General features: G+C 64.8%; 39 protein-coding genes (2 of these 39 running past the window's edge). 10 read left to right on the forward strand and 29 right to left on the reverse strand.

Going from position 1 to position 57,671, the window contains the following annotated elements:
* The 6 genes from CGZ88_RS04760 to CGZ88_RS04785 all read left to right on the forward strand — a co-directional run.
* Positions 1-3,948, forward strand: partial view of an Ig-like domain-containing protein gene (locus CGZ88_RS04760; RefSeq protein WP_101671236.1) — the 3' portion only. 2,064 nt of this gene lie to the left of the window's left edge; the window shows 3,948 of its 6,012 coding nt (coding positions 2,065-6,012); the start codon falls outside the window, past its left edge; the stop codon is at positions 3,946-3,948.
* A gap of 277 nt (positions 3,949-4,225) precedes the next feature.
* Positions 4,226-5,569, forward strand: a complete 1,344-nt coding sequence (locus CGZ88_RS04765; protein WP_423734412.1) for an AAA family ATPase — start codon at positions 4,226-4,228, stop codon at positions 5,567-5,569.
* 95 nt (positions 5,570-5,664) lie between these two features.
* Positions 5,665-6,891 carry a DUF58 domain-containing protein gene (locus tag CGZ88_RS04770; RefSeq protein WP_026645636.1) on the forward strand — a complete coding sequence of 409 codons (1,227 nt, stop codon included), beginning with the start codon at positions 5,665-5,667 and terminating at the stop codon, positions 6,889-6,891.
* On the forward strand, positions 6,888-9,416 hold the full coding sequence (locus CGZ88_RS04775; protein ID WP_101671238.1) for a transglutaminase TgpA family protein: 2,529 nt from the start codon (positions 6,888-6,890) through the stop codon (positions 9,414-9,416). The genes CGZ88_RS04770 and CGZ88_RS04775 overlap by 4 nt, the downstream gene beginning before the upstream one ends.
* A 34-nt stretch (positions 9,417-9,450) precedes the next feature.
* Positions 9,451-10,644 carry a PP2C family protein-serine/threonine phosphatase gene (locus CGZ88_RS04780; RefSeq protein ID WP_101671239.1) on the forward strand — a complete coding sequence of 398 codons (1,194 nt, stop codon included), beginning with the start codon at positions 9,451-9,453 and terminating at the stop codon, positions 10,642-10,644.
* A 140-nt stretch (positions 10,645-10,784) separates the two neighbouring features.
* Complete coding sequence (locus CGZ88_RS04785; protein WP_101671240.1) at positions 10,785-11,543, forward strand: variant leucine-rich repeat-containing protein; 759 nt, start codon at positions 10,785-10,787, stop codon at positions 11,541-11,543.
* A 299-nt stretch (positions 11,544-11,842) separates the two neighbouring features.
* On the opposite strand, the gene CGZ88_RS04790 is transcribed toward CGZ88_RS04785, so the two are convergent.
* The 5 genes from CGZ88_RS04790 to CGZ88_RS04810 form a co-directional block, all read right to left on the reverse strand.
* On the reverse strand, positions 11,843-12,574 hold the full coding sequence (locus tag CGZ88_RS04790; RefSeq protein WP_101671241.1) for an FHA domain-containing protein: 732 nt from the start codon (positions 12,572-12,574) through the stop codon (positions 11,843-11,845).
* 182 nt (positions 12,575-12,756) lie between these two features.
* A complete protein-coding gene (locus tag CGZ88_RS04795) occupies positions 12,757-16,785 on the reverse strand; it encodes a DNA-directed RNA polymerase subunit beta' (protein WP_026645640.1) in 4,029 nt (1,342 codons plus the stop codon).
* 53 nt (positions 16,786-16,838) lie between these two features.
* The gene (gene rpoB / locus CGZ88_RS04800) at positions 16,839-20,399 is read right to left on the reverse strand and encodes a DNA-directed RNA polymerase subunit beta (protein ID WP_026645641.1); all 3,561 of its coding nucleotides are present in this window, start codon (positions 20,397-20,399) and stop codon (positions 16,839-16,841) included.
* Positions 20,400-20,720: 321 nt separating this feature from the next.
* Entirely contained in the window at positions 20,721-21,455 is a 735-nt protein-coding gene (locus tag CGZ88_RS04805) for a hypothetical protein (RefSeq protein WP_243390075.1), read from the reverse strand.
* Positions 21,456-21,572: 117 nt separating this feature from the next.
* Positions 21,573-22,535, reverse strand: a complete 963-nt coding sequence (locus CGZ88_RS04810; protein ID WP_101671242.1) for an HhH-GPD family protein — start codon at positions 22,533-22,535, stop codon at positions 21,573-21,575.
* Positions 22,536-22,586: 51 nt separating this feature from the next.
* On the opposite strand from CGZ88_RS04810, the gene CGZ88_RS04815 reads away from it, so the two are divergent.
* The gene (locus CGZ88_RS04815) at positions 22,587-23,246 is read left to right on the forward strand and encodes a tRNA (cytidine(34)-2'-O)-methyltransferase (protein WP_081664156.1); all 660 of its coding nucleotides are present in this window, start codon (positions 22,587-22,589) and stop codon (positions 23,244-23,246) included.
* Positions 23,247-23,320: 74 nt separating this feature from the next.
* Here CGZ88_RS04815 and CGZ88_RS04820 read toward each other — a convergent pair whose 3' ends face one another.
* The 7 genes from CGZ88_RS04820 to CGZ88_RS04850 all read right to left on the reverse strand — a co-directional run bounded on the left by CGZ88_RS04820 (position 23,321) and on the right by CGZ88_RS04850 (position 31,223).
* Entirely contained in the window at positions 23,321-24,685 is a 1,365-nt protein-coding gene (locus CGZ88_RS04820; RefSeq protein WP_101671243.1) for a PFL family protein, read from the reverse strand.
* A gap of 54 nt (positions 24,686-24,739) precedes the next feature.
* Positions 24,740-25,012, reverse strand: a complete 273-nt coding sequence (locus CGZ88_RS04825) for an ACT domain-containing protein (protein ID WP_026645646.1) — start codon at positions 25,010-25,012, stop codon at positions 24,740-24,742.
* Between the two features lie 220 nt (positions 25,013-25,232).
* The gene (locus CGZ88_RS04830) at positions 25,233-26,342 is read right to left on the reverse strand and encodes a class C sortase (protein WP_243390076.1); all 1,110 of its coding nucleotides are present in this window, start codon (positions 26,340-26,342) and stop codon (positions 25,233-25,235) included.
* Positions 26,343-26,589: 247 nt separating this feature from the next.
* A complete protein-coding gene (gene galK / locus CGZ88_RS04835; protein ID WP_101671244.1) occupies positions 26,590-27,840 on the reverse strand; it encodes a galactokinase in 1,251 nt (416 codons plus the stop codon).
* A gap of 58 nt (positions 27,841-27,898) precedes the next feature.
* A complete protein-coding gene (gene galT / locus CGZ88_RS04840) occupies positions 27,899-29,158 on the reverse strand; it encodes a galactose-1-phosphate uridylyltransferase (RefSeq protein WP_026645649.1) in 1,260 nt (419 codons plus the stop codon).
* A gap of 5 nt (positions 29,159-29,163) precedes the next feature.
* Positions 29,164-29,970 carry a DeoR/GlpR family DNA-binding transcription regulator gene (locus CGZ88_RS04845; protein ID WP_026645650.1) on the reverse strand — a complete coding sequence of 269 codons (807 nt, stop codon included), beginning with the start codon at positions 29,968-29,970 and terminating at the stop codon, positions 29,164-29,166.
* A 254-nt stretch (positions 29,971-30,224) separates the two neighbouring features.
* On the reverse strand, positions 30,225-31,223 hold the full coding sequence (locus CGZ88_RS04850; RefSeq protein WP_101671245.1) for a glycosyltransferase: 999 nt from the start codon (positions 31,221-31,223) through the stop codon (positions 30,225-30,227).
* 248 nt (positions 31,224-31,471) lie between these two features.
* Between CGZ88_RS04850 and CGZ88_RS04855 the strand changes: the two genes are divergently transcribed.
* On the forward strand, positions 31,472-32,620 hold the full coding sequence (locus CGZ88_RS04855) for a quinone-dependent dihydroorotate dehydrogenase (RefSeq protein WP_101671246.1): 1,149 nt from the start codon (positions 31,472-31,474) through the stop codon (positions 32,618-32,620).
* 252 nt (positions 32,621-32,872) lie between these two features.
* On the opposite strand, the gene CGZ88_RS04860 is transcribed toward CGZ88_RS04855, so the two are convergent.
* The 12 genes from CGZ88_RS04860 to CGZ88_RS04915 all read right to left on the reverse strand — a co-directional run bounded on the left by CGZ88_RS04860 (position 32,873) and on the right by CGZ88_RS04915 (position 49,347).
* On the reverse strand, positions 32,873-33,997 hold the full coding sequence (locus CGZ88_RS04860) for an NADH:flavin oxidoreductase/NADH oxidase (protein ID WP_101671294.1): 1,125 nt from the start codon (positions 33,995-33,997) through the stop codon (positions 32,873-32,875).
* A gap of 273 nt (positions 33,998-34,270) precedes the next feature.
* Positions 34,271-36,547 (reverse strand): transglycosylase domain-containing protein, encoded by a 2,277-nt coding sequence (locus tag CGZ88_RS04865; protein ID WP_423734410.1) that lies wholly within the window; start codon positions 36,545-36,547, stop codon positions 34,271-34,273.
* Between the two features lie 136 nt (positions 36,548-36,683).
* Positions 36,684-37,394 carry a Crp/Fnr family transcriptional regulator gene (locus CGZ88_RS04870; RefSeq protein ID WP_101671248.1) on the reverse strand — a complete coding sequence of 237 codons (711 nt, stop codon included), beginning with the start codon at positions 37,392-37,394 and terminating at the stop codon, positions 36,684-36,686.
* 134 nt (positions 37,395-37,528) lie between these two features.
* Complete coding sequence (locus CGZ88_RS04875; protein ID WP_101671249.1) at positions 37,529-38,752, reverse strand: lipoate--protein ligase family protein; 1,224 nt, start codon at positions 38,750-38,752, stop codon at positions 37,529-37,531.
* 12 nt (positions 38,753-38,764) lie between these two features.
* The gene (locus tag CGZ88_RS09125; RefSeq protein WP_243390077.1) at positions 38,765-39,643 is read right to left on the reverse strand and encodes a TM2 domain-containing protein; all 879 of its coding nucleotides are present in this window, start codon (positions 39,641-39,643) and stop codon (positions 38,765-38,767) included.
* A gap of 784 nt (positions 39,644-40,427) precedes the next feature.
* A complete protein-coding gene (locus CGZ88_RS04885) occupies positions 40,428-41,465 on the reverse strand; it encodes a 3-isopropylmalate dehydrogenase (protein WP_101671296.1) in 1,038 nt (345 codons plus the stop codon).
* Between the two features lie 141 nt (positions 41,466-41,606).
* On the reverse strand, positions 41,607-44,042 hold the full coding sequence (locus CGZ88_RS04890; RefSeq protein ID WP_101671297.1) for a S9 family peptidase: 2,436 nt from the start codon (positions 44,040-44,042) through the stop codon (positions 41,607-41,609).
* Positions 44,043-44,470: 428 nt separating this feature from the next.
* The gene (locus CGZ88_RS04895) at positions 44,471-45,904 is read right to left on the reverse strand and encodes an App1 family protein (RefSeq protein WP_101671250.1); all 1,434 of its coding nucleotides are present in this window, start codon (positions 45,902-45,904) and stop codon (positions 44,471-44,473) included.
* Between the two features lie 58 nt (positions 45,905-45,962).
* Positions 45,963-46,364, reverse strand: coding sequence for a glycine cleavage system protein GcvH (gcvH, locus tag CGZ88_RS04900; RefSeq protein ID WP_026645659.1), 402 nt, complete (start codon positions 46,362-46,364; stop codon positions 45,963-45,965).
* A gap of 99 nt (positions 46,365-46,463) precedes the next feature.
* Positions 46,464-47,534 (reverse strand): NAD(+) diphosphatase, encoded by a 1,071-nt coding sequence (gene nudC, locus CGZ88_RS04905; protein ID WP_101671298.1) that lies wholly within the window; start codon positions 47,532-47,534, stop codon positions 46,464-46,466.
* A gap of 200 nt (positions 47,535-47,734) precedes the next feature.
* Entirely contained in the window at positions 47,735-48,604 is an 870-nt protein-coding gene (locus CGZ88_RS04910) for an alpha/beta fold hydrolase (protein ID WP_101671251.1), read from the reverse strand.
* Between the two features lie 107 nt (positions 48,605-48,711).
* Positions 48,712-49,347, reverse strand: a complete 636-nt coding sequence (locus CGZ88_RS04915) for an NUDIX hydrolase family protein (RefSeq protein ID WP_026645662.1) — start codon at positions 49,345-49,347, stop codon at positions 48,712-48,714.
* Between the two features lie 169 nt (positions 49,348-49,516).
* Between CGZ88_RS04915 and CGZ88_RS04920 the strand changes: the two genes are divergently transcribed.
* Together CGZ88_RS04920 and CGZ88_RS04925 are read left to right on the forward strand one after the other, a co-directional pair.
* Entirely contained in the window at positions 49,517-49,915 is a 399-nt protein-coding gene (locus CGZ88_RS04920) for a thioredoxin family protein (RefSeq protein WP_026645663.1), read from the forward strand.
* 357 nt (positions 49,916-50,272) lie between these two features.
* On the forward strand, positions 50,273-51,328 hold the full coding sequence (locus tag CGZ88_RS04925) for an aggregation-promoting factor C-terminal-like domain-containing protein (protein WP_026645664.1): 1,056 nt from the start codon (positions 50,273-50,275) through the stop codon (positions 51,326-51,328).
* A 135-nt stretch (positions 51,329-51,463) separates the two neighbouring features.
* Here the strand turns inward: CGZ88_RS04925 and CGZ88_RS04930 are convergent, their stop codons facing one another.
* The 5 genes from CGZ88_RS04930 to rfbB all read right to left on the reverse strand — a co-directional run.
* Positions 51,464-51,937, reverse strand: coding sequence for a hypothetical protein (locus tag CGZ88_RS04930; RefSeq protein WP_101671252.1), 474 nt, complete (start codon positions 51,935-51,937; stop codon positions 51,464-51,466).
* 318 nt (positions 51,938-52,255) lie between these two features.
* Positions 52,256-54,184: a DUF4012 domain-containing protein gene (locus tag CGZ88_RS04935; protein ID WP_101671253.1), complete on the reverse strand. Its 1,929-nt coding sequence runs from the start codon at positions 54,182-54,184 to the stop codon at positions 52,256-52,258.
* A 166-nt stretch (positions 54,185-54,350) separates the two neighbouring features.
* Complete coding sequence (gene rfbA, locus CGZ88_RS04940; protein ID WP_101671254.1) at positions 54,351-55,241, reverse strand: glucose-1-phosphate thymidylyltransferase RfbA; 891 nt, start codon at positions 55,239-55,241, stop codon at positions 54,351-54,353.
* 11 nt (positions 55,242-55,252) lie between these two features.
* Positions 55,253-56,701, reverse strand: coding sequence for a sugar nucleotide-binding protein (locus CGZ88_RS04945; protein ID WP_101671255.1), 1,449 nt, complete (start codon positions 56,699-56,701; stop codon positions 55,253-55,255).
* A 90-nt stretch (positions 56,702-56,791) separates the two neighbouring features.
* Positions 56,792-57,671, reverse strand: partial view of a dTDP-glucose 4,6-dehydratase gene (gene rfbB / locus CGZ88_RS04950; RefSeq protein WP_101671299.1) — the 3' portion only. Its footprint extends 140 nt past the window's final position; only the last 880 of its 1,020 coding nucleotides appear in the window; its start codon lies off the right edge, out of view; the stop codon is at positions 56,792-56,794.

Below are 57,671 nucleotides of genomic sequence, written 5' to 3' on the forward strand. Positions count from 1 at the left end.
GCGACCGGCCTCGTACGCGTCGAAGTCGAGGCGCTGACGAAGGACGAGTCGCGCCCGGTCGCCGCGAACGACGTCGCGCTGCTCGGCGCAGACAACACGGCAATCGTCGAACCGCTGACGAACGACGTCGATCCGCTCGGCGGCGTCCTTTCGGTGACCGACGTCCGCGCGCCGGCCGATTCGAGCATCAAGGCCGGCATCGTCTCGAACAAACGCGTCTACCTGACGGCGATGCAGCTGCCGACGGCTCCCGTCGAGATCGAATACACGGTCGCGAACGCGGCCGGATCGTCAACCGGCACGATCGTGCTGCAGCCGCCGGCGCTGTCCGGCGCGAGCAGCGCGCCGAAAGCGAGCAACGTCGACGTCTCTGTGCGCACCGGCGGCATCGTCTCCGTCGACGTGCCCGACCATGTGACCTATGCGGACGGCACGACGATCACACTGAGCAACAAGCTGCAGTACGACGCGAGCACGTTCAAGGGACTCGTGTTCGTCGCCTCCGACATCGTGCGCTACCAGGCGCCGGGCGAACCCGGCTCCTACCCGGTGACCTACACCGTCACCGACACGCTCGGCAACAGCGCTTCGGCGACGATCACGTTCAACGTCCATCGCGCCGACGCCGAGGCGAAGTCCGCCGCAAGCCCCAAGGACGTCGAGGCGCAGGTCGCCGCCGGTCAAAAGATCCGCATCCCAATCACGCTGCGCGGCATCGACAACGATGGCGACGACGTGCAGCTGCTCGGTCTGGGCAACACGGTGCCGCAGCTCGGCCGCATCAGCGAAGTCAGCGCCGACTACCTCGTCTACGAAGCGTACGAGGATTCGTCGGGCACCGACGAGTTCAGCTACGCCGTCGAGGACTGGACCGGACGGCGCGCGCAGGCGAACGTGCGCGTCGGCATCTTCAAGAGCGGCGCGAACTCGAGCGTCTACGCGCGCGACGACACGGTGACGCTGCGCCCGAACACGGCGACGACGGTGCCGGTGCTCCTCAACGACGTCGCGAGCGACGACAGCAAGCTCACCGTCGTCAAGGAACTCGAGGCGCAGGGCGTCGTCGACGCGAAGGTGACGAACGACATGGTCTCGTTCACGACGCCGTCGACGGCCGGCACCGGCTACATCGTCTACACGATCAAGAACAAGGCGGGCCTGACCGATCGCGCGACGCTCACCGTCAACGTCGACCCGAAGGCGCCGATCGAGCCGCCGACCGCCTATGACTACCACGTGCCGGCGATCGCGACGATCGACAAACGTTCGGTCGACGTCGACGTCTCGAAGTTCATCGCGAACCCCTCCGGCTCGAGCGACGTGCTCGCCGTCGACGTCGACGAGTCGGCGCGCGACCACGCGCACATCGCCTCCGGCAAGAAGACGACGATCTCGATCGAGCTGACCGACGAGGCGCGCGCCGTGCCGTACACGGTCACGAACACCGAGCATGACATCACGTCGACGGCCTTCATCATGGTGCCCGCCTACGGCGTCTTCCCGCCGCAGCTGCGCCCGAAGGCGCCGCCGCTCAATGTCAACGCCGGATCGTCGATCACGATCAACATCGCCGACTATGTGCGCGTCGGTGTCGGCAAGACGGCCGTCGTCGAGAAGGATTCGGTCAGCGCGACGAAGGCCGCGAACAACGATCTTTACGTCAACGATCAGACGCTCAAGTTCACGGCGGCGAAGGACTACGGCGGCCCCGCGTCGATCACGTTCACGGTGACCGACGGCAAACGCGAAGGCAAAGGCAACGTCAAGATCGTCAATTCGTCGGTCATCACGCTGCCGATCACCGTCATCGGCCATGAGATGCCTGCGCCGACCTTCTCGTCGACGACCGTCGACGTCGTCGCCGGCGAAAGCCCGACGACGATCGATCTGCGCGCGCTGACGCACACAACCGAATCCGACGAGGACGCGAAGTTCAGGTATTCGGGCGGCACGACCTCCGGCGGCATCACGGCAAGCGTGGACGCCGACGGCAAGCTCACCGTGAGCGCGGAGACGACGGCGAAGCCGGGCGCGACCGCGTCGATCCCGATCACGATCGCCTACGGCAGCAACGGCGGCGTCGTGCAGGCGGGCCTCACGGCGCGCGTGACGGCGTCGACGCGACCGCTCGCGCGCGTCAATGGCACAACGACGCGCATCAAGGCCGGCGAAACGAAGACCGTCGACGTGCTCGCCGACGCCTACAACCCGTTCCCCGATTCGCCGCTCAAGATCGTGTCCGCGGCCAGCGACGACGGCGGCAAGCTGTCCGTGTCGGTCGACGGTTCGCGCATCTCGGTGACGGCGGCGAAGGATATCGGCGCATCGTCGACGCGCGTCCTCGTGACGATCGGCGACGCAACCGGCAGTGCCGACCGCCAGGTGACGGCCACCTACACGTTCTCGGTCGTGGACAGGCCGGACGCGCCGATCATTCACAACAAGGCCGAATCACAGGACGGCGCCGTCATCGTGAGCTGGACACCGGGCAACGCGAACGGCAGCCCAATCACTGCATATGAAGTCAGCTGGAAGGACGGCAAGAAGCTGTGCGATCCCGGTTCCTCCTGCCTGATTTCCGGCCTGAAGAACGGTACTGAGTACACGTTCACCGTGCGTGCACAGAACGAAGTCGGTTGGTCCGAATCCTCCGACACCGCCAACGGCAAGCCGGACAAGACGCCTGATGCGCCACAGGATGTGCGAGTGATCGGCGGCTACCAGAAGCTGCATGTGTCCTGGAGCGCGCCAAAGGACACGGCGAGCGCGCCAAAGAGCTATACGGTCACCGTCAATGGTACGCCACGCCCGTCTGAGGGCTTGAAAACCGAGTTGGATATCCCGCTTGACAACAGCGCAATCGGCGATGGCACGTTCTCGGTCACCGTGACGGCGACGAACGAGGTCGGCACGGGCACGCCTTCTGAGCCCAAGACCAATGCGGACAAGGTCTACGGCGATCCGGAAGCGCCAAGCGTAGTGGCGAAGCAGACCGCAGAAGACAAAATCGTCCTCACAGCCACCGTCAACAACACGCGCAATGCCGGCTGCTCGACGATTACGTTCGGATCTTATGGATCCGTAGATTGCTCCGGCAAAACCGTTGAGAAGCAAATCCACATTGAAGATGACAACATGTATTTCAAGGATTTCTCCGTGACGGCGACCATCAATCCAGAAAAGCCTGGAGCGAAGCCGAGCACATCCGCGCCGTCTGCACCGATTCCAATCACAGTGAACATCGGTGCCGTCACAATCACCAAGCTTGAAGGCTCCGGCAAAGTCTGCACAGTGGCTTGGAAATCCACAGGCAGAGTCAAGGAAGTGAAGCTTGATTTCGGTTCTGCATCAGGCATGAAGGAACCTCGTGGTTCCGCCACAACGGACATCAATCCTTGGGATACATGTCCGCCAGCTGAGGTGACACCGTATTTCATGAATAAACCTGGCGATAAGAAGGACTCCAAGCACAACACCGAATACAAGTACAAAGTGAATCCACATATCGATCAAGGCAAGTTCTGGCTCGAATGGGACAGGACCGATCCCAACAAGATCCACGTCCATAACGACGGTGCCGTGGACGCCTACACGCAGGACTACACGTACGAACTGACCGTACCGGGCGCGCCGCAAGCCTATACGCAGAAGGACACGGTGGAAGTTCAGGCTAGCGACAGCACCCCCAAGGACGCACGTTGGAATCTTAAAGTGACGATGGCCGAAGACCAAAACTTCACAGCGTCCATCGACGGTCAGGTGCGCGGCATCCGCGCGACGAAGCCAGCTCCGACGCCGGATCCGTCGCCGTCGCCGAGCGAGCCGGAGCCTTCGCCGTCGCCTTCGGAAAGCGGCGAGGCCCAGCCGAGCGCCTTCCGTCAGCGTGCACTGCGGCCTTACGGGCAGCTCGTCGCCGTGCCGGGCAGCCGCTCGATGGTATTCCTGTAAGCCACCGCGCGCAGTAACGAATCATCACCAAACAACTCATCCACACATCGAACTATCAACACAAGCCATCATCAACACAAGGAGTCAGCAGATGACGAAGCCCAACGAGACCCCGCACGGGAAGGACATCGACGAGGAGACGGTGCTCGCCGGCACCGATGAATCGGCGGTCGAGAACGCGGCCGCCGCGAGCGCGGACGAGACGGTGCTCGCCGGAACGTCGATGCCGAAGCCGTCGGTGCCGCATGTCGTCATGCCCGATCTGCCGACGCGCGAGATGTTCGAGCACACGCATACGACGACCGACACCGACCTCGACGACGAAGGCACGGTCCTCGCGACATCGACGACTGCGACATCGACGTCTTCTGCGACGTCCGCCACGCCGATGAGCGCCACCGAGACGATCGTCGCCGCGGCCGAGACGACGACGCCGGTGACCGCGCCGGTCGTCACGCCGCCAGTCGTCATGCCGCCCGCATCGGCGACCACGTCGATGCCGTCCACGCCAGCCGTCTCCGCTACTCCCTCCATCTCCACTACTCCCTCCGTCTCCGCACCCTCCGTCTCCGCGCCGGTCGTGCACTCCCCCGCCGGCATGACGGCGACCGTGCACAACGCGCTGCCGCCAATCGGCGCCGTCGCCGGCACCGGCGCGGCGAGCAACGACGAGATCACCGACTTCCGCCGCCACTTCTCGGCGATCGTCGACAACGTCTCACAGGCCGTCGTCGGCAAGGAGACGCCGATCTGCCAATGCGTCACCGCGCTCGTCGCCGGCGGACACGTGCTGCTCGAGGACAATCCGGGCACCGGCAAGACGCAGCTGGCGCGTGCGCTCGCGAACTCGGTCAGTGTCTCGTTCAAGCGCATCCAGTTCACGCCGGACCTGCTGCCGTCGGATGTCGTCGGCGTCACGTTCTACGACCAGAAGACCGGCGAATTCAGCTTCCGCGAAGGCCCGATCTTCGCGTCGATCGTCCTCGCCGACGAAATCAACCGCGCCTCGCCGAAGACGCAGTCGGCGATGCTCGAGGTCATGGAGGAGCAGAAGGTGACCGTCGACGGCCACACGCATCCGGTGCCGCAGCCCTTCATCGTCATCGCGACGCAGAACCCGATCGAGCAGCTCGGCACGTATAAACTGCCGGAAGCGCAGATGGACCGTTTCCTGATCAAGACGACGATCGGCTATCCGTCGACCGAATACAGCCTCGACATCCTGCGCCAGGTGAACATCACCGACCGCGCCGGCGAACTCAAGGCCGTCGCGAGCGGCGACGACATCCTCGCGATGCGCACGATCGCGAACAAGGTCAGGGTGGCCGACGCGATCCTCGAATACATCATGCGCATCGTCGAAAGCACCCGCCATGACGAAAGCATCGCCGTCGGCTCGTCGATGCGCGGCGCGCTCGCGCTCACACGCTGCGCGCGCGTCTGGGCAGCCGCCGACGGACGCGGCTACGTGATCCCTGACGACGTCAAGGCGCTCGCCGTGCCGGTGCTCGCCCACCGTATCCTGCTCACGTCGGACGCCGTGTTCGCGGCGAACACGCCAGAGGACGTGCTCACGCGTATCCTCGGCGAGATCCCCGCTCCGCAGCTCGACGTGCACTGAGCATTGTGCACCGATGTGGATTGCGCGGTGGATGTTCGCCGCCGACAATCCACATCGCCGTCATCCCGTTCCCGTTACCTCGGAAGGTTCATCCCATGACCGATTCGGCACTGCGCTCCAGGGCCCGCAAACGTGCGTTCATCCGCGGTTGGAGCCGTTTCACGCGCCGCGTGCGCCACTTCGTCACCGCCTACGTCTCCCCGCTCGGATGGACGGCGCTCGCGCTCGCCGTCACCGGCCTCGTGCTCTATCTCACGCTCGGCTACGCGGAGATGCTCGCGATGTGCCTCGTGCTCGTGACGATGCTGCTCGCCGCGCTCGTCCTGTCGATCGGCAACACGTCCTTCGACGCGACGATCGACGTCTCCGACCGCCGCGTCGGCGTCGGCGACGAGGTCGCCGTGCAGGTCGACGTCACGAATCCGGGCACGACGCCGACGGCGAGCGCGCGCGCCGACCTTCCGCTCGGCGCCGAGCACGAACGATTCCCGATCCCAATGCTCGCGGCGCACCAGTCGAAGCACACGACGGTCACGTTCCGTGCACTGTCGCGTTCGGTGCTCGCCGTCGGCCCGCTGACGATCCGCAAAGGCGACCCCTTCGGCCTGATGCGCCACGAGCATCAGCTCGCCGACCATTTCAACGTCTACATCCATCCGGACATCGTCATGCTCGACTCGCTGCACGCCGGCATCCCGCGAGACCTCGAAGGCAACCCGAGCGGCGATATCGTCGACGACGACCTCGACTTCTACGGCCTGCGCGAATACGAACCCGGCGACGACGTGCGCCACGTGCACTGGCTCAGCTCGGCGCGCACGAGCACACTGATGCTGCGCCAGTACGAGGCGACGCGCCGCACCGACACGTCGGTGACGCTCGACGTCAACCCGGACGACTATCTGAGCAAGGACGAGTTCGAACTCGCCGTCAGCGTGCACGCGTCGATCGGCGTGCAGGCGCTGCTCGAGGACCGTCCGCTCTACACGCATGTGGCGCGCACGAACCTCAACCCGCGCAATCCGATGGAGCTGCTCGACGCGTGCAGCGCAATCGAACCCGACTTCCGAGACCGTCGCAACCTCGCGCAGGAGGCGCTCGCCGCGACGCCGGACGCGTCCTTCTACTGCTTCACCGTAGGACACGCGAAACCGCTTGACGACATCCGCCGCATGATGATGGCGCTGCCGCCGAACGCGACGTGCCTCGTGCTGCAAACGTCGCCGAACGAGCCGCGCACACTGCGCCGTTTCCCCGATTTCACGCTCGCGACCGTCAACACACTCGACGACCTTCCGCAGATCATGGGGGCACTGAGATGAGCATGGCACCGACTTCGATCCCCGACGCGTCGCTGACGACCGGCGGCACGCAGACGTCGACCGAGACCGGCTCGTGGGCGATGACGACGCATTCGGTCATCTGGTCGACGAACACCGGCAAGCCGACGCATCGCATCGTCCGTGAGAAGACCGAGGCGAAGCCCGCGCTCGTCTCGTGCACCGTCGTCGCCATCGTGACGCTGCTGTGCGCCGCGAACCTCATCGATGTCTACGGTTCGGCCGGCGCGTGGGCGACCGCCGCCGTGCCGGCCGCCGTCATCGGCGCGCTCATCGCCTTCGCCGGCGTCGCGCCGCCGCTGCGACTGTGGTGGCAGCTGTTCTTCCTCGTGTTCGCGCAGTGGATCGTCGGCCCCGTCATCTGTCTCAATGACACGACGATCGGCCGTGTCATCCCCTCGCTCGAAACGCTGCGGCTCGGCTGGCGCGAAACCTTCGGATCGTTCAAATATCTGATCGCGATCGAGCCGCCGGTCGGCGACGCGCAGGGGGCGCTGCTCGCCGTCTGGACGCTGTGCCTGTGGACGGCGGCGATCGCCGGCTTCTTCGCGCTGCTCGACGATCCGCGCTGGTCGGTCGCGGCGATCGTGCTCGAGATCGCGGCGATGTGCGCGTGCGCGCTGCTCGGCACGGCGGATGGCGTCGCGCGCATCCCCTGCGGCATCGCGTTCGCGCTCGTCCTCATCGTCTGGCTGTCGTGGCGCATGCGAATGTTCGAATCGGGACGATGGATCAGTTCGCTCGTCATCGTCGTGCTCGCCGCGGCCGTCGCCTTCGGCGGCTGCCTGCTGCTGCCGGCGCAGCGCACGATCCTGCGTGACCACTACGAGCCGCCGCTGAGCCCGAACGACTACACGAGCCCGCTGAGCACGATGCGCGCGTACATCAAATCGTACAAGGACACGACGGTGCTCACCGTGCACGGACTGCCGGAAGGCACATGCGTGCGGCTCGCTGTCATGGACCGCTTCGACGGCAACGTGTGGAACCTCTCCGATTCGAGGGAGTCGCGCGATTCGGCGAACTATGCGCGCGTCGGCACGTCGATCCGCAACGATGCCGAAGGCAGGCCGTTCACGGCGAAGTTCACGGTGCGCGACGGCCTCGGCGACGACTGGCTGCCGCTCGCCGGCGCGGCCACGTCAGTGCGATTCAGCAACGAGAAAAACGCGGAATCGTTCTACTACAACGTCGGTACCGACTCCGGCCTGCTGCGTGATGGCGTGAAGAAGGGACTGACGTATACCGAACACGGCATCATCCCCGACGAGCCGAGCGACAAGCAGATCGCCGAAGCTGAGGCGGCGCGCATCGACCAGCCGAAGGCCGACGACGTGCCGAACGAGGTCGGCAAGCTCGCGTCGGCGACGGCCGGCGGGAAATCGCACGGCGGCGAGGCGGCGCAGCAGCTCGTCGCGATGCTGCGCGACCAAGGATGGTTCTCGCACGGCCTTGGCTCCGACTACCAATCAAGCCCCGGACATGGCAACCATCGCATCGCGCAGCTGCTCGGCGGCGAAATGGTCGGCGACAGCGAACAGTACGCGTCGGCGATGGCGTTGATGGCGCGCGAACTCGGTCTGCCGAGCCGCGTCGTACTCGGCTTCCTGCCGAAGGACAAGGACGGCGACATCTCGAACGCGCGCACGCAGACGGAAGGCGACGGCACCATCATCGACTTCACCGGCAACGACGTGACCGCATGGGTCGAAATCAATCTCGAAGGCTACGGGTGGGTGCCGTTCTATCCGACGCCGAAGGAGACGAAGACGCCGGACGACGACCAGAACCTCACGCCGCCGAATCCGCAGAACCTCGTGCGGCAGCCGCCGCTGCCGCTCACCGATCCGCTGCGCGACGAGACGAACACGACGAGCCAGTCGTCGTTCGGCGGCACCGAGGCGGCGGAAGCGCCCGAACCGTCGAAATGGGCGCAGGCGGGACGCGTCATCGGCAAGGTCGCGCTCTACGGTTCGCCGCTGTGGATCGTGCTGCTCATCGTCGGCGCGATCCTGCTCGGCAAGGCGATCCAGCTCGCGATGCTGCGCAAACGCGGACGCCCGCAGATGCGCATGGCCTCGGGATGGCAGTCGGTCGCCGTGCTCGCGCGGCAGAGCGGCATCGACGCGCACGGCACACGCCGCGAGCAAGCGCAGCAGATCACCGAACAGCTCAAACTCGATCCGACGGCGATGCAGTCGGCCTGCAGGCAGGCGGACTACGCGACCTTCTCCGGGCAGGACGTCAGCGATGAGCAGGCGTCGACGTATTGGCACGCCATCGACGAACTGCGCGCGGCGATGCTCGCGACACTGCCACGCATGCGACGCTGGCGCACGAAACTGTCGCTGCGCGGCGTGCGGCAGATGAAACCGGTCGATGTGACGGTCGGGTATCATAAGGCCGAGGCGAACGACGAGAAACAGTCGGCGCCGCGCCGCGCCGGCGAATCAGCGTCGGCGGACAGCAAGCACAGGAAGCGCCGTTTCTCCCATGCGCGTCACTGACGCAGGCAGCGGGGAACGGGTAGGAAGGACGCGCATGCAACAGGCAGTCATCAGTGTCGCTGCGCTCACCGATATCGGACGCAGGCGCCGCACGAACCAGGACAGCTGGCTCGCCGAACGCGGCGTCTACATGGTCTGCGACGGCATGGGCGGCGAATCGGGAGGCGAACGCGCCAGCGCGATCGCCGTCGAGGATCTCGCCCAGCTCGCACGGGAGGCGTCGCGCACGCGCGCCTCGATCGAGGAGACGCTCGAGCGCGCGCAGTCGCGCACGCGTGCGCTCGGGCTCACGCTCGGCGGCATCGCCGGCACGACGGTCACCGGTGTCGTGCTGCCGCAATGGTTCGCGGCGGCCGGCGGTTCGGCGGGGGCTGCGGACCGTGGGGTTGCAGACGGCAGCGAGGACGAGGATGTCGCGACGGCCGACGAACTCGAATGCGGGCGCGCTGACGGGGCGACGCATTTCGCCGACGCGCACCGCAAGCCGACGACGACGCATCACCCGAAACACAGCGCGCAGTACAACGCAATCGCGACGCTCGGCGCAATCGACGAACTGCGGCCACTCTCCGGATTCGGCGACGATTGGGACGCGACGCAGCCGGGCACCGACCTCGGCGGCGGCACGGACACGGCACGCTTCGGCGAACATCGCGCCGACGTCGCGCCCGACGCATGGTCAATCGCGATCAGGCAGCTGCTGCCGGACGCCGAGCCGCACATGTGCTACGTCGTCAACGTCGGCGATTCTCGCACCTACCATATGAGCCCCGACACCGACGGCCATTGGGACGCCGCCTCGCTCACGCAGATCACGCACGACCATTCGCGCAGGCAGGAGGCGATCGAATCCGGCGAAATGACACCCGAGGAGGCGGAACGCTCGATCGCACGCAACGTCATCACGCAGTGCGTCGGCTCGCCGATGGGCATCCGCCCGGATTTCTTCATGGCGGACGCGGCGGGACGGTTCATCATTTGTTCGGACGGCTGCCATGGCGAGATCGATGATGCTACGATTGCACACGTTGCAGCGCAGCACGACACGGCCGACGCGGCGGCGCACGCGTTGATCGACGCGTCGCTCGAAGCGGGCGGCGGCGACAACGTCACCGTCATCGTCGTCGACATGCCGTGGGACGCCGAACGCACCGAAGCATGGCACTGCGAACGACTCGAGGTCGACGAGGATCTCTCGGACATCGACGACACGACGCTGCAGACGTGAATACGATTGCACGGCGGACGTGAGACGATGCAGTGGCGACGGGCACGAAGACGATAAGTTAAGAACAAGGACATGGTTTCGTCCTGCTGCGCGGCATCGTGCATGCGGCGCAGCGAGACGAGGGAAAAGAGGAACATATCATGGTCAGTTACGACGACGCGGTGGCGATCATCCAGGACCCGCAGGCCGACCCGGTCACGCTCGCGAAGGTCGCGTACGAGAATCCGGAATTCGGTGCAAACGTTGCAGCGCATCCGCGCGCCTATCCGGGACTGCTGCGCTGGATCGCGCAGTTCGGCGACGAACGCGCGCGCACCACCGTCGCGCAACTCGGATATCAGGCGCAGCTCGGCGCCGTCGAGGACCGTCAGGTCGACGCAGCCGCGATGGACGAGGCCGCCGCGATCGCTGCGGCGATCGACGCAGCGGAGGCGAATGCAGCGGGTACTGCTGGTCAGTCGGCGGCTGCCGCATCGCCGGTCGCCGACGCGCATCCGATCGCGTCGCAGACCGGCACCGTCGAATATGCGATGGCCGAAGCGCAGCCGGTCTCCTTCGAGCCGGCGCAGCCGACCGGCGTCGACATGCTCAGCGAGCAGTTCGACAGTATGGACGCCTCGCAGACCGGCATGGATGCGGCTGCCGCGCAGCCGGTCGCCGCGCAGCCGGAGCAGCCGGCGTATGCGCAGATTCAGCCGCAGAATCCCTACGGTTTCACCGCCGAGGTCGCGATGACGACGCCGGATACGGCGGTCATGCAGCAGATCGCGCAGTACGCGCCCGAACTGCATCCGGCGCTCGCGCAGAACCCGTACATCTATCCGGAACTGCTCAACTGGCTCGCCATGCTCGGCGAACCCGCGACGAACGCGTCGATCGCCCAGCGACAGCAGCACTGAGTCCGCCGTCGTATGCGGTGCAGTCCGGTTTGCGAACATCCTGTGCGGGCTACGCACCCGGCATGTTCGCAAACCGGCCCCGTAGCGATCATGCCGGACGCATTGCGCCCCGGTCGCAATCGCAAACCACCCCTACCGCGATCGCTTGGGGTGCAGTGACACCCTGTCGCGATTGCAAACGCCCCGATGGCGATCATCCCGGATGTATCACGCACCTGGGATGATCACTATGCGGCAGTTGGAGCGACCGACCAGACGGTTCCGTCCCGCTCCCCCGCCAACGACGGCCGTTTATTCGGCTATTCGGCGGCGTCCTCGAAATCGAAGACCTGGTCGCCGATGCGCACCTTGCACGGTGCCGTGAGCCGCATCGGCGTGCCTTTGACGACCTGACGCTCGCCTTCGTCATCGATGACATAGGTGCCGTTGAGCGAACCGTAGTCCTCGATCCACAGCGAGCCGTCCTGATCGAAGCTGATCGCCGCATGATTGCGAGACACGGTGCGCGTCGGGTCGACAAGCCGCACCGACTTCGCGCCCTGCGGAATGTCCTGCGACGGCTTGCGTCCCATGAGCACGCCCATGTCGACGACGATGCTCTGGCCGGTGATCGCGTTGACGAGACGGTAGACGTAGCGCGGTTCCTTCTTCATGAACGCCGTCGACAGCACGGTGCCGTCCCATTCGTCGCTGCCTTCGGCACCTTCCTCGGCCGTGTATTCGAGGTCGTCGCCCAGATGGGCGTTGTAGGAGTCGTCCGGGATGAGCGCCGGCTGCTCCGATGTGTTCGCGTTGATATGTTCCTCTTCTTGGAAGGGCGATGCGACGACCGGCTGCGCTGCCTGCTCAATCGATTCAATCGGCTGTTCGACCGCCGGCTGCGCGGCAACCGCCTGCTCAACGACCGGTTGCTCAGCAACGTCCTGCTGCGGCGTGGTGCCGCGGTGTTCAGGGACGAGCATGTCCGTTTCGACTTCGTCGTCGGCGTACCAACCCATCTCTGGCGCCGGAGGATACGGTAATTTCTGCATAATCCAGTCTTAGCACATCGCCTTGGAAAACCGCGCATCCCCGCCACGGTGTGGACGCGCGGATACGGCGAAGGGCGCCTCCCATCCACGATGAGAGACGCCCTTCACTGCAGACCGCTGCAAACTGCAGCAACCGTTACAACCACTCGCCGTCGGCGCGCGCTGCGCCGACGAGCGAACGGTCAGAACTTGAAGTCGTCGCCGAGATCGCCGCCGAGGTCCTCCTGGCCGCCGTTGTCGTCCAGGAAGTCGTCCGGGTTGAAGTCATCGCCGAGCTTGAGGTCGCCGAAATCGATGTTCGAGAAGTCGACGTCGGACATGTCGCCATCGCCGAACTCGCCGCCGAGCCCGTCGTCACCGAGACCGAAGTTCGGGTAGATCGTGTCGCGGATCGCCTTGTCCGGCTCGACGACGGCGTTGCGGTAACGCGCAAGGCCGGTGCCCGCCGGGATGAGCTTGCCGATGATGACGTTCTCCTTGAGGCCCTTGAGGTCGTCTTCCTTCTCGTTGAGCGCGGCTTCGGTGAGCACGCGAGTCGTCTCCTGGAAGGATGCCGCGGACAGCCACGAGTCGGTCGCGAGCGACGCCTTCGTGATGCCCATGAGCTCCGGACGGCCCGCCGCCGGCTTGCCGCCGTTGGCGACGGCCGCGCGGTTCGCCTCGGTGAAGCGCGCACGGTCGACGAGTTCGCCCGGCAGCAGCGTCGTGTCACCGGAATCGATGACGGTGATGCGACGCAGCATCTGGTGGACGATGACCTCGATGTGCTTGTCGTGGATGTCGACGCCCTGCGAGCGGTACACGTTGTGCACTTCCTCGACGATGTTCTTCTGCGCGGCGTTCGGGCCGAGGATACGCAGAATCTTCTTCGGGTCGACCGAACCTTCGATCAGCTGCGTGCCGGCTTCGACGTGCTCGCCGTCCTTGACGAGGAGCGGCGCGCGACGGGTCACCGGGTAGGCTTCCTCTTCGCTGCCGTCGTCGGGCTTGATGAAGACCTGACGACCGCGTTCGCTGTCCTCGATCCTCACGGTGCCGGCGACCTGCGCGATCGGCGCCTCGCCCTTCGGCGTACGCGCCTCGAAAAGCTCGGTGACACGCGGCAGACCCTGCGTGATATCCGATGCCGACGCGACGCCGCCGGAGTGGAACGAACGCAGCGTCAGCTGCGTGCCCGGTTCGCCGATTGACTGCGCGGCGACGATACCGACCGCCTCGCCGACGTCGACGAGCTTGTTCGTCGCGAGCGACCAGCCGTAGCACTTCGCGCACACGCCGCGCTTCGACTCGCAGGTGAGCACCGAACGTCCCTTGACCTCTTCGACGCCGTGCGCGACGAGATCGTTGAGCACGTCCATCGACAGCGCGTCACCGGCGTGGTAGAGCACGGTCTCGCCGTCGGCCGGGTCGATGACATCGGCCGCGAGCAGACGCGAGTATGGACCGCCGTCGGCCGCCTTGACGAGCACGAGGTTGCCGTCCTCGTCGCGTTCGGCGACCTTCATCGTCAGGCCGCGCTTCGTACCGCAATCCTCTTCGCGGACGATGACTTCCTGCGAGACGTCGACGAGTCGACGGGTCAGGTAGCCCGATTCCGCCGTACGCAGTGCCGTATCGGCCAGACCCTTGCGCGCGCCGTGCTGCGAGATGAAGTACTCGAGCACGGACAGGCCGTCGCGGTAGTTCGACTTGACCGGTCGGGGGATGATCTCGCCCTTCGGGTTCGCCACGAGGCCTCGCATACCCGCGATCTGGCGGATCTGCATCCAGTTGCCTCGTGCGCCGGACTGCACCATGATGTTCACGTTGTTATCGTCATGGAAGTTCTCGCGCATCGCCTCGGCGACCTTGTCGGTGCACTCGGTCCACAGGTTGATGAGCTCCTGACGGCGCTCCTCCTCGGTGAGCAGACCAAGGTCGTACTGGCTGTTGACCTTCGCGGCCTCGTCCTCGTAGCCCTTGATGATCTCCTCACGGTCCGCCGGGGCGACGATGTCCGAGAAGGCCATCGTGACGCCCGACCACGGCGCACGCGTGAAGCCGAGGTCCTTGAGCGCGTCGAGGACGGCGGCGACCTGCTGCGTCGAGTAGCGCGTCGCGATGTCGTCGACGATCTTCGAGAGCTTGCCCTTCGGGCACTGCTCGTTGATGAACGGGTAGTTCACCGGCAGCGTCTCGTTGAACAGGATGCGGCCGAGCGACGTCGCGAACAGCACGGTGCCGTCAGTGAAGCGCTCCTCCTTGACGATGTCCGGGCTGCCCGGCTCCGGGTCGACGACCTTGACCTCGCCCGGCTCCCAGTCCTTCGGCAGCACGAAGTCCTCAGGAAGGCGGATGAGCACCTTGGCCTGCATGTCGATCTCGTGGCGGTCGAGCGCCATCTGCGCCTCGTCGAGCGACGAGAAGACGCGACCTTGACCCTTCGCGCCGTCGACGACGGTGCTCAGGTAGTACAGGCCGAGGATCATGTCCTGCGACGGCATCGTGACGGTGTGGCCGTCGGCCGGCTTGAGGATGTTGTCCGAAGCGAGCATCAGCGAGCGAGCCTCGGCCTGGGCCTCAGCCGACAGCGGCAGATGGACAGCCATCTGGTCGCCGTCGAAGTCAGCGTTGAACGCGGCGCAGGCCAACGGCGGAAGGTGGATCGCCTTGCCTTCGACGAGGATCGGCTCGAAGGCCTGGATGCCCAGACGGTGCAGCGTAGGCGCACGGTTGAGCAGGACCGGGTGCTCGGAGATGACCTCTTCGAGCACGCCCCAGACCTCGGCGTCGCCACGGTCGACGAGACGCTTCGCGCTCTTCATGTTCTGCGCGTAGTTGAGGTCGACGAGACGCTTGATGACGAAGGGCTTGAACAGCTCAAGCGCCATCGGCTTCGGCAGACCGCACTGGTGCATGCGCAGCGACGGGCCGACGACGATGACCGAACGGCCCGAGTAGTCGACGCGCTTACCAAGCAGGTTCTGGCGGAAACGGCCCTGCTTGCCCTTAAGCATGTCGGACAGCGACTTGAGCGGACGGTTCGAGGCACCGGTGACCGGGCGGCCACGGCGGCCGTTGTCGAACAGCGAGTCGACGGCCTCCTGGAGCATGCGCTTCTCGTTGTTGAGCATGATCTCCGGGGCGCCGAGCTCGATGAGTCGCTTGAGTCGGTTGTTGCGGTTGATGACGCGGCGGTACAGGTCGTTGAGGTCGGAGGTCGCGAAGCGGCCGCCGTCGAGCTGCACCATCGGGCGCAGATCCGGCGGGATGACCGGGATCACGTCAAGGACCATCGCCTCCGGCTTGTTGCCGGTCGTCAGGAACGCGTTGACGACCTTGAGACGCTTGAGGGCGCGGGCCTTGCGCTGGCCGGTGCCGGTCTCAATCTCCTCGCGCAGTTCCTTCGCGGCGGCTTCGAGGTCGAAGTCCTGCAGGCGCTTCTTGATCGCCTCGGCGCCCATGCAGCCTTCGAAGTAGTCGCCGTAGCGGTCCTCCATCTCGCGCCACAGGTCGACGTCGTTCTCCATGTCGCCCGGCTTGAGGTTCTTGAACTTGTCGAAGACCGCGCCGAGGCGTGCGATCTGGTCGTCGTAGCGCTGGCGGATCGCCGCCATGTCGCGTTCGGCGCCGTTGCGCAGCTTCGTACGGGCGCTGCCCTTGACCTCGCCGTCGGCTTCGAGCTCGGCCAGATCGGCCTCGACCTTCTTCGCGCGCTCCTCGATCTCGTTGTCGCGGCGGCGTTCGAGGTTCTTCACCTCGGTGTCGAACTCCTCCTGCAGATCCGGCAGATCCTGGTGGCGCTGTTCGTCGTCGACCTTCGTGACCATGTAGGACGCGAAGTAGATGACCTTCTCGAGTTCCTTCGGCGCGATGCCGAGCAGGTAGCCCAGACGGCTTGGCACACCCTTGAAGAACCAGATGTGCGTGACCGGCGCGGCCAGCTCGATGTGGCCCATGCGCTCGCGGCGCACGCGGCTGCGCGTCACTTCGACGCCGCAGCGCTCGCACACGATGCCCTTGAAGCGCACGCGCTTGTACTTGCCGCACGCGCACTCCCAGTCACGCGTCGGTCCGAAGATCTGTTCGCCGAACAGGCCGTCCTTCTCCGGCTTGAGCGTGCGGTAGTTGATGGTCTCCGGCTTCTTGACTTCGCCGTAGCTCCAGCCACGGATGTCGTCCGCGGTGGCCAGGCCGATTTTCAGTTTGTCAAATGCGTTGACGTCCAGCACTTACGTTTGTCCTGTCTGTGTAGGTTCTTGTTTCTCTTGAATGACTCGTGTGATTACTTGTATTCAGGTTCATCAACGATTTGGTCGGCCTTCGCCGCGGCGTCCGGGCGGGCGCCGATGTTGAAGCCGAGGTCGTTGGAGGAGGAGACCGGATCGTCGTCCTCTTCCTTCATGTCGATCGCGACGCCTTCGGCGTTGAGCACTTCGACGTTGAGGGACAGGGACTGCATTTCCTTGAGGAGCACCTTGAACGACTCGGGGATGCCCGCCGGCGGCAGGTTATCGCCCTTGACGATCGCGCCGTAGACGCGCACGCGGCCGTCGACGTCATCCGACTTCGTGGTCATCATCTCGTGCAGCGTGTAGGCGGCGCCGTAGGCTTCGAGCGCCCACACCTCCATCTCGCCGAAGCGCTGGCCGCCGAACTGCGCCTTGCCGCCGAGCGGCTGCTGCGTGATCATCGAGTACGGACCGGTCGAACGCGCGTGGATCTTGTCGTCGACGAGGTGGTGGAGCTTGAGCATGTACATGTAGCCCACCGAGATCGGCTTCGGGAACGGTTCGCCGGTGCGGCCGTCGAACAGCGTTGCCTTACCGTCGGCGCCGACGAGCTTGTTGCCGTCGCGGTCGGTCAGCGTCGTCGAAAGCAGGCCCTTGAGCGTCTCCTGGCGCACGCCGTCGAAGACCGGCGTCGCGACCGGAGTGCCCGGCTCGCCCTTTTCGGCACCCTTCGGCACGTACTGCTTCCATTCGGCCTCGAGGTCCGGATCGAGCGAGATGTCCCAGCCCGCGTGCGCGACCCAGCCGAGGTGCAGTTCGAGCACCTGGCCGAGGTTCATTCGCGAAGGCACGCCGAGCGGGTTGAGCATGATGTCGACCGGGGTGCCGTCCGCGAGGAACGGCATGTCCTCTTCCGGCAGGATGCGCGAGATGACGCCCTTGTTGCCGTGGCGGCCCGAGAGCTTGTCGCCCTGCGTGATCTTGCGGTGCTGCGCGATGTAGACGCGGATCATCTGGTTGACGCCGTTGGGCAGCTCGTCGCCGTCCTCCTCGGCGTCCTCACGCGTGATCTCCTTGACGGCGATGACGGTGCCCGTCTCGCCGTGGGGCACGCGCAGCGACGTGTCGCGCACTTCGCGGCTCTTCTCGCCGAAGATCGCGCGCAGCAGACGCTCCTCCGGGGTCAGCTCGGTCTCGCCCTTCGGCGTGACCTTGCCGACGAGGATGTCGCCGGCTTCGACTTCGGCGCCGATGCGGATGATGCCGCGCTCGTCGAGGTTCGCTACGGCGTCCTCGCCGACGTTCGGCAGGTCGCGCGTGATCTCCTCGGCGCCGAGCTTCGTCTCGCGGGCGTCGATCTCGTATTCCTCGATGTGGATCGAGGAGAGCGTGTCGTCCTGGACGAGGCGCTGCGAGATGATGACGGCGTCCTCGTAGTTGTAGCCGTTCCACGGCATGAACGCGACGAGCAGGTTCTTGCCGAGGGCCATCTCGCCCTTCTCGGTCGCCGGGCCGTCGGCCAGCACGGTGCCTTCCTCGACGCGTTCGCCGTCGTGGATGAGCGGGACCTGGTTGTAGCACGTCGTCTGGTTCGAACGCTGGAACTTCGCGAGCTTGTAGGAGCTCGTCGTGCCGTCGTCGTTCATGACACGGATGATGTCCGCGGACACGTAGGTGACCACGCCCGGCTTCTCGGCGAGGATGACGTCGCCGGAGTCGACCGCCGCACGCCATTCCGCGCCGGTGCCGACGAGCGGACGCTCGGACTTGATCAGCGGGACCGCCTGACGCTGCATGTTCGTACCCATCAGCGCTCGGTGGCCCTCGTCGTGCTCGAGGAACGGGATCAGCGACGCGCCGACGGAGACCATCTGACGCGGCGAGACATCCATGTAATCGACCATCTCGACCGGGACGTCCTCCGCCTCGCCGGCCGCGTCTCGCACGAGCGCTTCCTTCTCGACGAAGTTGCCGTTCGCGTCGAGCTTCTGGTTCGCCTGCGCGATGACGTGCTCGACGTCACGGTCCGCGGTCATGTACTCGACCTCGTTGGTCACATGGCCGTTGACGACCTTGCGGTACGGCGTCTCGATGAAGCCGAAGGGGTTGATGCGGCCGAAGGTAGCGAGCGAGCCGATAAGGCCGATGTTCGGGCCTTCAGGGGACTCGATCGGGCACATGCGTCCGAAGTGGGACGGATGCACGTCGCGCACCTCCATCGACGCGCGGTCGCGCGACAGGCCGCCGGGGCCGAGGGCCGACAAGCGGCGCTTGTTCGTCACGCCCGCCAGCGGGTTGTTCTGGTCCATGAACTGCGAGAGCTGCGAAGTGCCGAAGAACTCCTTGATCGTCGCGTTGACCGGACGGATGTTGATGAGCGACTGCGGCGTGATCGCCTCGGCGTCCTGCGTCGTCATGCGTTCGCGCACGACGCGCTCCATGCGGCTCAGGCCGGTGCGCAGCTGGTTCTGGATCAGTTCGCCGACCTGGCGGATGCGGCGGTTGCCGAAGTGGTCGATGTCGTCGACGTCCACGCGCAGCTCGATGTCCTCGCCGTCGCGCTTGCCCGGGAACGTCGCGGCGCCGGCGTGCAGCGTCACGAGGTACTTGAGCGTCGCGATGATGTCCTCACGGCTGAGCGAACGGTCGTTGTAGTCCTTCTCGAGGCCGAGCTTGCGGTTGATCTTGTAGCGGCCGACGCGCGCCAGATCGTAGCGCTTCGTGTTGAAGTAGAAGGAGTCGAGCAGGTTCTTGCCGGCTTCCGGCGTCGCCGCGTCAGTCGGGCGGATCTTGCGGTAGAGGTCGACGAGGGCTTCGTCCTGCGAGTCGATCTTCTCGTTGTCGAGCGCATCGAGCACGAGCGGGTAGCCTTCGAAGGCCTCGCGGATCTCGGAGCGAGACATGCCGATCGCCATCAGGAAGACGATCGCCGACTGCTTGCGCTTGCGGTCGACGCGCACGCCGAGGAAGTCGCGCTTGTCGATCTCGAACTCGAGCCATGCGCCACGGCTCGGGATGATCTTCGCGCCGAAGATCTCCTTGTCCGAGGAGCGATCCTGCTGACGGTCGAAATAGACGCCCGGGGAACGCACGAGCTGCGAGACGATGACGCGCTCGGTGCCGCCGATGATGAAGGTGCCGTGCGGCGTCTGCAGCGGGAAGTCGCCCATGAAGACGGTCTGCGACTTGATCTCGCCGGTGTCGCCGTTCTCGAACTCGGCGTTGACGTACAGCGGCGCCGAATACGTGTAGTCCTTCTCCTTGCATTCCTGCACGGTGTGGCGCGGCTCTTCGAAGTACGGGTCGGAGAACGTCAGGCTCATCGTCTGCGAGTAGTTCTCGATCGGGGAGATCTCCTGGAAGACCTCGTCGAGTCCGGAGATGTGAGCGACGGTGTGCGTGCCCTTCTCCTCGTCCTCCTGGACGCGGGCCTGCCAGCGCTCGTTGCCGATCAGCCAGTCGAAGCTGTCGGTCTGCACGCCGAGCAGATACGGCACGTCGATGGGTTCGGCGATCGAGCCGAAGTTCACGCGATCCGACGCCTTGTGCAGGTCGATGTCCCGCTGGTCGGCACGCGCGATGATGGAAGTGGTGTTCGTCGTAGTCTCAGACAATGGACGTTCCTTATCGCTGCTTGTTGTTCGTAACTATGCTCACAGTCGGAAGCGCGGACACCGGCCGCCATATGCCGAGGTGCGCGGGCGCTTCGTCTTCGATAGCATGCCCGCCATATGACACACTAAGACACGGAATCAATATACTATCGATTCCAACCCGCAGAAGCAATCGATATTCCGAAAATGTGAGCAATCTCACAGTATGCACTGTGTTATCGACAATCGCAGCAGTGTCGACGATGCTGCAGCGTTGTCGGCGTTCGCAGCAGTGTCGACGATGTTCGCAGCATCGTCGTCATCGACATGCGCAGTCCGCGCTCAGCCGACGGTGATTGTCACCGGCTTGCTTTCGACGTGCGTGTCGCCGTCGATGACGAGCTGCGCCGTGTACGTGCCGCGGTCGACGTGCGGCAGCTCCCCCGACGCCTTGCATTCGTCGCCCGAGCGCACCGTATCCCAGACGATCTGCTGTTCGTCGGTGACGCCCTCCATCATCAGCAGCGGACGGTACGTCGCCTCGCACGCGTCGGAACGCCACACCGTGTCCGCACCCGACTTGATGACGAGGACGCGCGCGTCGTCGGCGCCGTCGACGAAACAGCCGGCCGGGTCGGTGCCGACGTACGTCATCGTCGCCGTGAACTCGAGCGAGCCGCCGAGCGGCACGACGTCGGCCGCCGGCGTCAGCGTCATCTGCAGATTCTTCGCCGTGCAGTCCTTCACCTTGCTTTTCTTCGGCGGATCGGGCACCGCCGTGCGCGACACGGCCATGCGGTCTCCCACGCCGATCCAGTCGTGTGCGGCGACGGCGCCGCGAATCAGACTGTAGACGCACAGCACGCACACGATCACGAACACGAGCAGGCCGCCGAAGAACACGAGGCGGCGCTTGCGGTATATCGCGCGCTTGCGTTTCGACATCGTGCGCTTGCGCGGCCGCGCGCCGCCCGATGACGACGTTGTTCCCAACGACGATTCCGACGACGCTGTTCTCGACGACGACGTGCGCGGCGACGATTTCGACGACGTGCGCTGATGTGGTGGCTTCGGCATGCTCACCATCTTATCCACCCCACCCACGTCATCCTTGTTAATCGTTAATCCGTTAATTCCTGTTGATTGACTTTTCGTCGGTGTTTTTGTCGACTTCGTCAGTCGCCCGCGCGTCGACTACCGCGGCAGCCGCACGCCGTGGCCGTCGACGATCTCGATCAGACCGTCCTCGTCGAGCGATGCGATGCAACGGTCGAGCTGCACGCCGTCGGGCCACAATCGTCCCGCCGCCTCGCGCGACAGCACACCGTGCGCATCGGCAGACAACTCGCGCAGCGCCTGCATGACGATGCCACGCACCTGACGGTCGGTGCCGGCGAAACGCTGCCGCGGCCGCGTGCGCCGCTCCCCCAGCCGCGGGCGGCCGGCGGCGAGGAAACGGCAGCGCTCGCGCAGCGGACAGTCGTCGCACGCCGGCTGTTTCGCCGTGCACACGAGCGCGCCGAGTTCCATGACCGCCTGATTCCACGTCGCGCTCGCCTGCGCGTCGCTCGGCAGCACGACGTCGGCGAGCGCACGCTCGAGCGCGCTCGCGGCGCCCCCGAGCGACTCCTCGCCAAGGAACACGCGGCTGAGTACGCGGCGGATGTTCGTATCGACGACGGCGATGCGCTCGCCATAGGCGAAACTGAGCACGGCGCTCGCCGTGTAGTCGCCGATGCCGGGCAGCGCCGTCAGCGTCGCGTAGTCGCGCGGCAGCTCGTCGTGGCATTCGGCGGCGACGACGCGCGCGCATTCCTGCAGCCGCAGCGCGCGGCGCGGATAGCCCAGCCGTCCCCACGCTTCGAGGACGTCGGCGCGCGGCGCAGCGGCGAGCGCGGCGGCGTCGGGCCATCGTTCCATCCACGCGGTCCAATACGGCACGACCCTGCCCATCTGCGTCTGCTGACTCATGACCTCGCACACGAGGACGCCCCACGGCGACGTGCGTCCGTCGCGCCACGGCAGTGTGCGCGCGTGCACGTCCCACCATGCGAACAGCGGTCGGCGCAGCTGTTCGGCGAGGCGTCGCGCGGATGCGGCGCGCGAGACGCCGACGACGTCGCTCGGTTCGGCGTTCTTCTTCGTTCGGGTGACCATAGCCTCGCCATTGTAGAAGCCGCGTCGCGCCGGGGCAATATCGTGTGTCACGTGACGAATGAAGCAACGAATCCCGCGAACGCCACCGACCCGCAGGCGCAGGTAGAGCGGATGTTCGAATATGGTTACCGCAAATCGAACTACGGTCCCGACGAACTCGTGACCGACGCGCACGGCAATCCGATTTCCGTCGTCGACGCGATGATGTCGGCGAAGGAGGCGGCGAACACGCCGACGTCGACGCCGCATCTGTGCTACTACTCCCCGCGCATCCCCGGCAACACCGGCTCGGCGATCCGCCTGTGCGCGGTCACCGGCACGATCCTGCATCTCGTGGAACCGCTCGGCTTCAACCTGCGCGACACGAAGCTGCGCCGCGCCGGTCTCGACTACCATGACATGGCACATGTCGTGCTCCACCCGAACTTCGAGGATCTCGTCGAGTCGATGCCGGATTCGCGCATCATCGCGTTCACTGCGCATGCGACGAAGCTGTACACCGAAGTGGAGTACCGGCCGACCGACATCCTGCTGTTCGGCCCGGAGCCGGGCAACATCCCCGATCCGACCGACATCATGTTCGGACCGCACGTCGCCGAGCAGGTGCGTCTGCCGATGCGGCCGAGCCTGCGCAGCCTCAACCTGACGAACTGCGCGTCGATTGCGATCTATGAGGCCTGGCGGCAGCTGGGATTTGATGGGGGTCAATGACCATCCACCCTAAAATCGCAGATGGGCGTGCATCAACCGTTTGATGCACGCCCATCTGCGATTTTAGGGTGGGGTCAGTTCTTGAAACTGTGGATCGGCGCCGGAATGCGGCCGCCGCGCGTCACGAAGGCCCCGCAGCTCGCCGTGTTCACCGGCATGATCGGCGCATAGCCCATCAGGCCGCCGAAGTTCGCCATTTCGCCGACCGTCTTACCTACGACCGGGATGACGCGCACGGCCGTCGTCTTCTGGTTGACCATGCCGATCGCCGATTCGTCGGCGATGATGCCGGAGATCGTCGACGCGGGCGTGTCGCCGGGGATCGCGATCATGTCAAGGCCGACCGAGCACACGCACGTCATCGCCTCGAGCTTTTCGATCGTCAGGCAGCTCGATTCGGCCGCGTCGATCATGTTCTTGTCCTCGGAGACCGGAATGAACGCGCCGGACAGGCCGCCCACATAGGAGGACGCCATGATGCCGCCCTTCTTGACCTGATCGTTGAGCATCGCGAGCGCGGCCGTCGTGCCGGGGCCGCCTACCTGCGCGAGTCCCATCTTCTCAAGCACTTCGCCAACCGAGTCGCCGACAGCCGGCGTCGGCGCGAGCGACAGGTCGATGATGCCGAAGGGCACGCCGAGGCGCTTCGACGCCTCCTGCGCGACGAGCTGGCCGACGCGCGTGATCTTGAACGCCGTGCGCTTGATCGTCTCGCACAGGAATTCGAAGTCCTTGCCGACGGCTGCGTCGAGCGCGCTCGAGACGACGCCCGGGCCGGACACGCCGACATTGATGACGGCGTCGCCTTCGGTCACGCCGTGGAATCCGCCCGCCATGAACGGGTTGTCGTCGGGCGCGTTGCAGAACGCGACGAACTTGACGCAGCCGTAGGAGTCGATGTCGGCGGTCGCTTCGGCGATCTCCTTGATGATGTGGCCGAGCATGTCGACGGCGTTCATGTCGATGCCGGTCTTCGTCGAGCCGACGTTGACCGACGAGCAGACGATGTCGGTTTCGCTCAGCGCGGCCGGCAGCGAACGGATGAGCAGTTCCTCGGCCGGCGTCATCGACTTCGAGACGAGCGCCGAGTATCCGCCGATAAGGTCGACGCCTACGGTCTTCGCCGCGTGGTCGAGCGCGTGCGCGATCTTGACGAAGTCGGCGCTCGTCTTGCAGCAGCTCGCGCCGACGAGCGCGATCGGCGTCACCGTGATGCGCTTGTTGACGATCGGGATGCCGAAGTCGCGTTCGATCGACTCGCCGGTGGAGACGAGGTCCTTCGCGTAGGTCGTGATTTTGTCGTAGATCTTGCCACAGGTCTCGTCGACGTCGGTCGTCGCGCAATCCATGAGGCTGATGCCCATCGTGATCGTGCGCACGTCGAGCTTCTCCTGCTCGATCATCTGGTTGGTCTCGTGGACCTCCATGATATTCAGCATGCTGGTTCCTTCCGGCTCTGGCCTATTGCGTTCACGTGGATGGCGTCCGCGGCCTCAGACGCGGTGCATCTTCGTGAAGATCTCCTCGCGCTGGCAGCGGATGCGCACGCCGATGTCCTCGCCGAGGGCCTCGAGGTCGTCCACGATCGTCTCGAATGCGACGTCCGCGTCCGCGTAGTCGACGATCATCATCATGTTGAAGAATCCGTCGATGATCGTCTGGGAAATGTCGAGCACGTTCGTGTGGTGTTCGGAAAGGTACGTGCAGACGCGAGCGATGATGCCGACGGTGTCCTGGCCGACGACGGTGATGATTGCCTTGTTCATGGATCTCCCTGGGTCTCGGGCGCGGTCGCCCTGGAAAAGTACCGGCAAGACCAAAGTATAGGGAGGAGCTGTGCCAAGTTCGGCGATGTCCCACATGTCAGGATGTCGCGGCCGGACGGCAGCGGCCCGTGACCCACCCCTGTGCAGGGCGCGTCGCGGGCCGTTCAATGCTGCCTATCGACGTTCATCGACGTTCATCGGCGCTCGCCGCCGTTCGCCGTTATCGTTTCGCGTGGTGCGTCGGCTGGTTGCGCATGCGCCGGCGCTGCACGACGAACACGGTGACGATCGCGGCGACGACGAGCGTCACGATGATCGCCGTCACCGTGATGTCCTGCGTCAGGCCTTCGTCGCGGTACGGCGTGTGCTGCTGCGGCGATTCGGTCGGGATGCGGTGTCCGGTGACGATGAGGCGATGCGAGTTGACGCCGTAGGGCGTGCAGGTCACGAGGCTCGCGAGGTCGCGTCCCTCCTGGATCGCGAGGTCCTTGACTTCGTTCGGCAGCACCGTGTGCGTCGCCTCGACCTCGTAGGTGAGCACTTCGTCGTAGACGGTGATCGTGAACTTGTCGCCCTTGCCGAGCGTGTCGAGGCCGGTGAACAGCATCGCGCTCGGCAGGCCGGTGTGCCCGGTGAGCACCGTGTGCGTCGATTCGCCGCCGATCGGCAGGCTCGAGCCTTCGAGATGGCCGGCCGCGATCTGCAGCACCGTCTCGTCGGTGCCGTGGTAGATCGGCAGACGCGCCTTGATCTTCGGAATCGTCACGTAGCCCATGATGCCGGTGCCGGACACGTCGAGGATCGACTCGTACACCTTCTTTTCCTCGGGTGTCGGTAGGAAACGGGAATTGCCCTGTCCGACGAGCGATTCGTTGTACTCCTTCGCGCGCGCGAGCTCCTTGTCGCGGTCCTCCTTGGATGTGTCGGCGACCTTCTCGATATAGCCGGCGACGGCGCGCGACGCGACGTGCCTGTTCCACGCGTCGGCGATCGTCGGATAGAGGATCAGGCCGACGCCGATGAGCAGCAGCGCGCTCATCGCGGCGAGCATCGCGAAGAACCTGCGGTTGTCCTTCTTGCGTTTGCGCGCGAGCTCCTCCGGCGTCAGCTTCGGCTTGCCGGGTTCGTGCGGGTCGATGATCTCGGCGAATCCGTCCTCCCCCGCCGATGCGGCCGCCGCGTCGGCATCGTGCGCGTCGGCATCGTGCACATCGTTGTCATGCACATCGTCGCCATGCGCGTCGCTGTCGTGCATCTCCTCCCACATGTCCCAATCGTCGTGATTGCCGCCGTGTTCGTCGTGGTTGCCGTCGTCCCACCTGTCAGCCATAGCGCGTCCACCCTCTCGCCGGCAGCGCGCGCGGCGCGGCCGTCACTGCGATCCGTTTGTCGATCTGTTTGTCCGTTTAGAGCATAACCGCACAGTCACGCATTCGCACGTCGCATTCCCAAACCTTTACGTTTGCGTCCGCGACGTCCCCTTACGCCAACGTCCCCTTACGCCAGCAGAGGCATAAGGGGACGTCGTTCGGCAATCGTCATCGACCATCGTCATCGACGATGTCGACGCGCGAACGTCAGCTCACGCACTGCGACGCTGCAGCCGCATATGCCGGCAGCGCGCGCGGCGCACGGAAGCCGCGGCGTGCGAATTCGTCGGCGATGCGCTGCGCGATGCGTTCGCTCGCGCCGGCGTCGACGAGCGCGATGATCGATCCGCCGAAGCCGCCGCCGGTCATGCGCGCGCCGTACGCACCCTCGGCGCGCGCGACGTCGACAGCCACGTCGAGTTCGGGCACCGTCACCTCGTAGTCATCGCGCAGCGAATCGTGCGACGCGTTGAACAATGCGCCAGCCTCCTGCATGTCGCCACGTGCGAAGGCGTCGATGAATTGGTCGACGCGTCCGATCTCGGTGACGACGTGCCGCACACGTTTGCGCATCGTCTCGTCGCTGAGCCGCGCGAGCACGTCGTCGAGTGCCTGCTGCGGATCGTCGGAGGCGTCGACGGCGTCGGCGACCTCACGCAGGTTCGCGACGCCGAGCAACGCCGCCGCCTGCTCGCACATCGTGCGGCGCGCCTCGTACTGGCCGTCGTTGAGCTGATGCGGCGCGCGCGTGTCGAGCACGAGCAGCTCGAGGCCGTAGCGGCCTAGATCGAAGGGCTCCTGCTCGACGTTTTCAAGTGCGCTCAAGCCAGGACGGCAGTCGAGTCGCAGCGCGTGGCCTTCGGTACAGCGCATCGACGCGTTCTGGTCGAGACCGCCGGTCGACGCGCCCGCCATGTCGTTCTCCGCACGGATCGCCGCGTCGATCAACGTGACACGGCTGGCGTCGCTGCCGCTGAAGCCGAGCGCGTGCACGTCGTCGAGCGCGAGCGCCGTCGAGCACGTCATCGCCGCCGACGAGCTCAGTCCCGAGCCGAGCGGCACGCATGACGCGAAGGCCGCGTCGAAGCCGCCCACCTGATCGAATCCGGCCTCGCGCATCGCCCATGCGACGCCGACCGGGTACGCCGCCCAGCCGTCGACGCCGCCGGCCATAAGGCCGTCGAGGTCGGCTTCGGCGACCGTGTCGGGTGCGACGTCGGAGACGACACGCACCGTCGTGTCGTCACGCGCGCCGAGAGCCACATACGTGCGATGCGGCAGCGCGATCGGCAGGCACAGGCCACCGTTGTAGTCCGTGTGCTCGCCGATGAGGTTGACGCGTCCGGGCGCCGCCCATACGCCGTCCGGATCCTTGCCGTAGCGCTCGCGGAACAGTGCGGCTGCCTGCTGCGCTCCCTGCTCGTCGCCCATCGCCTCGATGAATTCCACCTGTGCCATAGTTGTCTTCGTCTTTCGTCTGCCGTGTTCTGTCGTGTTCCGATTGGTGTCGCGCCGCTCAGCTTTCGTCGGCGATGTCGACGGGGCCGAGCTCGTGGAAGCGCGCCGCGATGAGTTCGGGCGTCGTGTCCGACACCCACGCCGCCATGCCCGATTCGGAGCCCGCAAGGTACTTGATCTTGTTCGTCGCGCGGCGGAACGAGAAGAACTGCAGGTTGAGCCGGTAGTGGTCACGGCGCGCGTCGCGCACCGGCGCCTGATGCCAGGCGGCGATGTACGGCAGGTCCATGCCCTTGCCGTCGCCCCTATCGAAGAAGCGGTTGCCGCGCTTGAGCAGCGTAGAGTACATCTGCGCGAGGTCCCAGCGCTCCTGGTCGTCGAGCTCGTCGAGCGTAAGGATGCCGTCGCGCAGCGGCGCGACGTGCACCTCGAGCGGCCAGCGCGCCGCGGCCGGCACGTAGGCGACCCAGCTGTGGTTGCGCATGACAACACGTTCGCCGGCCTCGATTTCGGCGGCCATCAGGTCGTGCAGCAGATTGCCGCCGGTGCGCTCGAAGTAGGCTTCAGTGTGCTCGAGCTCCGTTTCGAGCTTCGGTGCGATGAACGGGTACGCGTAGATCTGGCCATGCGGATGCGCGAGAGAGACGCCGATCTCCTCGCCGTGGTTCTCGAACGGGAAGATCTGCTCGATGCCGTCGATCGTGCTCAGTTCGGCCGTGCGGAAGGCCCACGCCTCGACGACGGTGCGCAGACGCGACACCGGCAGGTCGGCGGGCAGGCCGTCCTCGTCCGGGTCGAAGCAGATGACCTCGCAGCGGCCGGCCGCCGGGCGCACCTGCCACAGCGGGTTGCCGTCGACGTAGCCGACCTCGTCGGGGACGCCGGGCACCTGCACCATCGAGGGGAATCGGTTCTCGAAGATGACGACGTCATAGTCGGTGTCCGGCACTTCGCCGTCCTGATACGGATCGCCGGGTTTGCGTGCAGCGAGCGGATTGCCCTTCGCCGTAGCGCCGGCACCGGCCGTGATCGGACGGTTCATGCGCGCCGTCGCCATCGGGATCCAGTCGCCGGTGAGCGGGTCGCGACGCATCTGCGGCGCCTGATAGCGCACTTCGACGCCGTCGGCGTCCAGATGCGGCGCGAATCGATACGGCAGCTCGCGCGGATCGTCGAGGCGGCGCGTGCGCTCACCGGAGACAAACTCGGGCTCGTCGTCGAGGTAGAAGAAGTCGCGGCCGTCGGCGAGCGTCGCCGGCGTGATGCGGATATGCTCCTTCGCGTAGTCGCCGGGTTCATACTGTGCAAATCGTGACATCGTCGTCACTCGCTTTCTGTATCGTCGGACGCCCTGTCGTGGGCGAGTACAAGCTCCTTGACGAGGTCGCGCGTCTTCGTCGCCGAATCCGTGTCGAGGCCGTCGTCGGTGATGACAGTGTCCACCTGGTCGAAGCGCGCGAACAGCGACAGCGACGTGCTGCTCCACTTCGTGTGGTCGGTGAGGATGATCGTGCGGTCGGCGATGTCCATCATCGCCATATCGGTCGCCGCCTCAAGCGAGTTCGGCATCAGGAATCCGCGCGGGATCGACACCGAGTGCGTACCGAGGAACACGGTGTTCACGCGCAGCGACGCGATGACCTTGTCCGCGATCGGCCCGACGAGCGAGTTCGAACGCGTGATGACGCCGCCGGTGACGATGACCTCGACGTCCTTCGATTCGAGGGCCTGCACGAGTTCGGCGACCGGAATCGAGTTCGTCAGAATCGTGATGCCGTTCGAACGCTGCGATTCGAGCAGATGCTGCGCGAAGACGTAGGCGGTCGTGCCGCCGCCGATCGCGATGACGTCGCCCGGCGAGACATAGTCGATCGCCTGCTGTGCGATCGCGTCCTTGAGGCCGATGTCCATCTGTGACTTGACCGAGAACAGCGGTTCGCTCAGCAGCGTGCTTGTCGACACGGCGCCGCCGTGCACGCGCCGCAGCAGACCCTTGTCCGCGAGTTCGGCGATGTCCCTGCGGATCGTCATCGCCGAGACGCCGAGCTCCTTCGAGAGTGCGGTGATGCGCACCGCGCCGCGCGTACGCAGCCGGCTCAGGATGAGATGCTGTCGTTGTGAGGAAATCATGTGAACATTATCGCACATTTCATTTCATCAGACAACTCGAAACAAACATTTCGGCGTGTTTTCCAAACAGAAGTTCACATAAACCGATCTAGTGCACACGTATGCATGACCGTTGCGGGTGGATTCGGCGGGGTCACCATAGCGGCAGCCCGCAGGTTGGACGTCAGATTGGACGTCAGATTGGACGTCAGATCGGTCATCAATCGGTTCGCGCACAACGCACGATCGCATATGCCGCGCGACGCCGTGGACGATCAGTCGGCGGCTTCGGCTTCGGCTTCAAGCTCGTCGTTGAAGTCGTCGTCGGGCGCATCGGCGATCTGCCGGCGTGCGGCGCGGCGTTCGAACTCGCGTTCGCGCGGGTCGTGCAGCTGCCGATGCATGCGCGAGAAGCCCCACTTGGTCACCTTGCGCATCGCCTCGTGTACGATCGCCCCATCCATCTTCGAAACGCCGAGCGCACGTTCGGGGAATACGATCGGCACTTCGACGACGACGCCGCCGGCCGCCACGACGCGGCGCGTCATGTCGATCTGGAACACGTAGCCGTTGTCGTCGATGCCGTCGAGGTCGATCCTGCGCAGGATGCGAGCTCGGTAGGCGCGGAAGCCGCTCGTCATGTCGCGCACCTTGAGACCGAGCATGAAACGCGCGTAGGAGGAGCCGGCGCGGGAGATGACGTCGCGGTACCACGGCCAGTTCTGTGTCATGCCGCCGGGGACGCGCCGCGACCCGAGCACGAGGTCGACACGCTCGTCGCCGTCGATGCGCGCCAGGATGCGCCGCAGGTCGTCGGGGCGGTGCGAGCCATCCATGTCCATTTCGCAGATGATGTCGTAGCCGCGCGCGAGTGCCCATTTGAAACCGTCGATGTACGCCGAGCCGAGGCCGAGCTTGCCAGGGCGGTGCAGCACGTGCAGCTTCGAGCCGGTCGTCGTCGCGTTGACGCGGTTCGCGATCTTGAGGTCGGCGGTGCTCACGTTCGCATCGGAGAGCAGCGCCGCGTCGTCGCCGTCCTTGTAGAACGAGACGTCGTGCGCGATGTCGTTGCTCTTGGCCTCGACGCTCAGCCCCGGCGTCATATGCGTGGCCTTCGCGATGACGTCGGCGAGCTGGCCGGTGCCGTCGGGCGAGTCGTCGTCGACGATGAGCACGTCGACGTCGGGGTTGAGTTCGAAGACGCCGCTGAGCGTCGGTTCGAGGTTCTCACGCTCGTTGTACGTCGGCATGACCACGCATACACGACCCGTCATATCCGCCTCCCGTCCGTCGGCCGCCGGTCGTCTGCACCCGACTTTACCGCATGACGCACGGCCGCATGGCCGCACAGTCGGGTCGGCCTTCGGTTCCCGTACCGACTGTAGTCAGCGACCCCGGCGCGCGCACATCGTGCAGCCATCGGCAAAACCTGCCGGGCGTGTGTTTTCGGCCATATGCTTCGCGCGTTGCGGCGGCAAGCATGGGCACCAAGCATGGCCGGCGTGCATGGCACAATGGAACAATGGCTTACGTTTCCGAAAACAGCTTGCATGACGCGATCAACAAGGCGACGACCGACTTGTTCACCTGCGCGTACAAGCACGTCATCAAACCGCATTTCGTCTTCAACAAGCCGCCGGACCAGTCGCACGCCCAGATGATCGAGTTCTGCAAGGTCACGCGCAACATCCCGCCGCTGATGTGGCTGCTGCGCCAGATGCTCGACTACACCGACCCTATCCTCGAAACCTCGGTCATGGGCGTCGACTTTGCCAACCCCTTCGGCTTGTCCGCCGGTCTCGACAAGGACTGCGAGATGGCGACGCTGCTCGACAACGCCGGATTCGGCTTCGAGACGGTCGGCTCGACGACGGCGCGTCCCTGCGCCGGCAATCCGCGCCCGTGGTTCCATCGGCTGCCCGAATACGATTCGATGATGGTGCACGTCGGGCTCGCGAACGAAGGCTCGGACAAGATCATCGCGAAGACCGAGCAGGCGTGGCGCCGTACGCGCACGATGCAGATGTCAGTGTCGATCGCCCGCACGAACGACGATCTCGTCGGCGGCATCGACGAAGGCATCGAGGACTACTGCATCTCGATGAAGCGCGCCGCCGGCCGCACGGCGATGGTCGAAGTGAACATCTCGTGCCCGAACACGAAGGTCGGTGAACCGTTCAACGAGGATCCAAACGCGCTCGACCGCCTGTTCACCGAACTCGACAAGATCGAGCGTCCGCAGCCGACGCTCGTCAAGATGCCGCTCAACAAGACGTGGGAGGAGTTCCGCGAGCTCATCGACGTGCTCGCCGAGCACAACGTACAGGGCCTGTCGATCGCGAACCTGCAGAAGGACCGCAGCGGCATGACGATTCCACCGTCCTGGCTCGGAGGCCTGTCGGGAGGCCCCTGCACCGTCGAAAGCACCGAGCTGATCCGCCGCGTCTACCGCGACTACGGCGACCGCTTCGCAATCGCCGGCATCGGCGGCGTCTTCACGCCGCAGCAGGCGTATGAGAAGATCCGCGCCGGCTCGTCGCTTGTCATGTTCATCTCGGCGCTGATGTACCGCGGGCCGCAGCAGATCAGCGTGCTCAAGCGCGGGCTCGCCGATCTGCTGCGCCGCGACGGCTTCGCGCATGTGGCCGACGCCGTCGGCGTCGACGCCTGATTCGCGCGTGAAGGGCGTATGCGAAGGCCCCGGCAACCGCCGGGGCCTTCGCATACGCCCTTCACAAGGCACCAGGCACCGTTTCGGCACCTGTCCGCGTTGTATCTGCGTTGAGGGAGAGCAACATCTTGGATTGGGCCAAGTAGCGCCACGGTATTATGCGGGTTTCAGGCCCTGATACTCGGCCATATCGCCGAAGAGGCACTCCCTCAGTGCAGATAGGCTGGAGAGACGGCTGGAAATACGCCTAGCTCACCACTGTTCGCCGTCGCGCCATGCTCCGCGCACAAGCTGCGGCGGGTAGTCGATGCACTCGCGCGGCATGCCTAGCTTCGCGGCGGCCCGCAACGGCCAGTACGGTTCGCGCAGGGCTGCGCGGCCGATCTCGACGGCATCGGCCTGCCCGTGCGTAAGGATCTTGAGTGCCTGACGCGGCTTCGTGATCAGGCCGACGGCGGTCGTCGCGATGCCGGCTTCATTGCGCACCCGGTCGGCGAAGGACACCTGATAGCCGGGACGCACCGGAATCGTCACATGCGGCAGCACGCCGCCGGTCGAGACGTCGACGAGATCCACGCCATGCGCCTTGAGAGTCTTCGCGAGTGTAACGGCGTCGTCGGCGCCGAAGCCGCCCTCGACCCAGTCGGTCGCTGAGATGCGCACGAACACCGGCATGTCGTCGCGCACGACGCCACGCACCTTGTCCACTATCTCGATGAGCATGCGCGCCCGGTTTTCCGGTGATCCGCCGTACTCGTCGTCGCGCACGTTCGTCAGCGGGTCGAGGAATTCGGACAATAGATAGCCGTGGGCCGCATGGATCTCGATCGCTTCGAAGCCGGCCTCCTGCGCGCGCCAGGCGGCGTCGCGGAAGCGATCCTCGATGTCGTGGATCTCGTCGACGGTCAGCGCTCGCGGTTCGGGGAAGTCGCCGAAGGCGATCGCCGACGGCGCCACGGTGCGCCAGCCGCCATCACTGGGGGCGAGGGCCTCCCCCGGCACGCCGATGCCGAAGCATCCGGCCGAGGCCTTGCGCCCCGCGTGGCCGATCTGGATCGCCGGCGTCGCGCCGGCGCGCTTCATGCCGTCGACGATCCACCGGTAGGCGCCGATCTGCCCGTCCTCCCACAGACCGAGATCGCATGGCGAGATACGTCCCTCGGGAGTGACGGCCGTCGCCTCGACGATGATGAGCCCGAAGCCGCCGAGCGCCCGGGACACGTAATGCTGGTAGTGGAAATCGGTCGGCCTGCCGTCGCATGCCGTCACCGAATACATGCACATCGGCGGCAGCCAGATGCGGTTGCGTGCGCTCGTGCCGCGGATCGTGATCGGTTCGAACAGGATCGGCGTCTCCATCGAAATCGGCGTCTCCATCGAAGTGGAGGACGTCGCCTTCGAGGACGTCTTCGACTGTTTCGTTGAGGTCTTCGTATGCTTCTTTGCTTTGCCCATACCGCGCACTGTAGCATATCCGCGCAGAGGCGCCAGGTTTCACTTCTCCCCGCCGCCCCCGCCGTACTCACACCGCACACCTACCAACTCCGCTCCCCACCACGCGAAAAAGGGCGCCCCTTCCATTCGGAAAGGGTCGCCCCTCGTCTCGCGACGCGTCAGCCACACATCGGCCCCAGGACCGCCGCAATCCGTCTACCGCGTGGTCGTCGGATTCTGCTGCTGGCCGTTCTGCGTCAGCGTCTGGCCATTCTGTTGCGTCTGACCGTTCTGCTGCGTCATGCCGTTGCCGCCGGTCACCCGGCCCGTCGACCGCATGTACTTGTCGACCGGTTGGCCGTAGTCGTTGTCCATCGGCAGGTTCTTCTTCTCCGCGTACTTGCTCACGGCCTGGCTGAAGGCCGGAGCCGCGATCGTCGAACCATCCCAGTAGCTGTGGTAGTTGCCGTTGATCGCGATGTTCTCAATCCGGTGGTTCATCGGGTCCTGCACGTCGCCGACGAGTACGAAGGTCGCAATCTGGTTGGGGATGAAGCCGCCAGTCGTCACGTACGTGTTCTCGTTCGTACCGGTCTTCGCGAAAGTCTTGCGGTTGTTCGCGAGCTTCGCCGAACCGGCCGCGCCGTCGGGGCGCGTCACGCCCTGGTTCATCGTGTACGCGAGCGTCTGGATGATGTCCTTGTCGACCGCCTGATGGCAGTTCGCCTTCGGCACATCGAGCTGCTCGCCATCGGTGTTCTCGACCGACTTGATCGCGATCGGTGTGCACTGCACGCCGTTGGCCGCGTATGTTGCATAGACGTTCGCCATCGTCAGCGGCGAAACCGAGGTCGTGCCGCCGATGAGCAGCGACGGGTGCATCGAGATGTCCGAATAGACGTCCTCCTGCCCGATCTTCGCGTTGTGGTAGCCGACGGCCTTCGCCGCGTCGGCGACCGCACACAGGCCGATCTGCGCGCCCATCGCCGCCATCGTCGTGTTGTGCGAGTGAACGAGGCCGAGGAACGGGCTTTCCGGCGAGACGGTGCCGTTCGTCAACGCATTCGTCACATGCCAGTTGTCGGTGCCACCGGCGTAGCCGTTGCAGTTGAAACGGCTCGTCAGGAAGTCGGTCGGCGCGACGAGCATCTCGTTGATCGACCGTCCCTGCTGCATCCACGCGACGAGGTTGATCGGTTTCCACGACGAACCAATCGGGAAGCCCTGGCCGCCGCCGTCCACCTGGTCCACTGCGTAGTTCATCGACGTCTTCGTCTGGTCGTTCGCCGCCGCATCGGTCGCATCATACGTGCGGTTGATGCCGAAGCCGAGCACTTCGCCGGTTCCCGGCTTGACCGAGGCCATGACGATCTCCATGCCGGAGGGATCGTTCGCCGGGATCGTCTGGTTCGCCGTCTCCATCATCGCGTTGCTCGCGTCGAGGTCGAGCGTCGTGACGATCTTGAGTCCGCCCTCCTGCAGCAGCTTCTCGCGGTCCTCCGCGGTCTTGCCGAATTCGGGCGAGTTTTCGATCTTGTGCACGACGTAATCGCAGAAGAAGCCGGTGTTGTATTTCGCGGCCATGCATCCGCGGCTCACGTCGGTCAGGTGCAGCGTGTCCTTGAGCGGCGTGTTGACCGCCTCGTCGTACTCCTGCTGCGAGATGAACTTCTGGTCGAGCATCAGCTTGAGCACGATGTTGCGCTGCTTCTGCGCCTCTTCCTGATTCTCGGGGATCGACGGATCGTATTTCGAAGGGTTCTTCGTGACCATCGCGATCGTCGCCGCCTGCACGACGTTGAGTTTGTCGGCGGTCGTGTTGAAGTAGCGTTCGGCTGCCGACTGCACGCCGTAGAGCGAATTCGAGCCGAATTGCGCGATATTGAGGTAACCCTGCAGGATCTCCTGCTTCGAGTACTTCTTCTCCATCTGCACCGACAGCAGCATCTCGCGCAGCTTACGGGCGATCGTGTCCTCGGTCGCGTGGTATTCGCCGATCGGGTCGTCGCTTTCGCGCGCCTTCGTCGCGAGCACGTTCTTCACGTACTGCTGAGTCAGGCTCGATCCGCCCTGCTGGTCGCCCTTCTTCATGTACGTCTGCACGAAGGCGCGCATGACGCCCTGCACGTCGACGCCCGAGTGCTCCCAGAAACGCTTGTCCTCGCGGGCGACGACCGCCTGCATCATCGGTTTCGAGATGTCCTTGAGCGGCACGACCTCGCGGTTCTGCGCGTAGAATTCCGCGATGACGGTCTTGCCGTCGTTCGCGTACATCGTCGATTTCTGCGGCAGGTTCGTCACGTCGAAGTCGATGCCTTCGACCTCCATCGACGGCGACACCGCCCGCGCCACGTTGTTCGCCCCTATGACCGCGGGAAGGAACAGCAGGCACGTCGTCGCCCCGCCGGCGACGCACAACGTGATGAACGCCAGCGCGAGCGCAAGAATGCGCACTCCACTCAGGGTTTTCTTCTTCTTCGGCATGCGCACCATTCTATGTTGCCGGCTCTACCGACGCCAGAGACGAAAACCGTGTCCCGCACCACATTCCGCCGCCTTCGCGCGACACGCGTCCAGTGATTTCACACGTTGTTCACAGCGCATCGCCAGCATTCGCACACGCAGCCGTTCATCGCTGCGACCTGCGGATGAGTTTGCCCGGCTGATAGATGATGATCGTGCGTCCCTCGCGCGCGATCCATCCGCGGTTTGCGAAGTCCATCAGAGCCTTGTTCACCGTCTCCCTCGACGAGCCGACGAGCTGCGCCATCTCCTCCTGCGTGAGGTCGTGCGGCACCTGCAGTCCCGCTTCGACCGGCTCGCCGAAGCGCGCCGCGAGGTTGAGCAGCGTCTTCGCGAGCCTCGCCGGCACATCCATGAACACAAGGTCGGCGATGCGTTCGTTGTTCGCGCGCATGCGGTTCGCGAGCACCTGCAGCATGTCGACGGCGACGCGCGGATATTTGCCAAGCCATCGGAACAGCGCGTCATGTTCGATGCACACAAGGCGCGTGTCATTCATCATCGCGATCGCCGACGCCGTGCGCGGGCCGCCGTCGGGGTCGAAGACGGGGATCTCGCCGAGCACTTCGCCGCGCGTGTGGATGCTGAGCAGCTGTACACGGTCGTCGATCGACTTACGAGTCAGCTTGACACGTCCGCGTTCGATGACGTACATCCTCTGGTCGGTGTCCCCTTCACGGAAGATGTAGTCGCCCTTCTGCACGGTCTCGTGGCGTAACGACGGCAGCAGCTCCTTGGCCTGCTCGGCGGGGACGTGCCTGAACAATGCCGTCTGCAGCAGCGGATTGCCGTCCTCCTGCATCTCGTTTGATGCCATAACCACCTCGTTTCACGGTTGTTTCACGCGGCCGTGCGGCGCGCACACCATCGTTTATTGTACCGTCGCGGCCGCGGCGACGCGAACGACGCTCCCCGTTGGCCGCACCCGTCGCATGTTCGATCGCGCGCCGCCTACCGTGTGCGCGTGCCGAAATCGGCCGCGACGCGCGCCATCGTCGCCACGATTTGCGCGCGCGTCATCGTCGTCTGCGCCGTCATCGGCTCGACGCGCCGCCGTGCCGATTTCACTGCCTTGTCCGACATCTTCTCCGGATCGGTGATGAGCACGTCGGCCATCGCAGACGCGTCGATTGCGTACGCGAGTGTGACGTGGTGCAGCAGGCAGCCGGGGCCGCCGTCGCGCGCCGGGACGCGCATCTGCGCGGCACCGCCGATCTTGCCGCCGATCCGCGCGGGGTCGGCGGGGTCGGCGGCGATGTCGTTGAGACCCGCATAGCGCGCGTGGACGCCGCATTCGACGAGCGCCTTGAGCAGCCATGCGTCGCACAGCTGATAGGCCTGCACGGCGTCGAGGCCGTCGATGAACCACAGCGGCGCGTAGAGCGAATAGGTGATCGTGTCGGCCGGCTCGATGAACATCGTGCCGCCGCCGGTGCCGCGGCGCACGATGTGCACGCCTCGCGCGCGTGCCGCGGCCACGTCCACCTCGTCCTCGATCGACTGGTAACGGCCGCAGACGACGGCCGGCGCCGCCCAATCCCAGATGCGGATCGTCGGTGCGCGTAGGCCGGCGGCGACCTGCCACGCCCATTGCGGTTCGAGCGCCATCTGCTCCTCGGGCATTCGCGGCCGGTCGACGACGACGCGCGGACGCAGCGACGCCCACCGCGCCTCGATCTCGTCGGCGCCGATGCGCATCGGCGTCGACGTGTACGGATGCTGCGCGGCCTGCCATGACCGACGCACCTGCGCCATATGACGTGCCTCGAACGCGCGCGCGACGGCGCTGTCCCCGGCTGCCGCGCGCAGAGTCGCCAACGCGATCGCGTCCGCGTTCGCCCCGATGAGTCGTCCCCCAAGCACGTCATCAATCCGCCGAACCGTCTCCCGATACCACCCCTCCACCGCGCGCACAGTGGGTGCGTCGGGGTCAACGGAATCAGTAGATTCGACGGACGCAGTGGATTCGGTGGATTCGGTGGATTCGTCAGAATCGGCGGCGAGGATTGTGTCGAGGTCGCGGGCGGCGTCGGCGACGATTCTCTCGACGGAGGCGATGATGTCGCGCGCGTCGCCGTCAGTGAAGAAATCACCGTCGAGACGCGCGCCGGCGGCAAGCGTCACACGGACAAGCTTGCCGCCGGGCACTTTGACGGAGCCGGAACGGTCGGTCATCGGTGCGTCCCGTCAGTCCATCAGTTCGACGCCACGCGCATCGCGATGTTCGGGCGTGCCGTAATCGGAGGTGAGGATGCGCACGCCTTCGACCCACGACCAAATCAGCGCGGCGAGCGGTCCCAAGCCGAGCACAATCCAGCCGAGCACCGTCAACAGCAGCTGCGCGATGGCGCGGCCGGTGTAGCCGAGGTAGAAGTTGTGGATGCCGAACATGCCAAAGAAGAGCGCGAGCAGGCCGGCGAGGATCTTGTTGCGTGCGACGTAGTAGGTCGTCGGCGCGGCGTAGGCGCCCTGCGGATGGCCGCCGTTCGGCGCGGTGTAGTTCGGCTGCTGCGCGGTGTTCGGGGCCGCGTAGTTTGGCACCGCGCCTATCGGCATCGTCGACGTGGTCGCGTCATACGACGGCGCGTGTTCGTACGGGCTCGACGTTGGCGTCGTCATATACGGGTTGCCCATCGAATCGACCGCCGGCGTGTCGGCGGGCGTCTGCAGGTAGGCGGACGCGTCATATGCGGACGCGCCGTAAGCGGCCGTGGAGGTCGCGGGCACGGTGGCGCCGTAAGCGGACGTGCCGGCAGTGTAAGCGGACGTGGTGGTGCCGTAAGCGGAGTCGGAGGTCGGGGTCGCTGCAGTCGCATCGTAAGCGGAGGCAGAGGCGCTCGCGGCCGTGTCATACGCGGCATCGGCGGATGTGACGTCGGACGCACCGTCGGCGGTGTCCGCGACGTCTTCGGTGGTGATCGTCTCGGTCAGCGTGTCGCCGGTCGTTGGATCGGTCACGCTCGTCTGTTCGAAGGACACTGTCTGCGGATCCGTGTTCGTATCGGCCGGGTTGGTCGGCTCGTTCGGATTGACCGGTTCGTTCGGATTGATCTGTGGTTGTGTCATTGGTTCCTCGATTCCTCATGCGCAGCAGGCGCAGTCGTTGGTTCTAGAGCCAACGATAGCCATCTTCATTGGGAATTGGCTGCGCGTTTCCCGCCTTTCAGCCTAACGCACCGCCCCAGCCCAGTCTCACCCTCCCCATCCATCCTGCGATGTTCTATCTCCATCCCTTCCGCGAATACCATCATCGCCACCCATCCCCACGATGATCTCACCCAGCCTCCTCGCGAACACCATTGCCGCAACCCGCACCCATGATGATCGCAGCCGCGCCTCCCCGCGATCATCACAGTCACGGTACGCGCCTGCGATGATCGCCCCTAGCCTCCTCCGCGACCATCACCAACACAGATGGCACCAGAGATAATCGGAAAGTGCCGGGGATGCGGCCGAACCAACCCACCCCAACGCGCCGAAAAACAAAAACGGACGCCCGCAAACCGATGCGGACGTCCGTCGGACGCTGTGTAGAATGCGCTCAGTCGACGTAGACCGGGCCGTATTCGCTCGGGACGTGGGTCGTCGCGATGTACGGGCCAGCCGTCGGACGCGCATAGGTCTGGAAGCCGTTGCTGTAGTTCATCGAAGCTTCTTCACAGTTGCAGCACATGATTACCTCTTTCGTACGGCACGAAGCCGTGATTTCGTTACCGGGAACCGCTTGCGCGGTTCGTTGCACATACGACGCCCAGTCTACCGCCGAGTGCCGAAGAACGGTCGCTGGCGTTTACGCGTCGCGCAAACCGCAAACACCACCGACCACATCGTCCAGTCATCCGGGCGACGCTCAGATGCGCGCGAGGATGTCGCGTCCGACCTCGTCGGTTGAACGCTGCGTCGAACCGAGTTCGGCGATATCCGCCTCGACGGCTGCGTCGATGCGCGCCGCGGCGTCGTCGAATCCAAGATGGCGCAGCAGCATCGCTGCCGACAGAATCGCCGCCGTCGGATTCGCGATGCCCTTGCCGGCGATGTCCGGCGCCGAACCGTGGATCGGCTCGAACATCGACGGATATTCGTCAATCGCGTTGATGCAGCCGGACGCCGAATAGCCGACACCGCCGACGACTGCGCCCGCCTCATCGGTGAGGATGTCGCCGAAGAGGTTATCGGTGAGGATGACGTCGAAACGCTGCGGATCGTTGACGAGGTAGATCGTGGCCGCGTCGATGTGGTTGTAGTCGTGCGTGACTTCCGGGTACTCCTCGCCGACCTTGTCGACGATGCGCTGCCACATGTCGCCGGCGTTGACGAGTACATTCTTCTTGTGCACGAGCGTCACGTGCTTGTGGCGCTTCATCGCCAGCTCGAAGGCGTAGCGCACGACGCGTTCGACGCCATACGCCGTGTTGATCGACACTTCGGTGGCCACTTCGTGCTCGGTGCCCTTGCGAATCGCGCCGCCGGCACCGCAGTACAGGCCTTCGGTGCCTTCGCGCACGACGACGAAATCGATGTCACCCGGCTCGGCGAGCGGCGACGTGACGCCCTTGTACAGCTTCGACGGACGCAGATTCACATACTGATCGAGCGCGAAACGCAGCTTGAGCAGCAACCCGCGCTCAAGCACGCCCGCCTTGACGCGCGGGTCGCCGACCGCGCCGAGCAGGATCGCGTCGGTCTTCTTGATGGCTTCGAGATCCTCGTCCGGCAGGATCTCGCCGTCACGCAGATAGCGTTCGGCGCCCAGATCAAAAGGTACGTAGTTGAATTCCGCCACGTCCGCGGCCGCCTTCTCCAACGCCTGCTGTGCCCACGGGGTGACTTCCTTGCCGATGCCGTCGCCGGGAATGACGGCGATCGTGTACTGCTTGTGTTCGCTCATGACATGCGAGCGTACACGCGCGCGGACGGCGCCCATACGCCGCCGTTCATTCCGTGGACAGCGCCGCCCATCGATTCCACATAGTGGAATTTCGATTGAGACGTGGTGCCGGCAACGGTTGCACCAGCACCACGCGCCGCATCAGCGCACAGCCGATTCGAGCAGTTCCTCGGCGCCCATCGCTTCCAGGCACCACGCGTTCTCATAACAGACGTCACGCCACTGCTTGTACCGCCCGGTGCCGCCACCGTGTCCGGCTTCGACCTCGATTCTGATGAGCGCGTCGAGGCCGGCCGCTTGCAGCCGCGCGACCCATTTGAGCGGCTCGACGACGAGGACACGCGAATCGTTCATCGACGTCGTCACGAAGATCTTCGGATACTGCGCCACGACTTCGCCGTCACGCCATACGGCGCGCGCCGGGCCCTCGGACGCCGGCTCGGGCATCGGCGCGTTCTCATACGGCGAATAGTCGCGCATGTAACGGTAGGCCTCGGCGTCATGCAGCGGATCGCCCCACTCGTCCCATTCGGTCACCGTCAACGGCAGCGACGGGTCGAGCATCGTCGTCAACGCGTCGACGAACGGCACATCCGCCTCGATGCCGGCGTAGCGTTCCGGCGCCATGTTCGCGACGGCGCCCATCAGCAGGCCGCCCGCCGAACCGCCGTTCGCGACGGTGCGCGCCGGGTCGGCGAGTCCGCAGTCCTGCAGCGCCGCGGTCACGTCGACGAAATCCTCGAAGGTGTGCTTCTTGCGCAGCCTGCGGCCGTTCTCATACCAGGCGCGGCCCATCTCGCCGCCGCCGCGCACATGCGGCACCGCGTACAGTACGCCGCGGTCGAGCAGACTCAGCCGCGCAATCGAGAATCCCGGATCGGAACTGATTTCATAAGCGCCATAGCCGATGACGAACATCGGCATCCCCTTACGCATCGCGTCACGCCGATAGACAAGGGAGACGGGGATGCGTTCGCCGTCGCGCGCCGTCACCCAGACGCGACGTTCGGCGTAATCGCGCGGATTGTAGCCGCCGAGCACCGTCGCCTCCTTGAGCAGTACATCGGAGCCGTCGCGCGTGTCGAGCTCGTGCAGCTCACCGGGCCGCGTGTAGCTCGTGAACAGGTAGCGCATGCGCGGCGCATCATAGGAGGGGTTGCCGCTCGTGCCGATGGTGTAAAGCCGTTCGGCCGATCCGTCGAAGCCGTCCAATGCGGGGGCGGGCACGTCCTGCGGCATCCAATCGCCGTCGAGCGCCGGCGGCGTGACTGCCTCGAAACGCCACGGACGCCCGTGGAGGAAATCGTCGGCGGCCGCGTTCTTGCCCATGACGGCGAGGCGCGGCAAGCCGTCGGCGCGGTAGGACAGCGCAACGAAATGCCGGTGCAACGCGATGCCGTCGATCGCCAGACCCCGCACGCCGCGCAGCAGCTCCGGGTTGCGCGGATCGTCGAAGGGCGTGCCGACCGGCATCGCCGACGCCCCTTCGATGACGGCGTCGCCGAGCTCGCAGCCGTACGGCGAGCCGCACGCGATCATCATGCCGTCGCCGAGCGTGTATGGGGCGGCGTGCTCTCGCATGTCGATGACGTCGATTTCGAAGTTCGGGTTTGTCGCGTTGTGGTAGACGACTGCGACCGGCACATCCTCGCCGTGTTCGCCGGCGCCTTCGAAGGTCGCGAAGCTCACGTCGTATTCGACGCCCTCCTTGCGCGGGATGAACGGCGTGAATTCGCCTTCCGGGTCGGTCAGCGGCAGCATGAGCACTTCGCTTGTCGTCTTCGAGCCGGTGCCGATCACCAGATGCCTCTCGTCGAAGGACACGCCGATGCCCGCCCAGAAGCGCTCGTCGTCCTCGCGGTAGACGTCCACGTCGTCGGCGATGTCGGTGCCGACCTTGTGCCGGCGGATGAGCCACGGCCGCTGCGCCTCGTCGAGCACCGTGTAGAACACATAGCGCGCGTCCGGTGTGAAGCAGGCGGCCGCGATGCCTTCGAAGCGTTCCGGCAGCTCACGGCCGGTCGCGATCTCGCGGATCGTGAAATCGTAGCGTTCGTCGCCGTTCGTGTCGACGCCGAGCAGCATCCACCGGCCGTCCTTGCTGATGTCCATGCCGCCGATGCGGTAGAAGTCATGACCTTGCGCCTCGACGTTCGCGTCGAGGACGATCTGCTCGCCCTCGAGCGTCCCTGGGCGCATCGTCGCGTCAATCTCCGGCGGGTTCCAGTCGTCCTCGTCCTGCACCGGCAGCCGGCACTGGACCGCGTACTGCTTGCCTTCCTGCGTGCGCGCGTAGTACCAGTAGCCGTCCATGCGCGTCGGCACCGACATGTCGGTCTCCTGGACATGCGAGCGGAACTCCTCGAAAAGCCGCTCGCGCAACGGCCCGAGATGCGCCATGCGCGACTCGGTGTACGCGTTCTCGTCGGCCACGTATTGCTTGAGACGCGGCGACTCCTTGTCCCGCATCCACTCATAGGGGTCGGCGAAGACGTCGTCATGGAAGTTGCGTTCGCTGTGGATCCGCGCGGCCTGCGGCGGCCGCATGGGCGCCTGCGCGTTCTGCTCGTTGGTCATGCGCCGATTATACGCACCCCCGGTCCGCCAGCTGCCCATGCCCGTTCCATTCGCCCACCAGCACCCGTATCCGGTCGTGCCCCGAGCCCTATCCGCGCTGAGGGAGAGCAACATCTCGAACCAAGGCGAGTATGGCGCTCCGTTTCCGCTATTTTCCAACGCCCCAAACCGCCGATACTTCACCCCGACCGAGAAGACGCTCTCCCTCAACGCAGATAGGGTTTCCGGGACGCCCTTGAGGCCGGATTCGGAGGCATCACACCTGCCACCACACACCGATACAGGACCGACCAGCCCCTTTCGGAGAGACAAACAGGACGAACACGACAACGAAAAAGAGAAAGCGGTGTGCTGTATGGCCCTATCGGCCATACAGCACACCGCCGCAGGGATTCTGCTCACACCTACCGCAATGAACTGCTGCCCGCTCACCTGAACTGCTCGAGGTACGGCAGCATCGTCTTCATCATGTTCGCGCCAGTCGCGCCGGTGAACACCGGCACGTCGGTGTCCGGCACCGGCTGCGTCGTCGCGAACCCGGACATCGACACGAGCCCGGCGCCGGCCTCGCGCGGCGACAGCTGCCGGATGCCAATCGCGAGCACGCGCCCCGGATACCGCCGCACGATCTGCGCGTAGGTCGTCGGATCCTTCTGCCCATCGTCGCCGAGCAGGATGAACTTCATGTTCGGGAAGTCCTCCATCAGCTGTTCGGCGTATTCGAGCTTGTGCTGCACACCCGACGGCACGAAGGTCTTCGGCCTGGGGTCAAGGTCGCGCAGCAGCAGCGGCCCGTCCGGGAACCCGTAGTCGGTGATGAACCCGCGGATCTGGCTTTCGACGTTCCACGGCGACGTCGACAGGTAGAAGAACGGCGCGTTCGGGAACATCAGCCGGATCTTGTTGTACATCACCGCCATGCCCGGCACCGACGCGCGCTTGTGCGGTGACAGCAGCAGCATGTTGTAGGCGGCTTTCCACACGGTCGGCACCTGCGTGACCATGATCGTGTCGTCCACGTCCGAGATGACGCCGACCTTCGTGTCGCTCGGGATTGTGAACAGTTCCGCTTCGACCGCCGGCCGCCGCGGCACCGTGCAGCTGATCGTGTGGATGCCCGGCTGCAGCCTGTGTTCTGCGAGCAGATCAAGGTATCCCGAAGAGTCGGAGACCGAGTAGTCCATCGTCTGGCTGCGCGATGGGTCCATCGGATCGTAAATCTCCATCGTGCCGACCTGCACCGTCTTGAGCGGCACATCGTCGATGTCGATGCGCACGCGCTCATGAGCCGCCGGCACTTCGAGCATCGCGTGGATGCCTCGCATCGGCGTATGCGGCTTCGCGCGCGTCGGCGCGTATATCGTGCGGCAGACGAGGCGCGAGTATTCCTCGGTGCCATATCCGACGTAGGGTTTGACGCTCGGGAACCAGTTGAGGTGTCGCACGAGCGTCGTGGAGACTTTGATCCATACGCCGAACGCGGCGATGACGGCTTTCCTCATCACCGCTTTGAGCGGATTCGTCACGTGCAGCCGCCGTTTGCGCGCGAGGCGCTTGTTCGGCACGCCGGTCGCGATTTCGCCGAGCGGCACGGCGACCGTCGGCATGTCGTCGCTTGCCGTCGCCGCCGACGTCGTGCGCAGCGCGACTGCGGCGGGCGCGATGTCGCCGTTCTCCTGCGCCTTTTGCTGCGCGAGCGCCGCGTCGTCTTCGACGAGTTCGTCCGTTTCGTCCGTGGGTCGCGGCGTGCTTTGCACATGCCGCAGCCTGATGCGTCCTTCCCGCTCGATTTCGTTCAGCGCGTGGTCGAGCAGTCGTTTCGTCGTTCTCAGCCGTCGTTCCGATGCACCTGGATCGCTCATGGCCGCTTCCTTCGTTCTTCCCTCGCAAGGCTGCGGCATGTGGTCATGCCGCGCGCCGTTATTTCCTGATGACGGCCGCGTATTCGTCCGCGCTCAGCAGTTCGGGGACGTCGTCGTCGAGTTCGATTTTGACGAGCCATCCTTCGCCGTAGGGGTCGTCGTTGATGATCGCGGCGTCGTCTTCGGCTTCGTGGTTGACGTATTTGATGGTGCCGGCGACGGGGCTGATGACGGGTTCGACGGCTTTCGCCGATTCGACCTGCACGAGTTCGTCGCCTGCTTCGACGCGCGTGCCGACCTGCGGCAGGTCGACGAAGACGATGTCGCCCATCTGTTCGGCCGCGTATTCGGTGATGCCGAGGATGGCCGGTTCGACCGAATCGTCTACCCACACGTGGTCTTCGCTGTATTGCAGATGGCGCGGGATGTCGAGCCTGTCCGCCTGTTCCTCTTGTGCCATGGTTCCTCGTTTCCTTGATGATTCTTTGTTTGATGACGATTATCGTTTGATGACGATTATCACGCACCCGCGCAATCACCGCGCGACCCCGCCTCGTCCTCAGATCTGCCTGCCGTACCATTCCTCGATCATGACGCGCGCGATCGTCGCCTTGCCGGGCGCTTCGATCTGCCCGGTCACGAGCAGCTCGGTGTATTCGTCGCGTGTCACCCATCGCGCGTCGGCGACCTCCTCGCCGTCCACCTGCACGTCAGTGTTGAGCGCCTGCCCTTTGAATCCCATCATCAGCGACAGCTTATACGGCCACGGCTGCGACCCCAGATATTTGACTTCGCCGACGCGGACGCCGGTTTCCTCGAGCGTTTCGCGCCGGCATGCGTGTTCGAGGTTTTCGCCCGCCTCGACGAATCCCGCGGACACCGAGTACAGCAGCGGGTTCTGCCATGCCTTGTTGTGCTGGAGGAGCAGCCGGTCCTGCGCGTCCACGACCGTCATGATGACGGCCGGCTCGACGCGCGGGAACAGCAGCCGGAAGTCGTCTTCGGAGTTCGTGCAGCGCTGCGCCCATCCGCTCATCGCCTGCTCGACCGGGTATCCGCAGTGCGGGCAGTAGCGTTGGTAGGCGAACCAGTTCGACAGGGCGAGCATCGTCGTCGCCTGTCCGATCTCCCGCGCGGACGCGCGTGGCGCGAATCCGCGCAGATCGACCCAGTCGAAGCGTGCGATCGCCGTTGCGAAGATGCCGTCGTGCGTGTCGCGCGCGCCGGCCGCGTCGTCGAATTCGTCGTCGACGTGCCGTGCGTTGGCGTCCGCAGCCGGCATGGGTGCGACGTCGGTCAGGTCGAGCGCGACGACGTGCTGCGGCTCAGCGCCCGCGTAGGAGCCGAGATAGATCGCCTTGACTTCCGGATGGTGCGGCAACGAGTCGGCGACGTACCCTCCGGGCAGTGTCGCGAGTCGCATATGCGCGTTCGACTGCCGCGTGAGCGCGCGCTGTCCGAAGGGCACGGCGAGCAGTCCCGCACGCGTGAGGACGACGCTTGTGCCCGTTTCGCGCAGCACGTCATCGATGAGGCGCGGATCGGCGCGCCGTTCCACGCCGTAATCGATGTCGCCTTGTGCGAGCGGCAGGTACGGCAGTGCCTGCGTCAGTGCGAGCGATGAGAACATCGGCATCATCTCCTCGGGACCGTTTCCGGTCGTCGTCTGTTTCGTCGGGTGCGCCGACCCATCCGGCCGGCACACCGCTCCCCTCCACTGTAGGGCACGGCGTGTGATGACGCCGCCGCGGTGGCTACGCGTTGCGCGATACCTTGTGCGCCACCGGCCGATATTGCGCCACCGGCCGATTCTCTGCGCCCGATTCCCGCCTATCGATTCTCGTCGACGCCGCGCGGCACGCGCGCGATGAGGTCGAGCAGCGCGTCCGCCACGATCTGCGGCCGCTCCCACGCGCTGAAGTGTCCGCAGTCCTCAATCTCCGTGAAGGCTACGTCGGTGCGCGTCATCGCGTCCGCGATCGGTTGCATGACCTTCGGGCTGCTCGACGGATCGTCAACGCCGCAGATGACGGCCGCAGGCGCCGTGATGTTCGCGAACTGATCATTGAGGTCGGGCCGTCCCGCCGCCATCAGTTCGCGCCATGCGACGCCCGCCGGCTGCTGTTCGCGGATCCATGTGCCGAACTGCTCGATGTAGGCCGGCGACCGTTTGACGCTCGAATCGCCGGGGTGTACGTCGGTGAAGAACATGACCGGCTCCGTCGTATGCCGTTCGACGCATTCCTTCGCGATGCGCACGCGGCTCTCACGCGCCTGTTCGCTGTCGGCGTCGCCTTTCGTGTCGAGCAGCGCGACGCCGGCGACGACCTCGGGGTGGCGGCGCTGGATGTCGAGGACGACGTATCCGCCCATCGACAGTCCCGCCCAGATCGCCTGCCCGTAGCCGGCCGCGTGCAGCAGGTCGACGTAGGCGTCGGCAATCAGGTCCAGCGCCTGCGGATACGTGCCGTCGGCGGCGATTTCGCCGCTTTCCTGCGACGTCGGCACCGCAGATGCGCCCGCTCCCGGCATGTCGGGCGCCCAGATCGGGAACTGCGCGAGCTCCTGCGCGTCCGTCGTCTCCATCAGCGCCGTCGCGCAGCGGTCCCACATCCTGTGGTCGACCGGGAATCCGTGCACGAGGACGAGCGGCATCCCCTCGCCGTCCCTGTAGATGTGATTTTCGATCGTCAGCGTCATCCTTGCCTCTCCTTGTCCACGTCGTATGCGGCCGCCGCCGTCACGATCATTGCACAGTCACGATGACCGTGTCACAGTCCGCCAATTTCGACAGTCCGCCGATTTCGTCACAGCCCGGTCCATGCGAGCGCCTGCCGCACAATATAGTCGTGGCCGTCGCTCATCTGTTCGAGGAATTCGTTGAAGTCCGCCGAGCGCGGATCGACCCATTCGACGTCGAGCGTCTCGTCCTGCGGCTTGCAGTCGCCGGCGATCGGCACGATGTAGCACAGCGCGATCGCGTGCTGCCGCTCGTCGTAGTATGGCGAGACGCCAGGCGTCGGGAAGAACTCGGCGACGGTGAACGGCGTCAGCCCCTGCGGCAGTACCGGCAGCGCGATGTCGCCGAGATCTTTCGCGATGTTGCGCGCAATCGCCTCGCGAATCGTCTCGTGATAGAGTACGCGGCCTGCGATGAGCGTGCGTTCGACGATCATGCCGCTGTCGGAGACGCGCAGCAGCGAGCCGATGCTCGTCACGCGTCCGAAGTCGTCGACGCGCACCGGCACGACCTCGACGTAGGCGACCGGCATTTCACGGCGCACGCGATTGAGTTCGTTCGCATCAATCCATCCGGGAGGCGTGACGCGTCCCGAACCGCGCGATCTGGTGAAGTCCTCCGGGGTGATGTGGTCGAATTCGCCGCGACGACGCCCCGCGTCGTAATCGTCGTCGTCCGGCACTTCGTCATTCAGAACTGGCATGTTCCCATTATCGATGCGCGGGCGCCGCGCGCGGAAGCGGCGTGTCGGCGATGCGATTCCCCCGCTGGCTGATTTGGCGCCGCTCCCGCGTGTTTGTGGAATGCTGGAGGGGTCGATGCGGTTGTGCATGACAGACCCATCGAGAACGAACGTCATTAAGGAGACCACCATGGCAGTTCAGGAAATCACCACCGAGACCTTCCCGCAAGCAGTCAAGGACCATCAAATCGCATTCTTCGACTTCTTCGCCACCTGGTGCGGCCCGTGCCGCGCTTTCGGCCCGATTTTCGAAAAGGCGAGCGAGGCGAACCCGGACATCTTCTTCGGCAAGATCGATATCGACAAGAATCAAGATCTCGCCGCACAGGCGAACGTCCAGGCCGTGCCGACGCTGATGATCGTCAAGGATGGTCACATCATCTATCAGGAGCCGGGTGCGCTGCGCGCTCCGGATCTCGACGACATCATCGATCAGGCGAAGAAACTCGACGTGCAGGCCGCGCTCGAGGAGGCGCAGAAGAACCATGAGGATCCGCACGAGATCCTCGAGGAGAACGAAGACAAGTAACCTGACCGTCCGCGTCGATTACCGCCCGTCCCGACCTGTGCGCCGGGGCGGGCTTTCGTTTGCCAGGATTGCGCCATTCCGCCGGTGGCTGACCCGCGAATCGACCACCGTATTCGGCCGCCGACTTCTCCGAGTTTTCCGATTGATGCCCTGCTCGATGGCTCGATGTGTGGACGCCAATGTCCGAACTGTGAAGATATCGATATTCCCAAGCCGTGCCGAAGGACGTGCGATATACTGTTGTTCAGTGTGCATGCCGGCGGCGGTCCCATGCGACCGCGCGCACCGCGGCGCCCTTGCGCATGATCGGGGCCGCGAATACCGCCGAGGATCATCGGACGTACGTTGAGGAGCACAATGGCTACCCATCATAAAGCAGACCAGCCGACGCTTCGTTCACTCACCAAGAGGCAGTGGATTCGCATCGCCTCCGTGTGCGCGGCAGTGGGTCTGGTCGTGGCTGGCGGTGCAGCCACGCGAAGCATCTATTCCCATGCGAGCGGCACCCCCACCGCACAACCGACCGCATACTCGATCTCGGATGAGCATGCGGCCTCCCGTGGCAACGCACGTGACGCGCTCGACGGCGAGCCGACCTACGTGAACGTCACGATCAACGGCAAGACGCGCACCGTGCTCGGCACGAACTTCACCGATGTGAAGTCGGTGCTCGACGCCGGCGACATCACGCTGGAAAGCGGCGACACCGTTGAACCGTCACTGAAGACGAAGGTCGACGAATCGACGACGATCACGATCAACCGCGCCGGCGCGAAGATGGAGACCGAGGAATCGAAGATCCCGTTCAACACCGTCAAGAAGGAGACTTCGTCGCTGCCGAAGGGCACCGAGAAGGTCGAGACGGAAGGCCAGGAAGGCATCCTCGAACGCACGAACCTCGTCGAGCGCAGCGGCGACAAGATTATCTCTTCGAATACCTTCGCCTCATGGGTCAAGAAGGCCCCGGTCGAGAAGGTCATCCTCGTCGGCACCGCCGATTCGCAGCCAGCCGCGCAGCCCACGACGGACAACTCGTCCAGCAATTCCTCGTCGGATTCGGCCAGCGAATCGAAGCCGGCGTCGAACAATAGCATCGGCACGACGGCCCCGGTCGGCGAGATGCAGCAGTGGGCGCATGACTACCTGCTCGCGAACGGCGGCACCGAAGCCGATTTCACGGCCACCGTCTTCATCATCTCCCACGAGTCCGGCTGGTCGGTCACGGCCACGAACCCGTCCTCCGGCGCCTATGGTCTGGCACAGGCGCTGCCGGGCAGCAAGATGGCCTCGCATGGCGCCGACTGGGCAACGAACTACCAGACGCAGCTCAAGTGGTTCTGGGATTACTGCAAGGGCCGTTACGGCTCGATTCAGGGGGCCTACGCGTTCTGGCAGGCGAACCACTGGTACTGACCTAAAACGCTTGCGGCGCGGCTCATCCCGCCGCACAGCAAGCGCACTTTCACCTCGATTTACACATTCACCTAGCATTGAGCCCCCCATGGTGCACACCATGGGGGCTCAATGCTTAAAGACGCGCCAGAACAATCAGGCGGCATGCCTCGGGCTGGAACCCTGATCCGAAGCGCTGTAATCGACGCCCTTTTTGCGGCCGCGCTTCTTCATGACGCCCTGACGGCAGTCACGCACATCGAAGATGACGGTCTTGTCGTCTGGGAACGGCATGCCCTTAAGCTGCGCGAAGGCAACCTCGTCATCGGCGACCGGCGGGAAATTGAAGAACCTGAGCACGGCGTTGAGCACGACCGGGCTGTTCAGCGTGACTGAGGCGGTCTTGCGGCTCGGCTTGACGAATTCGATGGCGTTGGGGTCCGCCTCCGAGCATTCACGGATGGCGATCTGCTTGGTATGGGGGTTCGTCAGGATCTGCACATAGTTGGGAGCTTCCAATTCCTGCACCGTGTTCTTGTTGAACCGCATGTACCGAGGCGTCACCGTGAGCACGGCTTTGCCTGCGGCGCTGGCAGGATTGACGGGCTCAAAACCTTGTAAAACCGACATATTCGAACTTCCTTACGTCGAGATTTTGGACACTTGCTCTTTGAGTATATACCATATATCGTATTTTAAAAATCGACGTGCCGCGCATTGCCGGGAGGAGTCGCCGTCGAGCATACGCGAATAAGCGAACAGGGATGGCACGAATATTCGTCCCATCCCCGCAGCTGGCTGTCATAACCGTTATTTCATGCAGAAAACGGCATTGCCGCCACATGTGACGTCAGCGTGACGTCACATGTGGCGGCGGCATCACGGCGGCCGTCATCGCGACACGCCGTCACCGCACAGTCTCTCGATCATTCCGCAGTCATTCCATACTCACTCCACGCGGCACAGCTTCTCATAGGTGACCTCCGGCTTCGCCGACGTCGTCGGCGTCTCGTCGATGCCGAGCTTCGTCGTCGCGTCCGGCGACACCGTCACGTCGAAGGAGTAGGTGACGGTGCTTTCCGGCTGCACCTGCGTCATTGTTGTGTAGATGAGACGGAAGTTGAGCGAGTCGGCGACCGGATCGGCGCCGTTGCCGGTGACCTGGAAGTTGCTCATCGTGCCACCCGCCGGCGGCATGAACATGATCTTCTCGAAGCTCGTGCCGTGACTGTCGGGATATTCGGCCCTGATGCCGGTGATGTACTGCGGCAGCGTCTTCGATTCCTCATCGGTCATCGTGCTCCGGATCGTGTACTCCACATGGTACTTCGCCGGGCCTTCCTCACCGCAGTCGAGCTGCGTGATCTTCGTGGAGCGCTTGATGTACCAGCCCATCTTCGACGGGTTGTTCTCGGTGATGTAGATGCCGAGCTCCGGCTTGGCCTCGTTGAGCGGCACCGTGGACGTCAAACCACGTTCCCACAGAATCTGCTGCAACGTCGGGTCGAAGGAATACACGGACAGATGACGGTCGTGCGCGAGCGTCAGCATCTCGGAGACGAGGCCCACCATCTTTCCCGCACTCAGATCGCCCATAAGCCGCTTGACGCAGGCCTTCGCCACGGTGCCGAACATCGCGTCCGTGTCCTCGGGCGCGTACTCTTTGTAGGCCGTATTCAGCAGGAAGTCGGCGGTGTTCGTGCCGGTCAGCACCGTTCCGTCGGCGAGCTTCACGTCCCCGAGGACTTTGACGAGGCTCTGCACCATCAACGGATCCGCCAGGATGACGCCGTCGAGTTTGGTGTGCTTGCCCATATCCGTCTGATCCCAGATGTCCTTGAAGTACTCGGCGACGCGCGCATTGTCCGGCGAATTCGCGATATCGCGCGCATCGTAGTTCAGGCGCATCGGACCCTCTTCCTTGTACAGACGTTGTTCGTCTTCGGACAGGTTGCGCGCCGTGACTTTATATCCGGGGAATGCGGAACTGCTCTGGAAATCGCCGATCTCAATCTTGCCGTCGTCGATCGTGACGGTGCCGACGGCGCCGACGAGGCCGCCGCTCGCACGCATCTCGCCGGGAGTCATCGCGAGAATCGCGTAGGTTTGCTTGCCGTCATAGCCGAGCCATTCGGGCAGTTTCGGCGCATATTCGTAGACGCCAGCCTGCAGATACCGATTGGCCTTGTCGAGCATGCCGCGGCTGCTGTTGAGCGCGTTCGCGACGACGCCGATACCCGGTTCGGGAATCTTGTCGAATTCCTCGGTGTACCGCTGCAGCGACTGCGCGGCCGTGTCAAGCTCCGGCAATGTCTTCATGATGGGTTCGACGTTGATGCGTCCGTTCTTGTAGATCGATTTGACGTCGATTCTCCGCGCCACGTCGACAAATTTCGGCGCCGTATCCTGCGCCATTTCGTCGGCGACGTCGGTCATCATCCGCACGACGCGCATGCTGCCTTTGATGCCGGGGATCTTCTCGGTGAACGACCACAGTCCGCCGTTCGTGATGTCCCTCGCGGCGCGTGTCTGCTTCTGCACGTCGGCGACGACGCTGTCGAGGTCGTTGAGGCGATTGTTTTTTACGGCGTCCTTAACGACGGCGATCGCCGCCTCCTCATGATGCTTGACGAGCAACGCCTGCGTGCCGACCGTGCCGGCGAAGGCGACGATGACCGCGGCGATCGCGATGAGGATCCAGCCCCACCAGCGCACACGCCGGTACCATGCCAGCTTGTCTTGCCGCTCGACTCCGTTCGATGCTGCACCATCTGTTGTCTCAGTGCCGTCTGTCGATGCGACGCCGCCGTTGTCCTTCGCCATCACGTCGTCCTGCGCGGCTTCGATACGATGCTCATCGTCGTCATGTGTGGGCATAACGATTCCTCTCGGTGATAAATCCTCAACATCCAAAAACGCATTGGGATGCCGCCCACGATGAATCCAACGGACGGCGTGCCACCGGCGTCGCGCGCAGAGGGCGCGCACGCCGGTATGCCATTGTAGCCGTGCGTGGCGAACTCACCGAGCTCAGTGCATCGGCTCAGTCGTCGTGGCCGAGCATAATCTTGTCGTCGGCCACATCGAGCAGATGCCTGCCATAGGGGCTCTTACCGTACTTGTGTCCGGCCTCGAGCAGCTGTTCCTTCGTGATCCAGCCGTTTTCGTAGGCGATCTCCTCGATGACCGAGATCGGCATGTTCTGCGCGCGCTGAATCGTGCGAACGAACTCGCCCGCTTCGAAGAGGCTGTCCATCGTGCCGGTGTCGAGCCACGCATAACCGCGGCCGAGCGTCTGCACATGCAGGCTGCCGTCGTCGAGGTACATGCGGTTGAGGTCGGTGATCTCCAACTCGCCACGCGGCGACGGCTTGACCTGCTTCGCGAAGTCGACGACGCGGTCGTCATAGAAGTACAGCCCGGTCACCGCGTAGTTCGAGGCCGGATGCTCCGGCTTCTCGACGATGCTCACGGCTTTGTGATCCTCGTCGAATTCGACGACGCCGTAGCGTTCCGGATCGTCCACGTAGTAGCCGAAGATGGTCGCGCCGTGCTCGAGCGTGGCAGCGCGGCGCAGCTGGCGACCCAGACCGTTGCCGTAGAAGATGTTGTCACCGAGCACGAGCGCGCAGGCGTCGCCGCCGATGAACTCCTCGCCGAGTAGGAAGGCCTGAGCGAGGCCGTCGGGGCTCGGCTGCACCTTGTAGCTCAGCGAAACGCCGTACTGTGAACCGTCGCCGAGCAGCCGTTCGAAGTTCGGCAGATCCTTCGGCGTCGAGATGATCAGGATATCGCGGATGCCGGCGAGCATCAGCGTGCTCAGCGGATAGAAGATCATCGGTTTGTCGTAGACCGGCAGCAGCTGCTTCGACGTGACCGTCGTCAACGGGTACAGTCGCGTGCCGGATCCGCCGGCGAGGATGATGCCTTTCATGTCTTGTCCTTTCAGGCCTTCGCCTCGCGCACGTAGTCGTGCAGCGACGTACGCCAGTCGGTCGTGACGAATCCGGCTTCCTCGATCTTCGCGAGGTCGAGCGCACTGTAGGTCGGACGCGGGCTGACCGGCGCCTTCGCGTTCGCGAAGTACTCCTCGGTGCTGATCGGGCGTACATGCTCGCCGTTGCCGTTCGCCTCGGCGAAGACCTCCTTCGCAATCACCGCCCAGCTGACCACGTCGCCGGAGCCGGTCAGATTGTAGGTGCCGTAGGCGGCGTCCGTGTCAAGCAGGAAGAAGATCGCCTTCGCCATGTCGTCGGTGAAGGTGAGGCGTCCGAACTGGTCGTCGACGACCGTCACCTCGTTCAGCGCATCGTCGGCGTCGGCGACGCGGTCGGATAGCGCCATCATCGTCTTGACGAAGTTGTGGCCGTCGCCGATGACCCAGCTCGAACGCAGGATGTAGTACTTGTCGGTCATCGCCACGGCGATGTCGCCGGCCGCCTTCGACTGCCCGTAGACGCCGAGCGGTGCGAAGGGCTCGTCCTCGCGGTGCATCTCGGTCGTGCCGTCAAAGACGTAGTCGGAGCTGACATGGACGAGCGCCAGATGGTAGCGCTGCGCCGTCTTCGCGAGCAGCGCCGGGCCTTCGGCGTTCGCCTTCCATGCGAGCGCACGCCCTTCGAGGGTCTCGGCCTTGTCCACGGCCGTGTAGGCGCCGGCGTTGATGATCGTGCCGTACAGGCTCCAGTCGATCTGCGCGTAGGCGTCCGGATCGGAGAAGTCGAATTCGTCGATGTCGGTGAATTCGTAGCCCTTGAGGCCGTGCGCCTCGACGTAGGCGCGGATCGCGCGGCCGAGCTGGCCGTTGGCGCCGGTCACAAGCGTGCGCTTCGGTTCCATCGGCTTGGCGTCCTTGAGCATCGGATGGCGCAGATCCGCCTCACTGCGTTCCGATTCCTCAAGCGGGATCGGCCACTGGATGTCCAGTTGGGGATCGGCGAGGTTGACGAAGGTGTAGGTCTTCTTCATCTCGAGCGACCAATGCGCGTTGACGAGGTAGGTGTAGGCGGTGCCGTCCTCGAGCGCCTGGAAGCTGTTGCCGACGCCGCGGGGCACGAAGATCGCGCGCGAGGGGTCGAGGCGCGTCGTGAAGACCTGTCCGAAGGAATCGCCGGGACGCAGATCGACCCATGCGCCGAAGATTTCGCCGGTGGCGAGCGAGATGAACTTATCCCACGGCTCGGCGTGGATACCGCGCGTCACTCCGCGCTTGGCGTTGAAGCTGATGTTGTTCTGCACCGGCTCGAAGTCTTCGGGCAGCCCGAGCGCCGTCATCTTCGCCTTCTGCCAGTTCTCCTTGAACCAGCCGCGATTGTCACCGTGCACCGGCAGTTCGAAGACGAGCAGTCCGGGGATGTTCGTCGTCGTGACCTTGAGTTCCTTTTCGAATTCCATATCGTTCCTCTTTACGCTGTTGCTGACGGTTGTCCCATTGGTCGATGATGGGGGCTCCATCCACATCGACGGAACCCCATCATCGCCATATCACTGCCCCTGCGCCTTGTACTTCGCCTCGGTGGCGGCCTTCGCCGGTTCCCACCACTGCGGATTGTCCACGTACCACTGCACGGTCTGGCGCAATCCGGATTCGAAGTCGGTGTGCGTCGGGCGCCAGCCGAGTTCGGTCTGCAGCTTCGTCGAATCGATCGCGTAGCGGCGGTCATGGCCCGGGCGGTCCTTGACCCAGTCGAAGGCGTCCTCCGGCTGGCCCATGACGCGCAGGATGTCCTTGAGCACCGTCAGGTTGTTGCGTTCGCCGTTCGCGCCGATCAAATAGGTCTCGCCGATGCGGCCGGTCGTCAGGATCGTCCACACGGCGCTCGAATGGTCTTCGGTGTGGATCCAGTCGCGCACGTTGAGGCCGTCGCCGTACAGCTTCGGGCGAATGCCTTCGATGATGTTCGTGATCTGGCGCGGGATGAACTTCTCGACATGCTGGTACGGGCCGTAGTTGTTCGAGCAGTTCGAGATCGTCGTGCGCAGCCCGTAGGTGCGGTGCCATGCGCGCACGAGCATGTCCGAACTCGCCTTCGTCGACGAATACGGGCTCGACGGATGGTACGGCGTCTCCTCGGTAAACTTCGCCGGATCGTCGAGCGCGAGGTCGCCGTACACCTCGTCGGTGCTCACGTGGTGGAAGCGCACGTCGTATTTGCGTGCCGCCTCGATGAGGCGGCACGTGCCTTCGACGTTCGTCTTGAGGAAAGGCTCCGGATTGGCGATCGAGTTGTCATTGTGCGATTCGGCTGCGTAATGTACGATCGCGTCGTGGCCCGGCACGAGTTCGTCGAGCAGCTGTGCGTCGCAGATGTTGCCGTGAACGAACTCCACCTGGTCGCCGAGCAGCGGCTTGATGTTCTCGAGA

Source organism: Bifidobacterium anseris (assembly GCF_002860345.1).
Classification (GTDB): Bacteria; Actinomycetota; Actinomycetes; order Actinomycetales; family Bifidobacteriaceae; genus Bifidobacterium; species Bifidobacterium anseris.

What these genes read in the sequence shown, in the direction of transcription:
- CGZ88_RS04945 (WP_101671255.1), bottom strand. Translation starts at nt 56,701, where the DNA reads ATGGAATTCGAAAAGGAACTCAAGGTCACGACGACGAACATCCCCGGA.
- nudC (WP_101671298.1), bottom strand. Translation starts at nt 47,534, where the DNA reads ATGTTCTCATCGCTCGCACTGACGCAGGCACTGCCGTACCTGCCGCTC.
- CGZ88_RS04875 (WP_101671249.1), bottom strand. Translation starts at nt 38,752, where the DNA reads ATGACCGACCGTTCCGGCTCCGTCAAAGTGCCCGGCGGCAAGCTTGTC.
- CGZ88_RS04785 (WP_101671240.1), top strand. Translation starts at nt 10,785, where the DNA reads ATGGTCAGTTACGACGACGCGGTGGCGATCATCCAGGACCCGCAGGCC.
- CGZ88_RS04830 (WP_243390076.1), bottom strand. Translation starts at nt 26,342, where the DNA reads ATGGCTGACAGGTGGGACGACGGCAACCACGACGAACACGGCGGCAAT.
- CGZ88_RS04910 (WP_101671251.1), bottom strand. Translation starts at nt 48,604, where the DNA reads ATGACGCTGACGATCGAAAATCACATCTACAGGGACGGCGAGGGGATG.
- CGZ88_RS04825 (WP_026645646.1), bottom strand. Translation starts at nt 25,012, where the DNA reads ATGAACAAGGCAATCATCACCGTCGTCGGCCAGGACACCGTCGGCATC.
- CGZ88_RS04935 (WP_101671253.1), bottom strand. Translation starts at nt 54,184, where the DNA reads ATGCCCACACATGACGACGATGAGCATCGTATCGAAGCCGCGCAGGAC.
- CGZ88_RS04780 (WP_101671239.1), top strand. Translation starts at nt 9,451, where the DNA reads ATGCAACAGGCAGTCATCAGTGTCGCTGCGCTCACCGATATCGGACGC.
- CGZ88_RS04765 (WP_423734412.1), top strand. Translation starts at nt 4,226, where the DNA reads ATGTTCGAGCACACGCATACGACGACCGACACCGACCTCGACGACGAA.
- CGZ88_RS04890 (WP_101671297.1), bottom strand. Translation starts at nt 44,042, where the DNA reads ATGACCAACGAGCAGAACGCGCAGGCGCCCATGCGGCCGCCGCAGGCC.
- CGZ88_RS04870 (WP_101671248.1), bottom strand. Translation starts at nt 37,394, where the DNA reads ATGGCATCAAACGAGATGCAGGAGGACGGCAATCCGCTGCTGCAGACG.
- CGZ88_RS04895 (WP_101671250.1), bottom strand. Translation starts at nt 45,904, where the DNA reads ATGAGCGATCCAGGTGCATCGGAACGACGGCTGAGAACGACGAAACGA.
- CGZ88_RS04930 (WP_101671252.1), bottom strand. Translation starts at nt 51,937, where the DNA reads ATGTCGGTTTTACAAGGTTTTGAGCCCGTCAATCCTGCCAGCGCCGCA.
- CGZ88_RS04820 (WP_101671243.1), bottom strand. Translation starts at nt 24,685, where the DNA reads ATGCTGAATATCATGGAGGTCCACGAGACCAACCAGATGATCGAGCAG.
- CGZ88_RS04860 (WP_101671294.1), bottom strand. Translation starts at nt 33,997, where the DNA reads ATGGAGACGCCGATTTCGATGGAGACGCCGATCCTGTTCGAACCGATC.
- CGZ88_RS04770 (WP_026645636.1), top strand. Translation starts at nt 5,665, where the DNA reads ATGACCGATTCGGCACTGCGCTCCAGGGCCCGCAAACGTGCGTTCATC.
- CGZ88_RS04850 (WP_101671245.1), bottom strand. Translation starts at nt 31,223, where the DNA reads ATGACGGGTCGTGTATGCGTGGTCATGCCGACGTACAACGAGCGTGAG.
- CGZ88_RS04885 (WP_101671296.1), bottom strand. Translation starts at nt 41,465, where the DNA reads ATGAGCGAACACAAGCAGTACACGATCGCCGTCATTCCCGGCGACGGC.
- rfbA (WP_101671254.1), bottom strand. Translation starts at nt 55,241, where the DNA reads ATGAAAGGCATCATCCTCGCCGGCGGATCCGGCACGCGACTGTACCCG.
- gcvH (WP_026645659.1), bottom strand. Translation starts at nt 46,364, where the DNA reads ATGGCACAAGAGGAACAGGCGGACAGGCTCGACATCCCGCGCCATCTG.
- galK (WP_101671244.1), bottom strand. Translation starts at nt 27,840, where the DNA reads ATGGCACAGGTGGAATTCATCGAGGCGATGGGCGACGAGCAGGGAGCG.
- CGZ88_RS04915 (WP_026645662.1), bottom strand. Translation starts at nt 49,347, where the DNA reads ATGCCAGTTCTGAATGACGAAGTGCCGGACGACGACGATTACGACGCG.
- CGZ88_RS04855 (WP_101671246.1), top strand. Translation starts at nt 31,472, where the DNA reads ATGGCTTACGTTTCCGAAAACAGCTTGCATGACGCGATCAACAAGGCG.
- CGZ88_RS04790 (WP_101671241.1), bottom strand. Translation starts at nt 12,574, where the DNA reads ATGCAGAAATTACCGTATCCTCCGGCGCCAGAGATGGGTTGGTACGCC.
- galT (WP_026645649.1), bottom strand. Translation starts at nt 29,158, where the DNA reads ATGTCACGATTTGCACAGTATGAACCCGGCGACTACGCGAAGGAGCAT.
- CGZ88_RS04865 (WP_423734410.1), bottom strand. Translation starts at nt 36,547, where the DNA reads ATGGTGCGCATGCCGAAGAAGAAGAAAACCCTGAGTGGAGTGCGCATT.
- CGZ88_RS04805 (WP_243390075.1), bottom strand. Translation starts at nt 21,455, where the DNA reads ATGCCGAAGCCACCACATCAGCGCACGTCGTCGAAATCGTCGCCGCGC.
- CGZ88_RS09125 (WP_243390077.1), bottom strand. Translation starts at nt 39,643, where the DNA reads ATGACACAACCACAGATCAATCCGAACGAACCGGTCAATCCGAACGAG.
- CGZ88_RS04810 (WP_101671242.1), bottom strand. Translation starts at nt 22,535, where the DNA reads ATGGTCACCCGAACGAAGAAGAACGCCGAACCGAGCGACGTCGTCGGC.
- CGZ88_RS04775 (WP_101671238.1), top strand. Translation starts at nt 6,888, where the DNA reads ATGAGCATGGCACCGACTTCGATCCCCGACGCGTCGCTGACGACCGGC.
- CGZ88_RS04920 (WP_026645663.1), top strand. Translation starts at nt 49,517, where the DNA reads ATGGCAGTTCAGGAAATCACCACCGAGACCTTCCCGCAAGCAGTCAAG.
- CGZ88_RS04845 (WP_026645650.1), bottom strand. Translation starts at nt 29,970, where the DNA reads ATGATTTCCTCACAACGACAGCATCTCATCCTGAGCCGGCTGCGTACG.
- CGZ88_RS04925 (WP_026645664.1), top strand. Translation starts at nt 50,273, where the DNA reads ATGGCTACCCATCATAAAGCAGACCAGCCGACGCTTCGTTCACTCACC.